General features: G+C 71.3%; 44 protein-coding genes and 1 pseudogene (1 of these 45 running past the window's edge). 16 read left to right on the top strand and 29 right to left on the bottom strand.

Annotation, left to right across the window (positions count from 1 at the left end):
• The 6 genes from ACFW2G_RS21900 to ureA all read right to left on the bottom strand — a co-directional run.
• Positions 1–1,172 carry the 5' portion of a hypothetical protein gene (locus tag ACFW2G_RS21900; protein ID WP_384582357.1) on the bottom strand. 178 nt of this gene lie to the left of the window's left edge, so 1,172 of the gene's 1,350 nt are visible here — the first part of the coding sequence; it begins with the start codon at positions 1,170–1,172; the stop codon falls past the left edge of the window.
• Positions 1,173–1,270: 98 nt separating this feature from the next.
• Positions 1,271–2,890: a citramalate synthase gene (gene cimA / locus ACFW2G_RS21895; RefSeq protein WP_037928219.1), complete on the bottom strand. Its 1,620-nt coding sequence runs from the start codon at positions 2,888–2,890 to the stop codon at positions 1,271–1,273.
• A gap of 377 nt (positions 2,891–3,267) precedes the next feature.
• Positions 3,268–3,888, bottom strand: coding sequence for a TetR/AcrR family transcriptional regulator (locus ACFW2G_RS21890; protein ID WP_037928214.1), 621 nt, complete (start codon positions 3,886–3,888; stop codon positions 3,268–3,270).
• 40 nt (positions 3,889–3,928) lie between these two features.
• On the bottom strand, positions 3,929–4,978 hold the full coding sequence (locus ACFW2G_RS21885; protein WP_384450437.1) for an agmatine/peptidylarginine deiminase: 1,050 nt from the start codon (positions 4,976–4,978) through the stop codon (positions 3,929–3,931).
• A 30-nt stretch (positions 4,979–5,008) separates the two neighbouring features.
• A complete protein-coding gene (locus ACFW2G_RS21880; RefSeq protein WP_384450434.1) occupies positions 5,009–6,751 on the bottom strand; it encodes an urease subunit alpha in 1,743 nt (580 codons plus the stop codon).
• Entirely contained in the window at positions 6,748–7,485 is a 738-nt protein-coding gene (gene ureA / locus ACFW2G_RS21875; RefSeq protein WP_384582355.1) for an urease subunit gamma, read from the bottom strand. The genes ACFW2G_RS21880 and ureA overlap by 4 nt, the downstream gene beginning before the upstream one ends.
• A 156-nt stretch (positions 7,486–7,641) precedes the next feature.
• Here ureA and ACFW2G_RS21870 point away from each other — a divergent pair, with 156 nt between their 5' ends.
• Positions 7,642–9,066, top strand: coding sequence for a cytosine permease (locus tag ACFW2G_RS21870; protein ID WP_384582354.1), 1,425 nt, complete (start codon positions 7,642–7,644; stop codon positions 9,064–9,066).
• Between the two features lie 71 nt (positions 9,067–9,137).
• Here ACFW2G_RS21870 and ACFW2G_RS21865 read toward each other — a convergent pair whose 3' ends face one another.
• The 4 genes from ACFW2G_RS21865 to ACFW2G_RS21850 all read right to left on the bottom strand — a co-directional run bounded on the left by ACFW2G_RS21865 (position 9,138) and on the right by ACFW2G_RS21850 (position 12,842).
• On the bottom strand, positions 9,138–10,223 hold the full coding sequence (locus ACFW2G_RS21865) for a branched-chain amino acid aminotransferase (RefSeq protein WP_384450425.1): 1,086 nt from the start codon (positions 10,221–10,223) through the stop codon (positions 9,138–9,140).
• Positions 10,224–10,450: 227 nt separating this feature from the next.
• Positions 10,451–11,491, bottom strand: coding sequence for a 3-isopropylmalate dehydrogenase (locus ACFW2G_RS21860; protein WP_384450423.1), 1,041 nt, complete (start codon positions 11,489–11,491; stop codon positions 10,451–10,453).
• Positions 11,492–11,568: 77 nt separating this feature from the next.
• On the bottom strand, positions 11,569–11,697 hold the full coding sequence (locus ACFW2G_RS21855; protein ID WP_384450420.1) for a hypothetical protein: 129 nt from the start codon (positions 11,695–11,697) through the stop codon (positions 11,569–11,571).
• 260 nt (positions 11,698–11,957) lie between these two features.
• Positions 11,958–12,842: a LysR family transcriptional regulator gene (locus ACFW2G_RS21850; RefSeq protein WP_384450417.1), complete on the bottom strand. Its 885-nt coding sequence runs from the start codon at positions 12,840–12,842 to the stop codon at positions 11,958–11,960.
• A 101-nt stretch (positions 12,843–12,943) separates the two neighbouring features.
• Here ACFW2G_RS21850 and ACFW2G_RS21845 point away from each other — a divergent pair, with 101 nt between their 5' ends.
• On the top strand, positions 12,944–13,957 hold the full coding sequence (locus tag ACFW2G_RS21845; RefSeq protein WP_037928198.1) for an NADP-dependent oxidoreductase: 1,014 nt from the start codon (positions 12,944–12,946) through the stop codon (positions 13,955–13,957).
• A 119-nt stretch (positions 13,958–14,076) separates the two neighbouring features.
• A complete protein-coding gene (locus ACFW2G_RS21840) occupies positions 14,077–16,107 on the top strand; it encodes a phosphocholine-specific phospholipase C (RefSeq protein WP_384450414.1) in 2,031 nt (676 codons plus the stop codon).
• Positions 16,108–16,120: 13 nt separating this feature from the next.
• Here the strand turns inward: ACFW2G_RS21840 and ACFW2G_RS21835 are convergent, their stop codons facing one another.
• Positions 16,121–16,657, bottom strand: coding sequence for a GNAT family N-acetyltransferase (locus ACFW2G_RS21835; protein WP_384582352.1), 537 nt, complete (start codon positions 16,655–16,657; stop codon positions 16,121–16,123).
• 226 nt (positions 16,658–16,883) lie between these two features.
• On the opposite strand from ACFW2G_RS21835, the gene ACFW2G_RS21830 reads away from it, so the two are divergent.
• A complete protein-coding gene (locus tag ACFW2G_RS21830; RefSeq protein ID WP_037928189.1) occupies positions 16,884–17,585 on the top strand; it encodes a nitroreductase family protein in 702 nt (233 codons plus the stop codon).
• Positions 17,586–17,717: 132 nt separating this feature from the next.
• Here the strand turns inward: ACFW2G_RS21830 and pruA are convergent, their stop codons facing one another.
• Together pruA and ACFW2G_RS21820 are read right to left on the bottom strand one after the other, a co-directional pair.
• Positions 17,718–19,349 carry an L-glutamate gamma-semialdehyde dehydrogenase gene (gene pruA, locus ACFW2G_RS21825; RefSeq protein ID WP_384451632.1) on the bottom strand — a complete coding sequence of 544 codons (1,632 nt, stop codon included), beginning with the start codon at positions 19,347–19,349 and terminating at the stop codon, positions 17,718–17,720.
• Between the two features lie 32 nt (positions 19,350–19,381).
• Complete coding sequence (locus tag ACFW2G_RS21820) at positions 19,382–20,308, bottom strand: proline dehydrogenase family protein (RefSeq protein ID WP_037928183.1); 927 nt, start codon at positions 20,306–20,308, stop codon at positions 19,382–19,384.
• 159 nt (positions 20,309–20,467) lie between these two features.
• On the opposite strand from ACFW2G_RS21820, the gene ACFW2G_RS21815 reads away from it, so the two are divergent.
• The 4 genes from ACFW2G_RS21815 to ACFW2G_RS21800 all read left to right on the top strand — a co-directional run bounded on the left by ACFW2G_RS21815 (position 20,468) and on the right by ACFW2G_RS21800 (position 26,342).
• Complete coding sequence (locus tag ACFW2G_RS21815; RefSeq protein ID WP_037928180.1) at positions 20,468–21,757, top strand: CdaR family transcriptional regulator; 1,290 nt, start codon at positions 20,468–20,470, stop codon at positions 21,755–21,757.
• A 145-nt stretch (positions 21,758–21,902) separates the two neighbouring features.
• On the top strand, positions 21,903–22,472 hold the full coding sequence (locus ACFW2G_RS21810; RefSeq protein ID WP_384582350.1) for a LysR family transcriptional regulator: 570 nt from the start codon (positions 21,903–21,905) through the stop codon (positions 22,470–22,472).
• A 542-nt stretch (positions 22,473–23,014) separates the two neighbouring features.
• A complete protein-coding gene (locus ACFW2G_RS21805) occupies positions 23,015–25,780 on the top strand; it encodes a trypsin-like serine peptidase (RefSeq protein ID WP_384582348.1) in 2,766 nt (921 codons plus the stop codon).
• A gap of 67 nt (positions 25,781–25,847) precedes the next feature.
• Positions 25,848–26,342, top strand: a complete 495-nt coding sequence (locus ACFW2G_RS21800; RefSeq protein WP_384582346.1) for a hypothetical protein — start codon at positions 25,848–25,850, stop codon at positions 26,340–26,342.
• A 388-nt stretch (positions 26,343–26,730) separates the two neighbouring features.
• Here the strand turns inward: ACFW2G_RS21800 and ACFW2G_RS21795 are convergent, their stop codons facing one another.
• Entirely contained in the window at positions 26,731–27,309 is a 579-nt protein-coding gene (locus tag ACFW2G_RS21795; protein ID WP_384451636.1) for a TetR/AcrR family transcriptional regulator, read from the bottom strand.
• A 102-nt stretch (positions 27,310–27,411) separates the two neighbouring features.
• On the opposite strand from ACFW2G_RS21795, the pseudogene ACFW2G_RS21790 reads away from it, so the two are divergent.
• Positions 27,412–28,850, top strand: a pseudogene (locus tag ACFW2G_RS21790) (MFS transporter).
• Positions 28,851–28,934: 84 nt separating this feature from the next.
• On the opposite strand, the gene serA reads toward ACFW2G_RS21790, so the two are convergent.
• From serA to ACFW2G_RS21760, 6 genes are all read right to left on the bottom strand, one after another.
• A complete protein-coding gene (gene serA / locus ACFW2G_RS21785) occupies positions 28,935–30,524 on the bottom strand; it encodes a phosphoglycerate dehydrogenase (protein ID WP_384582344.1) in 1,590 nt (529 codons plus the stop codon).
• 297 nt (positions 30,525–30,821) lie between these two features.
• Positions 30,822–31,823: a ketol-acid reductoisomerase gene (gene ilvC, locus ACFW2G_RS21780; RefSeq protein ID WP_037928172.1), complete on the bottom strand. Its 1,002-nt coding sequence runs from the start codon at positions 31,821–31,823 to the stop codon at positions 30,822–30,824.
• A 150-nt stretch (positions 31,824–31,973) separates the two neighbouring features.
• Positions 31,974–32,498, bottom strand: coding sequence for an acetolactate synthase small subunit (gene ilvN / locus ACFW2G_RS21775; protein ID WP_037928169.1), 525 nt, complete (start codon positions 32,496–32,498; stop codon positions 31,974–31,976).
• A 31-nt stretch (positions 32,499–32,529) separates the two neighbouring features.
• Positions 32,530–34,416 (bottom strand): acetolactate synthase large subunit, encoded by a 1,887-nt coding sequence (locus ACFW2G_RS21770; protein ID WP_037928167.1) that lies wholly within the window; start codon positions 34,414–34,416, stop codon positions 32,530–32,532.
• Positions 34,417–34,620: 204 nt separating this feature from the next.
• Entirely contained in the window at positions 34,621–37,515 is a 2,895-nt protein-coding gene (locus ACFW2G_RS21765; RefSeq protein WP_384582342.1) for a putative bifunctional diguanylate cyclase/phosphodiesterase, read from the bottom strand.
• 287 nt (positions 37,516–37,802) lie between these two features.
• A complete protein-coding gene (locus ACFW2G_RS21760; RefSeq protein WP_384451644.1) occupies positions 37,803–38,750 on the bottom strand; it encodes a 2-hydroxyacid dehydrogenase in 948 nt (315 codons plus the stop codon).
• Positions 38,751–38,823: 73 nt separating this feature from the next.
• On the opposite strand from ACFW2G_RS21760, the gene ACFW2G_RS21755 reads away from it, so the two are divergent.
• Together ACFW2G_RS21755 and ACFW2G_RS21750 are read left to right on the top strand one after the other, a co-directional pair.
• Positions 38,824–39,831, top strand: coding sequence for an aldo/keto reductase (locus ACFW2G_RS21755; protein ID WP_037928161.1), 1,008 nt, complete (start codon positions 38,824–38,826; stop codon positions 39,829–39,831).
• 108 nt (positions 39,832–39,939) lie between these two features.
• Positions 39,940–41,175 (top strand): PQQ-dependent sugar dehydrogenase, encoded by a 1,236-nt coding sequence (locus ACFW2G_RS21750; RefSeq protein WP_384582340.1) that lies wholly within the window; start codon positions 39,940–39,942, stop codon positions 41,173–41,175.
• Positions 41,176–41,222: 47 nt separating this feature from the next.
• Here ACFW2G_RS21750 and ACFW2G_RS21745 read toward each other — a convergent pair whose 3' ends face one another.
• The 6 genes from ACFW2G_RS21745 to ACFW2G_RS21720 all read right to left on the bottom strand — a co-directional run bounded on the left by ACFW2G_RS21745 (position 41,223) and on the right by ACFW2G_RS21720 (position 48,967).
• Complete coding sequence (locus tag ACFW2G_RS21745) at positions 41,223–44,309, bottom strand: AAA family ATPase (protein ID WP_384582338.1); 3,087 nt, start codon at positions 44,307–44,309, stop codon at positions 41,223–41,225.
• A 59-nt stretch (positions 44,310–44,368) separates the two neighbouring features.
• A complete protein-coding gene (locus ACFW2G_RS21740) occupies positions 44,369–44,551 on the bottom strand; it encodes a hypothetical protein (protein ID WP_384451652.1) in 183 nt (60 codons plus the stop codon).
• 209 nt (positions 44,552–44,760) lie between these two features.
• The gene (locus ACFW2G_RS21735) at positions 44,761–45,366 is read right to left on the bottom strand and encodes a hypothetical protein (protein WP_384582336.1); all 606 of its coding nucleotides are present in this window, start codon (positions 45,364–45,366) and stop codon (positions 44,761–44,763) included.
• Between the two features lie 97 nt (positions 45,367–45,463).
• Positions 45,464–46,018 (bottom strand): GNAT family N-acetyltransferase, encoded by a 555-nt coding sequence (locus tag ACFW2G_RS21730; RefSeq protein ID WP_037928153.1) that lies wholly within the window; start codon positions 46,016–46,018, stop codon positions 45,464–45,466.
• Between the two features lie 39 nt (positions 46,019–46,057).
• Positions 46,058–48,307, bottom strand: a complete 2,250-nt coding sequence (locus tag ACFW2G_RS21725) for an MMPL family transporter (protein WP_384582334.1) — start codon at positions 48,305–48,307, stop codon at positions 46,058–46,060.
• A gap of 207 nt (positions 48,308–48,514) precedes the next feature.
• Complete coding sequence (locus tag ACFW2G_RS21720) at positions 48,515–48,967, bottom strand: signal peptidase I (RefSeq protein WP_384451662.1); 453 nt, start codon at positions 48,965–48,967, stop codon at positions 48,515–48,517.
• Between the two features lie 61 nt (positions 48,968–49,028).
• On the opposite strand from ACFW2G_RS21720, the gene ACFW2G_RS21715 reads away from it, so the two are divergent.
• On the top strand, positions 49,029–49,838 hold the full coding sequence (locus ACFW2G_RS21715; protein WP_384582332.1) for a GNAT family N-acetyltransferase: 810 nt from the start codon (positions 49,029–49,031) through the stop codon (positions 49,836–49,838).
• Between the two features lie 90 nt (positions 49,839–49,928).
• Entirely contained in the window at positions 49,929–50,429 is a 501-nt protein-coding gene (locus ACFW2G_RS21710; protein WP_037928145.1) for a DinB family protein, read from the top strand.
• 80 nt (positions 50,430–50,509) lie between these two features.
• On the opposite strand, the gene ACFW2G_RS21705 is transcribed toward ACFW2G_RS21710, so the two are convergent.
• Complete coding sequence (locus ACFW2G_RS21705; protein ID WP_384451669.1) at positions 50,510–51,214, bottom strand: siderophore-interacting protein; 705 nt, start codon at positions 51,212–51,214, stop codon at positions 50,510–50,512.
• A gap of 201 nt (positions 51,215–51,415) precedes the next feature.
• Here ACFW2G_RS21705 and ACFW2G_RS21700 point away from each other — a divergent pair, with 201 nt between their 5' ends.
• Together ACFW2G_RS21700 and ACFW2G_RS21695 are read left to right on the top strand one after the other, a co-directional pair.
• A complete protein-coding gene (locus tag ACFW2G_RS21700) occupies positions 51,416–53,497 on the top strand; it encodes a penicillin acylase family protein (protein ID WP_384582386.1) in 2,082 nt (693 codons plus the stop codon).
• Positions 53,494–54,093, top strand: coding sequence for a GNAT family N-acetyltransferase (locus tag ACFW2G_RS21695; protein ID WP_384582329.1), 600 nt, complete (start codon positions 53,494–53,496; stop codon positions 54,091–54,093). The genes ACFW2G_RS21700 and ACFW2G_RS21695 overlap by 4 nt, the downstream gene beginning before the upstream one ends.
• On the opposite strand, the gene ACFW2G_RS21690 is transcribed toward ACFW2G_RS21695, so the two are convergent.
• Positions 54,071–54,907: an alpha/beta fold hydrolase gene (locus tag ACFW2G_RS21690; RefSeq protein WP_384582327.1), complete on the bottom strand. Its 837-nt coding sequence runs from the start codon at positions 54,905–54,907 to the stop codon at positions 54,071–54,073. The genes ACFW2G_RS21695 and ACFW2G_RS21690 overlap by 23 nt on opposite strands.
• Positions 54,908–55,075: 168 nt before the next feature.
• Here ACFW2G_RS21690 and ACFW2G_RS21685 point away from each other — a divergent pair, with 168 nt between their 5' ends.
• A complete protein-coding gene (locus ACFW2G_RS21685; protein WP_384582325.1) occupies positions 55,076–56,977 on the top strand; it encodes a protein kinase in 1,902 nt (633 codons plus the stop codon).
• On the opposite strand, the gene ACFW2G_RS21680 is transcribed toward ACFW2G_RS21685, so the two are convergent.
• Positions 56,967–57,506: a hypothetical protein gene (locus ACFW2G_RS21680; protein ID WP_236647827.1), complete on the bottom strand. Its 540-nt coding sequence runs from the start codon at positions 57,504–57,506 to the stop codon at positions 56,967–56,969. The genes ACFW2G_RS21685 and ACFW2G_RS21680 overlap by 11 nt on opposite strands.
• Positions 57,507–57,671: the final 165 nt, after the last annotated feature.

Genomic DNA, 57,671 nt, shown 5'->3' with positions numbered 1-57,671 from the left:
CCCACGAGCAGGCCGGGCAGGATGCCGCCGCCGAAGTAGCCGCCGGCCCAGGGCCCGTAGGCCGGGCCGGCATCGTAGTAGGGCCGCGGTCCGCGGTCGGTGTCGACCGTGCGGACGGCCGGATCCAGCCCGTCGCGCAGCCGCACCGCGTCCGCCGTGCAGACGGGCACCGTACGCGCGGCCCCCGCGGCGGGGGCCCACGTCGCGTCCTCGGTGCTCGGCCCGTGGCGCGGGTCGAAGAAGCAGGGCGCGCGGCGCTCGGGCACCGGCTCGCCCTGTCGGCGCGCGTCCAGACAGGCCAGGGCGTACCGGCCGTCCTCCAGGGCCTGGGTCACCCCGGTGACCTCCTCCGGATACCGGACGGAGGCCATGATCTGCTTGGCCTTGTCGTAGGAGTCGAGCCCGCGGGCGTAGTCCTCGCGCATGGCATCGTCGGCGCCGGGCTCGCCGGGGCGGAAGTCCAGGCGCTCCAGCTCCTCGCCGAAGGCCGTGATGTCCTCGTCGACGACCACACTCAGCCGCTCGACGGCCTCGCGCCGGGCCTCTTCCTTCTTCCTGCGGTTCCGGCGGACCAGCGCGTAGGCGCCGCCACCGCCGATCACGGCCACCGCGCCGAGGGTGACCAGACCGCCGACCGGGACGCCGGCGGCGGCTGCGCCGGTATCCCAGGAGTCGGGGGCGCTGCCCCTGGTCTGGGTCAGGGCCTGGTCCACGAAGTTGTTGAGCTGGGTGTTCGCGTCGACCGGGGTCCCCGTCTTGACCGCCTCGGTGAGGTTGCGCACGGCGTTGGGCGGCATGACGGCCCGGTCGGCACCGGCGTTGAAGCCGTCACCGAGCCGGATCGCGTACAGCCCGGTGATGCCCGTCTCCGCACGGACCGCGGCGAGCACCTTGTCCTGCGGGAAGTCGGCGGTGGCCGGGAGCACGGCGACGAAGACCGGCTTGTCGGCGTCCTTGATCTTCTGGGCCAGGGCATCGGCCTCGGCCTTGGGCAGCTGCGCCGCGGCCCGCGGATCGACGTAGACGGGTCCCTCCTTGAGGGCTTCCGCCACCGCCGCGACTCCGGTGGCGGCCGATGCCTGCGGTGCGGCCACCAGGGCAGTCGCACCGAGGGACAGCAGCAGACCGGAGAGCAACGCTCCCCAACGTATGGATATCAGCCCGGTCCTCATGTCCTTGACGCTACCCGAACCGGGACTTTCCCGTGTGAGCAAGACATAAGGGCCTACTGACCCGCACAGTGGCGCCCCGGGGACGCCCGGGACAGCGGCTACTCGGCCGGCTCGACGCCCGCGTGGAGGAGGCCGTAGGTGAACGCGTCCTCCAAGGCCTGCCAGGAGGCGGCGATCACATTGGGGGCGACGCCGACGGTCGACCACTCGCGAACCCCGTCCGTCGTGGCGACGAGGACGCGGGTCGTGGACTCCGTGCCGTGCGTGCCCTCCAGGATGCGGACCTTGTAGTCGACCAGCTCGAACTTGGCGAGCTGCGGGTAGAAGCGCTCCAGCGCCACCCGCAGGGCCCGGTCCAGCGCGTTGACCGGGCCGTTGCCCTCGGCCGTCGCGACGATCCGCTCGCCCTTGGCCCACAGCTTCACCGTGGCCTCGTTGGCGTGGGTGCCGTCCGGGCGGTCCTCGACGATCGCCCGCCAGGACTCGATGCGGAAGTACCTGCGGGCCCGCCCCTCGGCCTCGGCCCGCAGCAGCAGCTCGAAGGAGGCGTCGGCCGCCTCGTAGGTGTAGCCCTGGAGCTCGCGCTCCTTGACCCGTTCCACCACCCGGGAGATCAGCGCGCGGTCCCCGCCGAGCTCGACGCCGAGCTCCTTGCCCTTGAGCTCGATGGACGCGCGGCCGGCCATGTCGGAGACCAGCATCCGCATGGTGTTCCCGACCCGCTCGGGGTCGATGTGCTGGTAGAGGTCCGGGTCGACCTTGATCGCCGAGGCGTGCAGGCCCGCCTTGTGGGCGAAGGCGGAGACGCCGACGTAGGGCTGGTGGGTGGAGGGCGTCAGGTTGACGACCTCGGCGATGGCGTGCGAGATCCGGGTCATCTCGGCGAGCGCGCCGTCGGGGAGGACCGTGCGCCCGTACTTGATCTCCAGCGCGGCGACGACGGGGAACAGGTTGGCGTTGCCGACGCGCTCACCGTAGCCGTTGGCGGTGCACTGGACGTGGGTGGCTCCGGCGTCAACGGCGGCGAGGGTGTTGGCGACGGCGCAGCCGGTGTCGTCCTGGGCATGGATACCGAGGCGGGCGCCGGTGTCGGCGAGGACGGTGGCGACGGTCGCCGACACCTGGGCGGGCAGCATGCCGCCGTTGGTGTCGCAGAGGATGACGACATCGGCTCCGGCCTCGTGCGCGGTGCGCACGACGGACTTCGCGTACTCGGCGTTGGCCCGGTAGCCGTCGAAGAAGTGCTCGCAGTCAACGAAGACCCTGCGGCCCTGGGCCACCAGGTGCGAGACGGTGTCCCGGACCATCTCCAGGTTCTCCTCCAGGGTGGTGCGCAGGGCGAGCTCGACGTGGCGGTCGTGGGACTTGGCGACGAGCGTGATCACCGGGGCGCCGGACTCCAGCAGGGCCCGCACCTGCGGGTCCTGGTCGGCCGAGCCGCCCGCCCGGCGGGTGGCGCCGAAGGCGACCAGCTGGGCGTTCTTGAAGTCGATCTCCGCGCGGGCGCGGGCGAAGAACTCGGTGTCCCGGGGGTTGGCGCCGGGCCAGCCGCCCTCGATGAAGCCCACTCCGAAGTCGTCCAGATGGCGGGCGATCGTCAGCTTGTCGGCGACCGTGAGGTTGATGCCCTCGCGCTGGGCGCCGTCGCGCAGGGTGGTGTCGAAGACGTGGAAGCTGTCGTCCAGGACCGCTGCTGCCGCCTCTGGTGTCGTCGTCATGCTGATCTGACTCCTGTCGGATGAGTGGTTCCGGAAACCCGCCCATGGGAAGGCCGCCGTCACTGCCCCCATCATCGCGCGCAGTCCGCTCCCGGCAGGGATGGGCCGGGAAACGAAAAAACCTCTCGCGGGTAGCGAGAGGTTTGCACGCGGGTCCGAGGCACGGTGGCCGTGACCGCGAAGTTCTTCCACGGTTCAGCGGCCACTGGGGACCGGCGCGCTGCTGGCGATAATCATGAGCTGAGCAGGCACGTCCGCAGTGTGCCACACCGCCCGCCGTGCATGGACAGCCATCTCACCATGCGGTCATGCCCGGTCCGGCGGCGCATCCCCGCACCGCCCCGCGGCCCACCCGGCCCCGTTCCGGCGGACAGAACCTAGGAGCGGGGGGACAGGGTGTCCGCCAGGAACTCCTGGACGTGGGCCAGGATGGCCGTCCGGTCGAGCGTCGGCAGACCCACCGCCAACTGGATGCTGAAGCCGTCGAGCAGGGCCCGGATGCGGGTCGCCACCCGCTCGGCGTCCACCGGGCGGAACTCCCCGCGCGACATGCCCTCAGCGAGCAGCGCCACCAGGTCGCGGTGCCAGGCGCCCTCGATGGCCGCCTGCCGGTCGCGCTCACGCGGGCCGGCGTTCTGGGAGCGGTTCCACACCTCCAGCCACAGCGTCCAGTGCGGGTCGCGGGCCTGCGTGGGCACGTACAGGTCCACGTACGCCTGCAGGCGCTCGGTCACCGGGCCTCGGCGGGCGAGCAGGGCCCGACGCGCGCCGCCCAGTTCGGCCTCGCTCCACTCCAGAGTCTGCAGCAGGAGCTCGTCCTTGCTGCGGAAGTAGTAGAGGAGATGGCCGCTGCTCATGCCGACCTCGCGGCCCAGACCGGCCATGGTCAGGCCGTCCAGCCCGCGCTCGGCGATCGTGGCCATGGCGGCGACGAGTACGTCCTCGCGCGGGGGCGCGTTCTTGCGCGCCGCCCGTACCGGTACTCCGTCCGCCGCCATGGACCACTCCTCGTCGAATCGGCCGCCGCGCGTCCGCGGATCAGACCTTCGGCTGCTGCTGGGTGATGCAGTGGATGCCGCCACCCCCGGCGAAAATCGTACGTGCGTCAACGAGGGTCACCGTCCGCTCGGGGAACAGGCCGCGGAAGATCTCGGCCGCCTCCTCGTCCCGCGGGTCGTCGAAGGAGCACAGCACGACGCCGTCGTTGCACAGGTAGTGGTTGATGTAGGAGTAGTCCACCCACTCGCCGTCCTCCTCCAGGACGGTCGGCGCCGGGATCTCCACGACATCCAGCTGCCGGCCGCGGGCGTCGGTGGACGCGCGCAGGATCGCTGCGATGGTCTTGCAGCGCTCGTGGTCCGGGTGGGAGGGGTCGGGCTGGGTGTGCACCATGACCACGCCGGGGCGGGCGAAGGCCGCGACGATGTCGACGTGGCCCTGCGTGCCGTAGGTGCCGTAGTCGCCGGCCAGACCGTACGGCAGCCAGATCGCCTTGGTGGTGCCGAGGTGGGCGTGGATCTCGGCCTCGACCTGCTCTCGGGTCCAGTCGGGGTTGCGGCCCTTGCCCAGCTGGACGGTGTCGGTGAGCAGCACGGTGCCCTCGCCGTCGACGTGGATGGCGCCGCCCTCGTTGACCAGCGGGGTGCTGAACGTGCGCGTGCCGAGCACGTCGGAGATCTGGCGGGCGATCTTCGCGTCGTGGTCCCAGCGGGCCCACTCCTGGGCGCCCCAGCCGTTGAAGGTCCAGTCGACGGCGGCCAGTGTGCCGGCGCCGTCGGTGACGAAGGTCGGGCCGATGTCGCGCATCCAGGCGTCGTCGAGCTCGCGCTCGACCACGTCGAGTGGGTGGCCGTCGCCTGCGCCGGCGATCGCCCGGGCGCCCTCGGCGTCGCCCGGGGAGACGACCAGGGTCACGGGTTCGTAGGCGCGGACCGCACGGGCGACGGCGCCCCAGGCCCCGCGGGCCTCGGCGAGCTCCTGCTCGTTGGTGAAGGTCGGGTTCGGGCTGGGCCAGGCCATCCAGGTGCGCTCGTGGGGCGTCCACTCGGCGGGCATCCGGAATCCGTTGTGCACGGGCTTGGTGGTCATGGCAGGCAGGTCCTTACGGGCTGTGCTGGCTTACAGGAAGTACAGGCGGTTGAGGGAGACCGACTCGGCGGCCTCGGAGCGCAGGGGTTCCCCGTCGAGGGAGACCAGTCCGCTGTGGGCGTCCACGTCGACCGCACCCGTCCGGGAGTTGAGGAGCAGGTCGCCGGGGCCGATGCCGCGGGTGCCGCGGACGGCGACCCGGCGGCGGCGGGTCGGCATCGCGTCGCCGCCCAGGGCCGCGGCCGCGGCGGAGACGAAGGCGACGGAGATGTCGGCCGCGGTGGCCCCATAGGCGCCGAACTGCGGCCCGAGGACGAGGGGTTCGCAGGTGTCGGTGGCGGCGTTGGGGTCGCCGGTGACCCCGTAGGCGGGGAAGCCGGACTTGAGTACCAGCTGCGGCTTGGCCCCGAAGAACTGGGGGCGCCAGAGCACGATGTCGGCGAGCTTGCCGACCTCGATCGAGCCGATCTCGTGGGCCAGGCCGTGGGCGATGGCCGGGTTGATGGTCAGCTTGGCCATGTAGCGCAGTACGCGGGCGTTGTCGTCGCCCTCACCATCGCCCTCCAACGGGCCGAGCTCGCCCTTCATCTTCGCGGCCATCGCGAAGGTGCGGCGGATGGTCTCGCCCGCGCGGCCCATGCCCTGGGCGTCGGAGGAGGTGATGCCGATCGCGCCCAGGTCGTGCAGGACGTCCTCGGCGCCCATCGTCCCGGCCCGGATGCGGTCGCGGGCCATGGCGGCGTCGCCGGGAAGGTCGGGCTTGAGGTCGTGGACGGAGACGATCATCCCATAGTGCTCGGCGACGGCGTCCCGGCCGAAGGGGAGCGTCGGATTGGTGGAGGAGCCGATCACGTTCGGCACGCCCGCCATCTTCAGCACGTTCGGGACGTGACCGCCGCCGCAGCCCTCGATGTGGAAGGCGTGGATGGTCCGGCCGTCCAGCACCCGCAGGGTGTCCTCGACGGAGAGGCATTCGTTGAGGCCGTCGCTGTGCAGGGCGACTTGGACGTCGTGCTCCTCGGCCACCCGCAGCGCGGTGTCCAGGGCCCGGGTGTGCGCGCCCATGTCCTCGTGCACCTTGAAGCCGCTGGCGCCGCCCTCGGCGAGGGCCTCGACGAGGGGTGCGGCGTCGGAGGAGGAGCCGCGGGCGAGGAAGCCAATGTTCACGGGCCAGGCGTCGAAGGCGTTGAAGGCGTGCTTCAGGGCCCACGGGGAGTTGACGCCGACGCCCCACACGGGGCCGAACTCCTGACCGATGACGGTGGTGACTCCCGCGGCGAGCGAGGCCTCCATGATGCGCGGGGACAGCAGGTGGACGTGCGTGTCCACGGCGCCAGCGGTGGCGATCAGGCCCTCGCCGGAGACGATCGAGGTACCGGTGCCGACGACGACGTCGACGCCGTCGAGGGTGTCGGGGTTGCCGGCTCGGCCGATCGCGTGGATGCGGCCCTCGCGGATGCCGATGGAGACCTTACGGATGCCGAGGACGGCGTCGATGACCAGGACGTTGCTGATCACGACGTCGCAGGTGTCACGGACCGCGGCCCCCTTCAGGTGCAGGCCGTCGCGGGCGGTCTTGCCAAAGCCCGCCAGGAACTCCTCCCCCGGCTTCTGCGCGTCGGCCTCGACCCGGACGGTCAGCCCGGAGTCGCCGAGGCGGACCCGGTCCCCCGCACGAGGGCCGAAGACGGCCGCGTACTCGTGCGGATCGATGTGCCGGCTGCCCGGCGCGCAGTGCGCACTGTGGTCGGTGTGCGGGGTCTGCCTGCTCATGCCGTGGTCCCTTCCGGGCGGTCGGCGGGGCCGGACTGGCCGGCCCCGGTCGGGGTGGCACCCAGGTAGCCGCAGGCCGCAGCGCGGCGCAGGGCCTCCTCCCTGGCTCCGGGGGCGTCGAGGGGGCCGTCGACCAGACCCGCGAAACCGATCGCGACGCGATCGCCGCCGATGGGGACCAGACCCACGTCGCCCTCGCCGTGCGGGTCGAACCGTACGGAGGAGCCGGCCGGCACGCACAGCCGCATGCCGTAGGCCGCGGCGCGGTCGAAGTCCAGGCGCGGGTTCGCCTCGAAGAAGTGGAAGTGCGAGGTCACGCTGATCGGCACGTCGGCGGTGTTGCGCACGTGCAGGTGCGCGGCGGACTCCGGCTGAGGGACCCCGGGGCCGGGGACCACGGCGCCGGGGGCGTCGTCGCCGAGCGGCACCGCGCCCCGGACGGGGGACGAGACCACGGCGAGGCGTGATCCGTCGTCGAAGACGGCCTCCACGTGCACCTCGGTGACGACGTCGGCGACGCCCGGCAGGACGTCGCCGGGGCCCAGCACGCAGCAGGCCTCCTCGATGGCCTCGGCGAGCCGCTTGCCGTCGCGCGCGGCCTCACAGACCGTGTCCGCGATCAGCGCGGTGGCCTCCGGGACGTTGAGCTTCAGGCCACGGGCCCGCCGGGCCCTGGCCAGTTCCGCAGCGCTGCGGAGGAGCAGGCGGTCACGCTCCGTAGGGGTCAGCCGCACGCCGATCCACCACCTCTTGAGTCGAAGAGTTAGAGCATCACTCTAACTCTTGATTTGGTTGGCGGGAATCATTGACCTGAACACACGGCTTGAGCCACATTGAGTGTCGCTCAAACACAAGCGCAACCACCCCCCGCCCTGCCAAGGGAGTCCCCCATGCCCATCGAACAGCGCGGAGTCGACACCATCCCGGAGGAGGAGCGGACCAGCGGTCCCCGTGACCTGATATCGATCCTCCTCGGCTCCAATCTGTGCCTCGGTGTGATCGTCTTCGGCTGGCTGCCCCCGTCCTTCGGACTGGGCCTGTGGCCCTCGGTCACGGCCATCGTCACTGGCACCCTCGTCGGCATCGCCTTCACCGCGCCGCTGGCGCTCGTCTCCCTGCGCACCGCGACCAACCTCTCCACCTCCAGCGGCGCGCAGTTCGGTGTGCGCGGGCGGCTCGTGGGGTCGGTGGTGGGCCTGCTGCTCTCGCTCGGCTACACCGCACTCACGCTGTGGATCGGCGGCGACGTGATGGTCGGCACCCTCGCGCGGCTCACCGGCCTCCCGGACACCGGCCTCTCGCGGGCCGTGATGTACGGCCTGCTCGCCGCGTGCACCGTCGTCGCGGCCGTCTTCGGCTACCGGCTGCTGCTGCGCATGAGCAAGGTGCTGTCCATCGGCATGATGGTGCTGCTGGCGGTCGGCGTCGTCGCCTACGCCCCGGACTTCACCACCTCCGCGCCGCCCGAGACCCCGTACCTGCTCGGATCCTTCTGGCCGACGTGGCTGCTGGCCGCTGTCGCCGCCGGGCTCAGCGGGCCCGTCGCCTTCATCACCCTGCTGGGCGATTACACGCGCTACATCTCCCCGCGCCGGCACGGCTCGCGCAGGGTCCTGTGGGCCACCGCATTCGGTCTGCTGATCGGCCTGCTGGTCCCGCAGCTCTTCGGCACCTACACGGCACTGGCCGCCCGGGCGGGCCTGGACTACGCCGGTCCGCTCGTGGCAGCCGCACCGCTGTGGTACCTGCTCCCCCTGCTGGTCGCCGCCGCGGCGGGCTCGGTCGGCAACGCCGGCCTGATGCTCTACTCCATGGGGCTGGACCTCGACGCGATCATCCCCCGGGCCACCCGCACCACGGCCACCGTGATCGCCGCGGCCGCCGCGACCGCCTTCGTCTTCATCGGGTCCTTCGAGTGGGACGTGCAGTCCGCGATGACCTCGTTCGTCCTGGTGCTGACCGCGATCGGCACCCCGTGGGCCGTGATCACCCTGATCGGCCACGTGCGCTGCCGCGGGGTCTACGACGCCGACGCGCTCCAGGTCTTCAACCGCCGCTCGGTGGGCGGGGCCTACTGGTACCGGGCCGGCTGGAACGTCGCGGCCACCACCTCCTGGGGGATCGGGGCCGCCGTCGGCCTGCTCGCCGTGACCACCCCCTCCTACGAGGGCCCGCTGCTCGCCCTCACCGGTGGCGTGGACTGCTCCTTCGTCCTGTCCGGTCTCACCGGCGGCCTCGTGTACGCCGTGCTCACGGCCCGCCGCGCTGCCGCCCCGGCCCCGGTGGCCGCCGCCGAGGAGCCCGCGAACGCCTGAGGTTCCCCGTACGCATGCGGGCGGGCCCGCACCCCGGAGATCCGGAGTGCGGGCCCGCCCGTCTGCACTCCCTAGCCCAGGGGGTGCATCCAGCCGTGGGTGTCGGCGGCGTGGCCGGTCTGGAGTTCCAGCAGCGCCTTGCGCAGGCGCATGGTGACCTCGCCGGGCTCGCCGTCGCCCTGGGTCCAGTTGGCACGCTCGGACTTGACCGAGCCGACCGGGGTGATGACGGCGGCCGTGCCGCACGCGAACACCTCGGTGAGGGTGCCGTTGGCGTTGTCGCGCTGCCAGTCCTCGGTGGTCAGGCGGCCTTCTTCGGCGGTGTAGCCGAGGTCGCGGGCGATGGTGAGGAGGGAGTCGCGGGTGATGCCGGGAAGCAGCGAGCCGGTGAGCTCGGGGGTGACGATGCGGTCCCCGTACACGAAGTACAGGTTCATCCCGCCCATCTCCTCGATCCAGCGGTGCTCGACGGCGTCGAGCCACACCACCTGGTCGCAGCCGTGCGAGGCGGCCTGGGCCTGCGCGACCAGCGAGGCCGCGTAGTTGCCGCCGGTCTTGGCCGCGCCGGTGCCGCCCTTGACCGCGCGGACGTAGTCCTCGGAGAGCCAGACGGAGACGGGCTTGACGCCCCCGGGGAAGTACGCGCCGGCGGGCGAGGCGATGACGATGAAGAGGAACTCGTTGGCCGGGCGGACGCCGAGGCCGACCTCCGAGGCGAACATGAAGGGCCTGAGGTACAGGGATGCCTCGCCGGAGTCCGGCACCCAGGCGCGGTCCTGCTTGATCAGGGCGTCGCAGGCCTCGATGAAGAGGTCGACGGGCAGTTCCGGCATCGCCATGCGGCGGGCCGAGGCCTGGAAGCGCGCGGCGTTGGCCTCGGGGCGGAAGGTGGCGACGGTGCCGTCGGGCTGGCGGTAGGCCTTGAGGCCCTCGAAGATCGTCTGCGCGTAGTGCAGGGTCATGTTCGCCGGGTCGATCGAGAGCGGCGCGTACGGGACCAGTTCGGCGTCGTGCCAGCCGCGGCCCTCGGTCCACTTGATCGTCACCATGTGATCGGTGAAGTGGCGGCCGAATCCGGGGCTGGCCAGGATCGCCTCGCGCTCCGCGTCGGACAGCGGGTTCGAGGAGGGCTTGAGCTCGATCGTGGGCGTCGTCATGAGTGCTTGTCCTTCACCGGTTGTGTATGGCGGACCGCGCTCACGGCGTACCAGGACGTCCGAGCTTCCCTGCATTCCGCGGCCTCGCGTTCGATTATCGCGCGCGGGCAGGCTTCGGAGAAGCGGGGGGATTGCGGCCCAGGGGAGATGGTGGCACCCGGGGCCGCACAGGAAAAGCCGCCGGGTCCCATTGTGACCCGGCGGCTTCCCGAGGTGGAGCAGCCGGGTCAGCCGGCTACCCGCGCGGCGAGGGCGTCGCCGATCGCGTCGGTGGAGCGGAAGGTTCCGTCCCGTTCGGCGAGGTCGGCGGAGACCGCGTCCTCGATGCGGACGGCCTCGTCCTCGTAGCCGAGGTGGCGCAGCAGGAGGGCGACCGAGAGGATCGTCGCGGTCGGGTCCGCCTTCCCGGTGCCGGCGATGTCCGGGGCCGAGCCGTGGACGGGCTCGAACATGGACGGGAAGGCTCCGGTCGGATTGATGTTCCCGGAGGCGGCCAGGCCGATTCCGCCCGTGACGGCCGCGGCCAGGTCGGTGAGGATGTCACCGAAGAGGTTGTCCGTGACGATGACGTCGAAGCGCTCCGGCTGCGTGACGAAGAAGATCGTCGCGGCGTCCACGTGCAGGTAGTCGGTGGTGACCTCGGGGTACTCCCGGCCGACCTTGTCGAAGATGTTCTTCCACAGGTGACCCGCGTACACGAGGACGTTGTTCTTGTGAACGAGCGTCAGCTTCTTGCGGGGGCGGGCATTGGCCCGCTCGTAGGCGTCGCGGACGACGCGCTCGACACCGTACGCGGTGTTGACGCTGACCTCGGTGGCCACCTCGGCGGGGGTGCCGGTGCGCAGGCTGCCGCCGTTGCCGGTGTACGGACCCTCGGTGCCCTCGCGGACGACGACGAAGTCGATGTCCGGGCGGCCCGCCAGGGGGGTGGCGGTGTTGGGGAACAGCTTCGACGGCCGCAGGTTGATGAAGTGGTCGAACGCGAAGCGCAGCTTCAGCAGCAGGCCGCGCTCCAGCACGCCGGACGGGACCGAGGGGTCGCCGATGGCGCCCAGCAGGATCGCGTCGTGGCGCGCCAGGGCTTCGAGTTCCGCGTCCGGGAGGGTCTCACCGGTGCGGTGCCAGCGCTGGGCGCCGAGGTCGTACTGCCTGGTCTCCAGCTTCACATCCTGGGGCAGGACCGCGGTAAGGACCTTGAGTCCCTGAGCCACGACTTCCTGGCCGATGCCATCACCGGGGATCACTGCGAGATTGATGCTGGTCGACATGGCGAAACCGTACTCCGCGTCCAGCCCTCAGACATTTCGCGTCCACGATGTGGACGCGAAATGTCCCCCGGAGGGCGTCAGTGGCCGGTCGAACCGCCGTTGTCGCGGCGGTCGAGGGCGCGCTGCAGCGCTGCGGCGGCGTTCTTGCGCTCGTCGGCCGTGGCGGAGGCGTGGCGGACGCGGCGGGCGGCGGTGGTTGCGGTCATGGTGATCGACTCCTTGAGATCACGGCGTGGCGGGGCCACGGATGAGGGGTTCCTTCAAGGCGCCGGAAGAGGCGGGGAGCAGCGCGCCGCAGGGGTTGCCTGCCAGGGGCGCGCGCTCTCGACCGCCATTCGCCTGATCGGCGAGACGTTCGGCTCCTACCAAGCTAGGGCAGGTCCCGCTGTATGTCTCGGCAATTACTCGGACTTCCTACTATCTGAGACGCCCATCCCCCCGAAGAGACGCCCCCCGAAGGTCCGCTTCAGGTCCTGCCGGAGCGAAGTTCCCTGATCAGAGCCTTGATCGCGAGAGTTGCGGCGGCTTCCGACGTGGTGACGTATCCCACCTCGCGCACCGGCCCCAACGGGCCCAGTCCGGCGATCTCCACGGCCTCCGTCGCGTCCCTCAGGGACAGCTCGGGCATGATCGCCATGCCGAGCCCCCGACCGACCATGGTCAGCACCATGGCGTCGTCCTCCGCCTTGACCGTCGCCCGCGGGATCCAGTCCTGCGCCCGCCACCAGGCCCGGGTGTAGGAGCCGCAGTTCTCGTCCCAGTCCATGAGGGGCAGCGACTTCGGGTCGGGGTGCCCCGCCGGGTGCACCAGGTGGTACGCCTCCTGCGCGAGCACCCCCGTCAGCAGGCCGGGCGGCGCCGCGCCCGGCGAACCGCCCAGGGTGGCGATGCCCAGATCCGCACGGCCCGCCGCCACTTCCCCCGCCGCGCCGGCACCGATCTCGCGGACCACGCGGACCTCCGGGCGGATGCCGGGGTGCCGGGCGGTCAGTCGCTCCAGGGCGGGCGGCAGCAGGTGCAGGGCGGCGCTCCGGAACGCCGCGATCCGCAGAACTCCGTCCAGGGCGCCGCCGCCGTCGCCCCGGCCCGCACTGCGCACCTCCGCGCCCATGACCTCGTACAGCCGCAGGATGCGGCGGGCGTGTCCGACCGCCCGCTCCCCCGCCGGCGTGGGCGAGGCCCCCGCCCGTCCGCGGTCGAAGAGCACCGCGCCGAGCTTGGCCTCGCTGCCGCGCACCGAGTGCGACACGGCCGACTGGGTGAGGCCGAGCGCCGCGGCCGCGGCGGAGAAGCCGCGGGCCTCCGCGACGGCCACCAGGATGCGCAGTTCGCGCGGGAGAAGATCGGACACCGGGGCCCCCACCTCGTGGTATGAGTGATGCTCATGGATGTGTGACGTCCATGAACCCAACCCCCTGCCCGGCCCCCGGATTCCTTCCTAGCGTTGCGGACATGACCACGAACACCGCTCGCGCCGTACACCAGATCGCCCGCCCCGAAGGCTTCCCCGCGTCCTCCGACTTCGCCCACGTCTCCTCCCCGGTCCCCGAGCCCCGGCCCGGCACCGCCCTGGTGGAGAACCTGCTGCTCTCCGTGGACCCCTACCACCGCGGCCTGATGGACGGCGGCGAGGGCGGCTTCGAGCTGAACGCCCCGCTGGAGGGCCGCTCGGTGGGCCGGGTGATCGCCTCCCGAGACCCGGGCCTACGCGAGGGCGACCTGGTCTTCCACCGCGAGGGCTGGCGCACGCACGCCCTCGTCACCCTCGGGAAGGCTGGTGCCCGCACGCTGCGCGGCCATGCGGGCGTACCGCTGGAGGCGTACCTGTCGATCCTCGGCGGCACCGGCCTCACCGCGTACGCCGCACTGACCCGGACCGCAGCACTGAGAGAGGGCGAGGACCTGTTCGTCTCCGCCGCCGCGGGCGGCGTCGGCACCGCCACCGGGCACCTCGCACGGCTGCTGGGCGCGCGGCGCGTCATCGGCAGTGCGGGCTCGGCGGCGAAGGTCCGCCACCTCACGGACGTTCTCGGCTTCGACGCGGCCTTCGACTACCACGACGGCCCGGTCGGCGAGCAGCTCGCCCAAGCCGCCCCCGAGGGCATCGACGTCTACGTGGACAACGTGGGAGGCGAGCACCTGGAGGGCGCGATCGGCGCACTGCGGGAGTTCGGCCGGATCGCCTGGGTCGGCGCCGTCTCGACCTACAACGGCGGCCGCTCCCCCGCCGCGCCCCGCAACCTCTTCGAGATCGTGCACAAATCGCTGCGCCTGGAGGGCGTAATGGTTCGACATCACACCAATCTTCAGGAGGAGTTGGAGGACCTCCTCGTCCCTCACCTGCGCAGCGGCCGGATCGGCACCGACACCACCGTTGTCCAGGGCTTCGAGCACACGGTGGAGGCCTTCCGCGGCATGCTCCGCGGCGAGAACACGGGCAAGATGCTCGTGCGGATCAAGGCCTGACTCCGGCCGCCCGGAAGTTCACCGAACTCTTACCGCACGGCTGTGGACCTTTGAGGCCACCCCCGCCACCCTTGCCGTCGATGTGCCACCGGGGCACCACAGTTGGAGGCGAGGGACCAGTGACACCGATCAGCCGAAGAGGTTTCGTGGGAATCGGCGCCGGGCTGATGGCGGGGGCCGCGCTACCCGTCACGGCGCCCTCGTCGGCGGCCGCGGCCTCGGCGAGCGGCACCCTCACCGACGTGCAGCACGTGGTGATCCTGATGCAGGAGAACCGCAGCTTCGACCACTACTTCGGCGGGCTGAAGGGCGTCCGCGGGTTCGGCGACCGTGCCGCCGGCAACATCCCGGGCGGCTGGGGCACCTTCAACCAGCCCAACTGGGGCGCCCGGCAGTACCCGTGGAAACTGTCCGCCACCCCGCCGGCCGGCGGGGTGGACGGCGCGACCCTGGCCCAGTGCAGCGGCGACCTCCCGCACAGCTGGACCTCGCAGCACGCCGCCTGGAACAAGGGCCGGATGGACAACTGGGTCCTGGGGGTCGGCAGCACCCGCACCCTCGGCCACCTGGACCGGGGCGACCTCCCCTTCCACTACGCCCTCGCCGACAACTACACGGTCTGCGACGCGTACTTCTGCTCCGCCCTCAGCGCGACCGGTCCGAACCGCACCTTCCTCTGGAGCGGGAAGGTCGACGCCGGCAGCAAGGACGGCGGTGAGGAGTCGGGGCTGACCTGGGAGACGTACGCCGAGGCCCTGCAGCGCGCCGGCGTGACCTGGAAGGTCTACCAGAACGCCCAGGACAACTACGGCGACAACGGCCTCGCCTACTTCAGGAACTTCACCGACGCGGCTCCCGGGAACCCGCTGTGGGACCAGGGCATGGCCTCGGTCCCCAAGGTGACCGGCTCCACCCCGGACGACATCGCGGCCGCCATCCGCGCCGACGCCGTCGCGGGCACCCTCCCCCAGGTGTCCTGGGTCGTCGCCAGCGAGGCCTTCTCGGAGCACCCCTACGCCCCGCCCGGCGACGGCGCGCACTTCGTGGACCTGGTCTACCGCGCCCTCGCAGCGAACCCCGAGGTCTTCGACTCCACCGTCCTGATCCTCAACTACGACGAGAACGACGGCTTCTTCGACCACGTTCCGCCCCCGGTCGCGCCGCCCGGCACCCCCGGTGAGTACGTGGACGGCGTCCCGATCGGGCTCGGCTTCCGCGTGCCCATGCTGGTCATGTCCCCGTGGACGCGCGGCGGATGGGTCAGTTCGGAGGTCTTCGACCACACCTCGGTGCTCCGCTTCCTGGAGACCTGGACCGCCGCCCTCGGCACGCCGGCCACCTGCCCGAACATCAGCGCCTGGCGCCGCCGGGTGGTGGGCGACCTGACCGGCGTCTTCGACTTCGCGCACCCGGTGTACGGGGTTCCGGCGGGCCTGCCGCCGACCGCCAAGGTGATCGGCCAGGCCACCTGCGCCCCGCTTCCCAATCCGGTGCCGCAGGACAACGCCCTCCCGGCGCAGGAGCCGGGCACCCGTCCGGCGCGCGCCCTCCCTTACCAGGTCAACGGCAACCTGGATCGCTTCGAGTTCGGAGCGGCCGGCCAGATCACGGCCTGGTTCTCGATGACCAACCAGGGTGCCCAGGCCAAGCGGCCCGCGCACTTCTCGATCCACCCGCACCAGCACCGCGACACGGCGGCCTGGCAGTACACGGTGGACCCGGGCGACACCTCGACCGACTACTTCCACATCGGTCTCGGCCACGGCTCCGGCAAGTACGACATCTCGATGTACGGACCGAACCGCTTCCTGCGGCGCTTCATCGGCGACGCGTCCAAGGCGGGCCGCGCGATCGAGGTGGCGGCGCGGTTCGCGGTGGAGCCCGGTACCGGTAGGACGGCGGTCTGGTTCAAGATGACGAACTCCTCCGCCTCCCCCGTCACCTTCACGATCCGCTCCAACGCCTACCGTTCGGACGGCCCGTGGACGTACACCGTCCCGGCGCACTCCTCCCGCGAGGACTTCTTCAACGCGGTGGCGTACACCAAGGGCTGGTACGACTTCACGATCCTGGCCGACTCCGACGGCACCTGGTCGCGCCGCTACACGGGCCATATCGAGACGGGCTCGGCGAGCGTTTCGGGGTCGTGACCCCGCAGGTGTCCTAAAGGACGTCCCCGTCGCGCCAGTCGAAGTCGAGCCGCCCGGCGGGGTCCGGCCGGACCCCGCCGGGCGGTGTCCACACATGGGTGGAGCCCTCCTCCTCGGGCAGCCGCACCGGTCCCTCCGGGGAGAGCACCCCCACCTCGCCCGGCCACACCGACCAGCCCCGGGCCAGGTAGAGCCCGGCGCCCTGTTCCGAGGCCGACAGCGCGCCCAGCACGTAGGCCCCCGCCACGACCTGCTCCAGCCGCTCCGTCACCCGTCCGCCGAGGCCGCGGCGGCGCAGGTCGGCCCGTACGGCAACGGCCTCGACGTATCCGGTGCGCAGGGCGCGCCCCCGGTGCACGACCCGCCGCTGTACGACACTTCCGTGCGCGGCGAGCCTGCCGTCCACGCCGATCAGCACGTGCATGCCGCCGAGCGCGTGCTCGAAGTCCTCGTCGGCGAAGTCCCCCTCGAAGGCGTCGTCGAGCAGGGTCCGGATCGCGCGGAGCTCGGCGGCGGTCAGTTCCGAGGTGTGCGCGGTGCGCGTGTCCATCTCTGCTCCCGCCAGTCGGTGACTCGGCGTACTCGGTGGACCGCGTGCGGCCGTCCGGGCTCCCGGCATCCGGACGCCGCGCTCCGACGCCTTCGCTCATCCCGTGAACGTACCAAGGACCGGGGCCGCACCGAGATCGCATTGCGGACGCCGAACGCCGGACACCGGCCGCCATCGGCCGAACCGGCTCTGGCGGTCTGGACCAGTGCTTCGGCAGACTCGCCCCATGTCGCCCGATACCCAGCAGTGGACCCCCACCCACGGCCAGCCGTACCGTCCGGCCGCCTACCGGCCCGAACGGATGCCGCAGCACGAATCCCTCGCACGCGCCGCCGAGTTGCGGGCGCGGATGGACCAGCGGCGGACCGTACGCCACTTCTCCCCCGACCCGGTGCCCGAACAGGCCGTCCTGGACGCCATCGCCTGCGCGGCGACGGCGCCGTCCGGAGCGCACCAGCAGCCGTGGACCTTCGTCCTGGTCAAGGATCCGGCCGTACGCCGGCAGATCCGTGCGGCCGCAGAACAGGAGGAGGAGCTCTCCTACGACGGGCGCCTCGGCGACGAATGGCTGGCGGCCCTGCGCCCGCTCGGCACGGACGCCGTGAAAACCCACCTCACGGACGCACCGGCGCTGATCGTGGTCTTCCAGCAGCGGTACTGGCTCGGCCCCGACGGCACGAAGCGCAAGCACTACTACGTGGACGAGTCGGTCGGCATCGCGGTCGGCATGCTGCTCTCCGCCCTGCACCTGAGCGGCTTGGCCGCCCTGATCCACACGCCGAGCCCGATGCGCTTCCTGAGTCACGTCCTGGACCGGCCGGAGAACGAGAAGGCCTTCGCGGTGATCCCGGTCGGTTACCCGGCGGACGACTGCACGGTCCCGGACCTGGTCCGCAAGTCCCTCGACCAGGTCATCGTCGAGGTCTGACGGCCTCACCGCCGGGCGGCTCCTGCTCCTGCTCCTGCTCCTGGCCGGGGTTGTCCGCCAGGGAACTGGAAACCGCCCCCGTTCCGGACTTGGGGGTACCGGAACGGGGGCGGGGTTCAGCAGGGGCCGGGGTCAGCCCATGTGGGGGTAGCCGTACTCGGTCGGCGGGACCAGGGTCTCCTTGATGGAGCGGGTCGAGGTCCAGCGGAGCAGGTTCGACGCGGCGCCGGCCTTGTCGTTGGTCCCCGAGGCGCGGCCCCCGCCGAAGGGCTGCTGGCCGACGACCGCGCCGGTGGACTTGTCGTTGATGTAGAAGTTGCCCGCCGCGAAGCGGAGCTTCTCCATCGCGTCCGCCGCTGCGTAACGGTCCGCGGCGATGATCGAGCCGGTCAGGGCGTACGCCGAGACGGACTCCATCTGAGCCAGCATCTCCTCGTACTTCTCGTCCTCGTAGACGTGCACGGCGAGGATCGGGCCGAAGTACTCGGTCGTGAAGACCTCGTTCTCCGGGTCGGTGCAGACGATGACGGTCGGGCGGACGAAGTAGCCCTCGGAGTCGTCGTAGGTACCGCCCGCGACGATCTCACAGGTCGGGTCGGCCTTGGCGCGGTCGATCGCGGCCTTGTTCTTCGCGAAGGAGCGGTCGTCGATGACAGCGCCGATGAAGTTGGTCAGGTCGGTGACCGGGCCCATGGTGATGCCGTCGACCTCGGCCGCGAAGGCCTCCTTGAAGCCGTCGTTCCAGATGGAGGCCGGGACGTAGGCGCGCGAGGACGCCGAGCACTTCTGGCCCTGGAACTCGAATGATCCGCGGGTCAGGGCGGTCTTCAGGATCGCGCGGTCCGCGGACGGGTGCGCGACGACGAAGTCCTTGCCGCCGGTCTCGCCGACCAGGCGCGGGTAGGACTTGTACGTCTCGATGTTGTTGCCGACCGTCTTCCACAGGTACTGGAAGGTCTTGGTCGAGCCGGTGAAGTGGATGCCTGCCAGCTCCGGGTGGTTCAGGGCCACCTCGGACACGGCGATGCCGTCGCCCGTCACCAGGTTGATGACGCCCTTGGGCAGGCCGGCCTCCTCCAGGAGCTCCATGAGGAGGACGGCGGAGTGGGTCTGCGTCGGGGACGGCTTCCACAGGACCACGTTGCCCATCAGGGCGGGAGCGGTCGGCAGGTTACCGGCGATGGCCGTGAAGTTGAAGGGCGTGATCGCGTAGACGAAGCCTTCGAGCGGGCGGTGGTCGCTGCGGTTCCACACGCCGGCGGAGTTCGCGACCGGCTGCTCGGCCAGGATCTGGCGGGCGAAGTGGACGTTGAAGCGCCAGAAGTCGACGAGCTCGCACGGGGTGTCGATCTCCGCCTGCTGGGCGGTCTTCGACTGGCCCAGCATGGTGGAGGCGGCGAGCTTCTCGCGCCACGGGCCGGACAGCAGCTCGGCGGCGCGCAGGATGATCGCCGCGCGGTCGTCGAAGGACATCGCGCGCCAGGCCGGGGCGGCGGCCAGGGCGGCGTCGATAGCCTCCTGGGCGTCGGCCCCGGTGGCGTTCGCGTAGGTGCCGAGCACCGACTTGTGGTCGTGCGGCTGGACCACGTCGAAGCGCTCGCCGCCGCCCATCCGCTTGACGCCGTTGATCGTCATCGGGAGGTCGATCGGGTTCTCGGACAGCAGCTTCAGCTGCGCCTCGAGACGCGCGCGCTCCGGGGTCCCGGGGGCGTACGAGTGGACCGGCTCGTTGACCGGCGCGGGGACCTGGGTCACAGCATCCATGGGGCTGATAACTCCTTAGACCTGGTTCTTGGCTAGTTCTTGGTGATCATCGAGCGGACGAAGAACAGGAGGTTGGCCGGCTTCTCCGCGAGGCGGCGCATGAAGTAGCCGTACCAGTCCGTCCCGTACGCGGTGTACACGCGCATGCGGTGGCCTTCGGCGGCGAGCCGCAGGTGCTCCTCGCTGCGGATGCCGTACAACATCTGGAATTCGTACTCGTCCAGCTTGCGCCCGGCCTTGCGGGCGAGCTCCTGGCCGATGGCGATCAGGCGCGGGTCATGGGACCCGATCATCGGGTAGCCCTCGCCGTCCATCAGGATCTTGAGGATGCGGACGTACGCCTTGTCGATCTCGGCCTTGTCCTGGTAGGCAACCTCGGCGGGCTCCTTGTAGGCGCCCTTGACGATCCGCACGCGGCTGCCGTTGGCGGCCAGCCGGCGGGCGTCGGCCTCGGTGCGGAAGAGGTACGCCTGGATGACGCAGCCGGTCTGCGGGAAGTCCCTGCGCAGCTCCTCGTGGATGGCGAACATCGAGTCGAGGGTCGTGTGGTCCTCGGCGTCCAGCGTCACGGTGGTGCCGATGGCGGCGGCAGCCTCCACGACCGGGCGGACGTTGGCGAGCGCCAGCTCGTGGCCGCCCTCCAGGGCCTGGCCGAACATGGACAGCTTGACGGACATCTCGGCCTTCTCGCCGAGGCCGAGCTCCGCGAGGCGCTCGATGAGCTGGAGGTAGGCGTCACGCGCGGCGTGGGACTGCGCCACCTCGGTGATGTCCTCGCCGACGACGTCGAGGGTGACCTCCAGGCCCGCCCTGGTGAGGTCCTCGACGATCGGGATGACCTGGTCGACCGTCTCTCCGGGGATGAAACGGTTCACCACGGGCTTGGTCACCGGGGCGGCAGAGACGATACGACGCATCTTGTCGCTGCGCGAAGCGGCGAGGATCACGGGACCCAGCACGGGGCACCTCCAGCGGGTGGCAGAAGAAAAGCGCAAGTGAAACCACCGTGAAACCTAAGGATCGCTTCGATCCTCTGCCATCGACAGCTGTCACGCATCCGTGTCCGCGATCTCATACATCTGTCTGAAGACGATGGCCGCGGGTGGGAGAATGTCCGCGTGAAGGGCGATTACCAGGACCTGGTGGACGAGATCTCGGCGCTGCTCGGCGCCCCGGCGACCCTTGAGAACCGGGACTTCCGCCTCATTGCCTTCGGCGCCCACGACAGCGACGACGATCTCGCGATGGACCCCGTGCGCACCCGGTCGATCCTGACCCGACAGTCGACGGCTGCCGTCCGTGCCTGGTTCGAGGGCTTCGGCATCGCCCGCGCCACCGGCCCCGTCCGCATCCCGGCGGCACCCGACGCAGGCGTGTTCCGGGGGCGGATCTGCCTGCCGGTGCGGTCCCGGGGCGTCGTGCAAGGCTACGTGTGGCTGCTCGACCAGGAGCCCGGCACGCCCGGCCCCGACCCCTCTGCGCTGGCCGCGGCCATGGAGGTGGCCCAGCGGATCGGAGTGCTGCTCGCCGAGGAGGCGAAGGCCGGAGCGGACCTGTCACGGGAGTTCCAGGCGGTGCTCACGGCGGCGCGGGGGTGGCAGCAGGACATGGCGGTGGCTGCCCTGCGGGCCGCCCTCGGGCCGGGCGGGGACGGCCTGCACGCGGCGGTCTGCGTGACGCCCTGGCCCGACGAGGCTCCGGCGTCCGTACCGGGCGCGGCGGCCGTGTGCGTCGTACCCCGGCGGGGCGGCGGCGCGGGCGAGCCGGGCGAGGTGCCGGCCGCCGGGCCCGCGGGCGGCCTGGCTCTGGCTCTGCTGCTCCGGCTGCGGTCGACGGACGCGCTGGCTCCGGCCCTGACGGCGGTGGCACGGCTGCTGCCGCGCGCGGCACGGCCGACGGCGACCGCGGCCGCTGCGGGCTCCGCCGCATCCCGCTCCGGGGCGGCGGCCGGCGCGTCCGCGGCCGCCGGTGCCACCCCTGCGGCCGGCGCGCTCCGGATGACCGCGGGCGTCGCCGATCCCCTCCGCGGCCTCGCCGACCTGCCCGCCGCCTGGGAACAGGCCGTCGCCGCGGCTCGCGCGGCGGTCGCCGAGCCGCGACTCGGCCCGGTTGCCCAGTGGTCGCAGATCGGCCCGTACCGGCTGTTGGCGAACCTGGCCGCCGACCCGGTGGACGATCCGGCGGCCCGCACCCTGCTCGCCCCCGCACACCGCGAACTGGCCCGTACCGCCGAGGTGTTCCTGGACTGCGCCGGCCAGGCGGGCCGCGCCGCCGCCGCCCTCGGCATCCACCGCCAGACGCTCTACTACCGGCTCGGCCGCGTGGAACAGCTGACCGGGCTCGACCTCGACGCGGGCGAGGACCGCCTGCTGCTCCACATGGCCCTGAAGGCCTCCCGCCTGGCCTGAGATCTAGGATCCGCAGCTTCGTTAGCAGTAAAGGTGGTTCGTTAGAGACGGGGTGCTTCTCCACCCCCGACCAGGCCGTCTCCCCCAGCGTCCCGACATCACCCGCGAGTGGCTGCACCACGAGTACGTCGAGCGTCAACGCGACATGGCCAACCTCGCCCGTGAACGTGGCGTCACCCACTACCACCTCACCAAACTGGCCAGGGGCTGGGGTCTTCCGATCCGCAGCCCCGGTGCCCGGTACAACGCCATCGGCCACCTTGCCCTCTCCCGGACACCCTCCCCAGCCATCCGAGCCGTGACCATGTGCGCGGCCGCGCTGGACCGCCTGCGAACCATCGTCCAGGTCCCCGGCCGCAGCAGCTTCGCCGCCGCGGCGAGGGCCATCTACCAGGGACGCGACAGCGCCCTCAGGCAACGAATCCAGGGGATCGAGGAGGCAGTCGGCTTCCGCGTCATCGACCGATCCGCCAAACCGCTCGCCCCAACGGAATACGGAAGCAAGTTCCTCCACGAAGCGACAGACATCCTCAAGATTGCTGACCAGGCACCGGCCTCATCGCCGGACGTGCTGCCATCTGGCAAACCGGGCCGAAGAAGCATCCCCACTCACAAGCCGCTGACGCCCACTCAGGAAACAGGGCGGCGAGACGAGGGGAGGCGAAGAATCTCCTCCTGCTACAGCAGAGGAGCTACACCCCTTATGAGCATTTAGCTGCAATTTGTTCATACGGTCATGCGTTTGCCGTTTTCCCCCTTTTTCGAAGAGTCCTATTTCCGGTCAATCTATTTGAGCATCGAATTGTAACCAATTCTGCATGTATGCGCAGCGCGCGAGTGGGAGGCGCTGGGCGCCGAGGGGCCTTACGAGGGACGGGCGACTGAAGTTTCGTGCCCGTCAGGGTCGAAGGAAGCGGAACGGTGGTCGCCGCCGAAAACGGGCCACGGCCACTCGCATCAGCCACGAAAATTCAGCCCCATGCATCGACAACGACCCTATGTTCGATCAATCCGTTGGGGTCGCTTCCTGCTGCCCCAACTTCAGGGTTCTTCGAATGAAGGGCGCAGTGCATGCGAATGAATCTAGCGTTCCGGTCCCTCGGGGCCGGAGCGTGTACCGCTGCGATACTCATATCGGCTGCAACAGGTGCGACGGCGCAGCCTTCCAGTCCCACACCTTCGGCCGGAGGGCCGTCGCCAGACGCCGCCTCGCCCTGGACTGCAAAGGAAGCCCAGGGTCTCTTATCACCGAAACGCATGGCAGCGGCCCAGCTGTGGAACCCGCAGGTCGGTTCGGATCCGACAGGCCGGTCACTGGGTTCCCGGTTCCCGACTCAGAATGCGGAAGGACCTGATGCCGGAGTCCTCTTCCGTATCACTAAAGAGGGCGTGTATTTCTGTGGTGCGGGTGTCATCTCAAGTCCGCACCGCAACCTGCTTGCGACGGCCGCCAGCTGCTTGACCGGGGACCCTACAGATAGGCTTGCTTTCGCCCCGCAGGTCCTCAAGAACGCCGCCGGTTTACTGGAGGCGCCCAAGGGTGTCTACGCCGTCAGGAAGCAAGGAAACCGGTCCCTCGTGTGGACCGGCCCCGAATCGGGCGGCGCCGCATCGAGGGTCGCTGTCGGCTTCGCCGTGGTCGACAAGGGCATCAAGGGCGACCAACTTGAGGACACGGTCCCTGGCCACCGGCTGCTGGCCGACGGCGGGTACGCGCACGGGGGTGTTCGGATCGCCGGCCACGGCGTCTCGGAATCGAGGCCGCCCGCAGCGTGCATCGGCGACACATCCGAGGCGGCCGTGACAGGCGCCCAGAATCCGTACCTGCAGATGGACTGCGGCAAGGCTGGCGCGGGACTCGCCGACGGGTCTGTCTTCATCGCCGACTACGACGCGAAGACGCGTGTCGGCAACATGATCGGCGTCTCGCAGCGTGTCGCCGCTCCTGGCAGCCCTTCCGTGACCTACGGGGCGTACTTCGACAACCCGGTCCAGGCCCTCTACGACGAGGCCGTTCGCGGCAGCAGGCCGACCGTGACACCTCCGATCACACCGCCCGGTGCCAGCCCCTCACGGCCGACCCCCCGTCCCTCGCCTTCCACCTCGCCCTCCTCGTCTCCCAAGACGCCGGACCCGGTGACTCCCGACGGCGACGGCCTCAAGGCGACGCCTGCCCAGATCGAGGCCGCGAAAGCGGCCGAGGCATATTGGACGCCGGAACGCATTGCCAAGGCCACGCCCGTGGAGAGCGGAAAGCAGTCCGCCCCCGGAGCTGCGCGCGAGAACGGCGTTGCAGCAGTCGCCCCGTCCCACTTCGACAACAACGGCGTCGCGACGGTGGGCGTGTTCCTCATCAACGAGGACGATGATCCCCAGTCGGACCCGGGTGGCCGCGACCAGTTCTGCTCCGCGAGTTCCGTGGCCTCACCGACCAAGTCGCTCGTGCTCACCGCAGCGCACTGCCTGAACGACAACGATCGCTGGAAGCGCCTCGCCTTCGCACCCGGCTGGAAGCCGGACCCCGCGAACCCGAACCGTGGAATAGCGCCATACGGAATCTTCCCAATGGTGTCGGGAAAGCTCTACATCGACGGCAGGTACCTCACCCAAGGGCCGTCCAAGGCAGATGACCTCGACTTCGCGTTCATGCGGGTCGGCCCCAACTCGAAGGGCCAATTCCTCGAGAACGCCACCGGAATGGGCAACTCCCTCACCACTCTCTCCTCGCAGCAGCTCAGCCAGAAGAACGTAAGCCTCTTCGGTTTTCCCGGCGGTTCCAAGGCGCCGCTCGTCTGCCCCTCGACGAACACCACTGGATTCTCCGGACGGTTCCTGAAGATCGCCTGCAAGGGCTACGCAGGCGGTGTGTCCGGCGGTCCCTTTCTTCGCAACTTCGACGGCAAGCGCGGAGATGTGATCGGCGTCATCGGCGGATGGAAGACCGGCGGAACCATCGACGACGAGTCCTACTCCTCCCAGTTTGACGCGGATATCATACGGCTCTACAACCAGGCGGTGAACGACTACGAGCCCGACAAGCCCACCGGCGGGACAATGGGCGGCGGAGACCTCTGGAAGCACGCCACCGGTGCCGCATCCGGCTCCTTCCACACCAGCTCCCAGGAATTCGGCGACTCGGACCTCATTGTCAAGTGGGATGACGGAGAGGTCACGCTGTACCCCGGCGATCAGAACTTCGGCTTCTACGCTGGCTGCAAGCCCGGCGAACCCTGCGAGACGCAGCTGGCCAAGCCCAACGACATGTGGAAGAACTACGCAGACGTCATCACGGCAGGCGACTACGCAGGCACCAACGCCTACGACCTCATGGTCAAGTGGGTGGACGGCGAAGTGACGATCTACCCGGACGTCAGCCAGAACACCAAGCTCCCCACCTCGCTGGACGAGCACCTGCCCAACGAGATCACCCTCGCCGCACCGGACTCGGTCTTCAAGTACGCCCGCGGATTCGCGACCGGCAAGTACGGCGGCAACCAGTGGCCCGACGACTTGATCGTCCGCTGGAGTGACGGCGAGGTCACCAAGTACACCGACATCGACGGCGCCGGACTGCACGGTGAAGAACAGCTCGCAGCACCGAACGATCTCTGGAAGACCGCGAGCCTTATCACCGGCGGTGACCTCGACGGCGACAGTAATGGCGCTACCCCCAACCACGACCTGCTTGTCGTGTGGGCCAGCGGGAAGGTGAGCGTCTTCCCCGACGTGAACACAGGCCGGCTGCAGAACGAGAGCGTCGTCGCATCAAGCTCCACATGGACCTATGCACGCGTGATCGCCCTGGGCGAGTACGGCATGAACGACTGGGAGGACGACCTCTTCGTCCGCTGGTCGGACGGCGAGGTCACCGTGTACGGGAACACCCAGGCCGACGCGCTCGGCCGCGAGTACCAGCTCGTGCCGCCGGCTCCGGCAGGCTTCGCAGCTGCGGCAGGCGCCGTCCGCCCGGACGACCCCTGTGCGAAAGTGTGTGGACCGGAACTGTATCGCCGTAGCCACTAAAGCCCCCTAGCGGTGGGGGGCTTCGCTCGGACCGAAGCCCCCCACCGCACGAACCAAGGACACTGCTGTGCGCATACCAAGGCTCCTCATCCTCTTAGCCGTCACTACTGCTCTTGCCGGATGCAGCAGCCAGGAGGATCCGGCCTACGAGGCGGTGTGGGAGTCGGACGACGCCCTGCAGAGAGCGCAAGCAGTTCTGAAGGACGATGACGCCTCGGCGCAGCGCGTGCGGTTCGGTTCTCCGCACGTTGGCTCAGGCATGAACGAGAAGCTCGAGACGAGCGGTGACAACGCCTACCGCTTCGATGTCGTATGCGATAGCGCAGACGTTCGCAAGATAACGGTCTCCCTCACCCGGGAAGCATCGAAGAAGCAAGTCGACGTGACATGCGCGGGTACCTCACGCAAGCGGCCCACACGTATCAACTTCCCCGCCGGTCCACCCGTCACGGTGACGGTCGTACCGGCATCGGGCGACCTCATGGGCCTGATCGTCTGGGAGCTCAAGACCGTCGACCCAGCGAATGTGCAGGGCTGCGCCGACGAAATCGCGGGCTGCTAAACGGAGAAGCGTCGTTGGGCACAGTTCGTTTCGAGGGGCGGCGCTGATCAAGCAGTGTGGGCGTACTGCTGCCGCTTGGGGTCGGCGCAGACGGTGAAGCGCGAATCCGGAGGACAGCTTCCGTTTCGGGAAGGCCGCGCGAGTTCAAGCCCATTAACTCAACGTGACCCCAATGGGTGTCGCTCAGCCCTCGATTGCTCACAGTACGCCAACAGCGCTTACTCCCCGCGATACGCATTGCCTCCAACACTGCAGGTCGAAGGTCCGCCCCTGCTCACGAATCCGCGGACCCTACATGAGGGGCCCCGGGCCGGCCCGGGGCTGCGCCCGGCGCCCCGCCGTTTCGGGTCCGCGGCCGTCGGCCGGGTGTGGCGACTCCGGGCTCCGGCTACCCCTGCGGCCGGGTCATCGCCTCGGCGGCCCGGCGCATGCCCTCGGTGAACTCCTCGGCCGTGGCCGCCGACTCCGGGTCGAAGAGCCACTGGATCATCAGGCCGTTGAGCAGCGCCTGGTAGAAGGAGCCCAGGGTGCGCACGTCCCGGTCGTCGAGTTCGCCCTCCGGGGTGCCGGTGAGCATCGAGATCAGCCCGCGGCGCCCCTCGGCCTGCGAGGCGGCGAGCAGGGTCCGCAACTCGGGCCGCTGGTCGCGGCCGAGCGCCACCTCCAGGCTCGCCGCCCAGACGGGTGCGGACTTCTCGTGCTGCGCGATGACGCCTTCCCACAGTGCGCGGAAGCGCTCCAGCGATCCGCCCTCACCGGCCAGACTGTCCTGGAAGACCGCCCCCCACTCCTCCATCAGGCCGATGAACGCCTCGGTGAGCAGGGCGTCCTTCGAGCCGTAGTGGTAGCCGATGGAGGCGAGGTTCGTCCCCGACGCGCTGACGATGTCGCGCGCGGTGGTGCGCACGAACCCCTTCTCCACCAGGCACTTCTTGGCGCCTTCGAGCAGATCTTCGCGATGTCCCATGCCCTCACCGTAGCAAGACGGATGTACCAGACGACAGTCCCATACAAGCGTTTCACACGCTTGTCATAGACAGACGTTTTATACATGTGTACGTTTCTCGGCATGTCGAACCCCTCCGCCACAGCACGCCTCGCCGGCCGCCGCGAATGGACCGCCTTCACCGTCCTGTCGCTGCCCCTGCTCCTGGTCTCCATGGACGTCTCGGTCCTCTACTTCGCCATCCCGGCGATCACCGAACAGCTCGACCCGAGCGCCACCCAGCAGCTCTGGATCTTCGACAGCTACGCCTTCGCCCTCTCCGGACTGCTGATCACGATGGGCTCGCTCGGCGACCGGATCGGCCGCCGCAGGCTGCTGCTGATCGGAGCCGGCGCCTTCGGCATCGCCTCGGTGGGTGCCGCCTACTCCACCAGCGCGGAGATGCTCATCGCCGCCCCGGTCCTGCTGGGCATAGGCGGTGCCACACTGATGCCGTCCACGCTGGCACTCGTCCGCAACCTCTTCCAGGACGACGGCCAGCGCGGCAAGGCCATCGCCATCTGGTCCGGCGCCATGACCGGCGGCATCGCGCTCGGATCGGCTCAGCGGCATGATGCTGAACCACTTCTGGTGGGGCTCCGTCTTCCTGGTCAACGTGCCCGCGATGGCCCTCCTGCTCACCCTGGTCCCCTTCCTGGTCCCGGAGTTCAAGGACCCCGCCCCCGGCCGCTTCGACCTGCTCGGCGCCCCGCTGTCCGCGGCCGCCGTACTGCCGGTCGTGGACGGCCATGATCAGCCGTTCGCTGTTCCGGGGCCGCGGCTTCGGCTCCGGTATCGCCCTGAACACCCTCGCCGCCTTCGCCATGCTCGGCTCGGCCTACTTCACCACCCAGTACCTCCAGTCGGTATTCGGCATGGGCGCACTGGAAGCCGCCCTGTGGAGCCTCGCCCCCTCCGTTGTCATCGGCGCGGCGGCCCCCGCCTCCGCCGCCCTCGCCCGCAGGACGGACCGGGCCCACGTCGTCGCCGGCGGGTTCGTCCTCGCCGCCGCCGGCTGCTCGCTGATCGCGCTGGTGGGCACCGACTCCCTGTGGCTGCTGCTGACCGGTACCGGTGTCCTGGCCTCGGGCATCGTCGCCGTGATGTCCCTCGTCTCCGACTTGGCCCTGGGCGCGGCCCCGGCCGAGAAGGCGGGTTCCGCCGCCTCGCTGCTGGAGACCGGCACGGAGTTCGGCGGCGCCCTGGGCATGGCGGTCCTCGGCAGCCTGGGCACCGCCGTCTACCGCAGCGACCTGGCGGGCGCCGAACCGACCGTACGGGAGACCCTGGGCGGCGCCGTGGCCACCGCGCACCGGATCGGCGGGGCGGCCGGTGCGCAGGTCCTGGCCCCGGCCCGCGAGGCCTTCGTCCACGGCATGCAGTACGCCGCCTGGGGGGCCGCGGCCTTGCTGCTCGGGGCGGCCCTGCTGGCCGCGTCCCTGCTGCGGGGCATCGGTGCCCCCGCCACGCCGGAGCCCGCCCGGGGGCCCGGGGCGCGGGAGCACGAGGCGGCGTACGACTGACCGGACGGCGCGACGCATCCGGAGAAACGCGGACGGGCCCGGGGTCTCCCCCGGGCCCTTCCCCGTCTCACTGCTGTGGCGGCGTCAGGCGAGGCTGACGGTGCGCGCCGAGGCGGCGCCGATCTCGGCGGCGATGTCCGCGAGGACGCCCGCCGGCACCTCGGCGTCGACGGTCAGGACCGCGAGGGCCTCGCCGTGCTCCTCCGCCCGGGCGACCTGCATGCCCGCGATGTTCAGGCCGCCCTCGCCGAGGACGCGGCCGACGGTACCGACCACGCCGGGACGGTCGGTGTAGCGCAGCACGACCATGTAGTCGGCGAGCGCCAGGTCCACGTCGTACTCGCCGATGCCCACGATCTTCTGAAGGTGCTTCGGGCCCGCGAGCGTGCCGGAGACGGAGACCTCCTGACCGTCCGAGAGGGTGCCGCGCACGGTCACCACGTTGCGGTGGTCCGGCGACTCCGAGCTGGTGGTCAGACGCACCTCGACACCGCGCTCCTGCGCGAACAGCGGGGCGTTGACGTAGGAGACCGTCTCGTCGACGACGTCCTCGAAGACGCCCTTGAGCGCGGACAGTTCGAGCACCTTGACGTCATGCTGGGTGATCTCGCCGCAGACCTCGACGTCGAGGCGGACCGCGACCTCGCCCGCGAGGGCTGTGAAGATGCGGCCGAGCTTCTCGGCGAGCGGCAGGCCCGGACGGACGTCCTCGGCGATGACGCCGCCCTGGACGTTGACCGCGTCCGGCACGAGCTCACCGGCGAGGGCGAGGCGCACCGACTTGGCGACCGAGACACCGGCCTTCTCCTGGGCCTCGTCGGTGGACGCGCCGAGGTGCGGGGTGCAGACGACCTGGTCGAGCTCGAAGAGCGGGGAGTCCGTGCAGGGCTCCTTGGCGTACACGTCCAGGCCGGCGCCGGCGACGCGGCCCTCCTTGAGGGCCGAGTACAGGGCGGCCTCGTCGACGATGCCGCCACGCGCGGCGTTGACGATACGGACCGACGGCTTGACCTTGTGCAGCGCCTCGTCACCGATGAGACCGAGGGTCTCGGGGGTCTTGGGCAGGTGCACCGTGATGAAGTCGGCGACCTCCAGCAGCTCGTCCAGCGTCAGCATCTTGACGCCCATCTGGGCGGCGCGCGCGGGCTGGACGTAGGGGTCGTACGCGACGATCTTCATACCGAAGGCCGACATACGCTGGGCGACGAGGACGCCGATGCGGCCGAGGCCGACGACACCCAGGGTCTTCTCGCTGAGCTCGACACCCGTGTACTTGTTCCGCTTCCACTCGCCGTTCTTCAGTGCGGTGTTGGCCTGCGGGATGTTGCGGGCCGTGGCGACGAGCAGGCCGCAGGCGAGCTCGGCGGCGGTCACGATGTTGGAGGTCGGGGCGTTGACTACCATCACACCGGCCTTGGTGGCGGCGGAGACGTCGACGTTGTCCAGACCGACGCCCGCGCGGGCGACGACCTTCAGCTTCCTGGCCGCGGCGATGGCCTCGGCGTCCACCTTCGTCGCGGAGCGGACGAGGATCGCGTCGACGCCGGCGATCGCGGGCAGCAGCTCCGCGCGGTCGGCTCCGTTGACGTGCCGGATCTCGAAGTCCGGACCGAGCGCGTCCACCGTGGCGGGCGACAGCTCTTCGGCGATGAGTACGACAGGTTTCGAGCTCACGTGGGTCATCCTCACAAGTCCAGTGCGGACGGCCGTCCCGACGGCCGCAGGCGGTGGAGGGGGTAGCCGCGTGGAAGACGCACGACACTGTGGGCCTGACGCGTATGTGTTGAGCAGTGTAGTGGCGTCAGCGGACCGGTTTTCCGCCTGTACGGAAGGATCACTCTTCCGTGGTTGGCCGGGGTGGACAAGCAGGGCCCGTCAGGGCTCCGTCCCGGCGCTCCGGTCACCGGTGCGGCGAGTGCCGTACCGCGCGGCGGGGCCGGGACCCGGCGTCCCGACCCCGCCGCCGCGAGATCAGCTCTCGTCGCTGTCGACCCAGCTCATCAGCTTGCGCAGCTTCTTGCCCGTGGTCTCGAGCAGGTGCTCCGAGTCGGCCTTCTTGTACTCGTTGTACTTGGGCAGACCGGCCTTGTACTCGGCCATCCACTCCTCGGCGAACTTGCCGCTCTGGATCTCCTCGAGGACCTTCTTCATCTCGGCCTTGGTGGCGTCGGTGATGACGCGCGGGCCGGTGATGTAGTCGCCCCACTCGGCGGTCTCGGAGACCGACCAGCGCATCTTCTCCAGGCCGCCCTCGTACATGAGGTCGACGATGAGCTTCAGCTCGTGGAGGCACTCGAAGTAGGCGATCTCCGGCTGGTAGCCCGCTTCGGTCAGGGTCTCGAAACCGGCCTTGACCAGCGCGGACGCGCCACCGCACAGAACTGCCTGCTCACCGAACAGGTCGGTCTCGGTCTCCTCGGTGAAGGTGGTCTTGATGACGCCGGCGCGGGTGCCGCCGATACCGGCCGCGTACGAGAGCGCCAGGTCGAAGGCCTTGCCGGTGGCGTCCTGCTCGACGGCGGCGATGCACGGAACACCGCGGCCCTCCTCGTACTGGCGGCGGACCAGGTGGCCCGGGCCCTTCGGGGCGACCAGCGCGACGTCCACGTTGGTGGGGGGCTTGATGAAGCCGTAGCGGACGTTGAAGCCGTGGCCGAAGAAGAGCGCGTCGCCCTCCTTGAGGTGGTCCTTGATGGACTCCTCGTAGATCTCGGCCTGCAGCGGGTCCGGAGTGAGGATCATGATGACGTTCGCCCACTCGGCGGCCTCGGCCACGGGGACGACCTTCAGGCCCTGCTCCTCGGCCTTGGCCTTGGACTTCGAGCCCTCCTTCAGGCCGACGACGACGTCGACGCCGGAGTCACGGAGCGACAGCGCGTGGGCGTGGCCCTGGCTGCCGTAGCCGATGACCGCGACCTTGCGGCCCTGGATGATGGACAGGTCGGCGTCGTTCTCGTAGAACAGCTCGGCCACTGGGATATCTCCTTGGTGCGCTGGTGTTGCTCCCACCGTACGGCGGGGAACGGAATCTGAGTTTGTCGGTCTCGCTATGCGGGCCGAGCGTGTCTGCCGCGGCATCGGCCGCGGCGGCCGCTGTGTGGCGCGGCCGCCGTATCGGCCGGATCAGGCGCTGCGGTCGAGCGCGCGCAGGCTGCGGTCCGTGATGGACCGTCCGCCTCGCCCTATGGCGATCGTGCCGGACTGGACGAGCTCCTTGATGCCGAAGGGCTCCAGCATCTTGAGCATCGCGCCGAGCTTGTCGGAACCGCCGGTCGCCTCGATGGTGACGGCCTCCGGAGAGACGTCGACCGTCTTGGCGCGGAACAGCTGGACGATCTCGACGATCTGCGAGCGGGTCTCGTTGTCGGCGCGGACCTTCACCAGAACGAGTTCGCGCTCGATGGCGCTCTGCGGCTCCAGTTCGACGATCTTGAGCACGTTGACGAGCTTGTTCAGCTGCTTGGTCACCTGCTCCAGCGGGAGGTCCTCGACGTTGACGACGATGGTGATGCGGGAGATGTCGGGATGCTCGGTGACGCCGACCGCGAGGGAGTCGATGTTGAACCCGCGGCGGGAGAACAGGGCGGCGATCCGGGCGAGGATGCCGGGCGTGTTCTCGACCAGGACGGAGAGCGTGTGCTTGGACATGTGAGGCGTTCTCTCTCTCGGCTCTCTCGGCTCAGTCGTCTTCGTTGTCGCCGAAGTCGGGACGGACGCCCCGGGCTGCCATGACCTCGTCGTTGGAGGTGCCGGCGGCGACCATCGGCCACACCATGGCGTCCTCGTGGACGATGAAGTCGATGACGACGGTACGGTCGTTGATCGCGTTGGCCTCGGCGATGACCTTGTCCAGGTCGGCCGGGTCCTCGCAGCGCAGCGCCACGCAGCCCATCGCCTCCGACAGCTTGACGAAGTCCGGGACGCGCGTGCCCTTGCGGGGGGCGAGGGACTCGCCGAGCTGGGAGCCGACCGTGTCGTGACCGGTGTCGTCGGCGTGCAGGACGGTGTTGGAGTACCGCTGGTTGTAGAACAGCGTCTGCCACTGGCGCACCATGCCCAGTGCACCGTTGTTGATGATCGCGACCTTGATCGGGATGTTGTTCAGCGCGCAGGTGACCAGTTCCTGATTGGTCATCTGGAAGCAGCCGTCGCCGTCGATCGCCCAGACGGTGCGCTCGGGCATGCCGACCTTGGCGCCCATCGCGGCGGGGACCGCATAGCCCATGGTCCCGGCGCCACCGGAGTTCAGCCAGGTGCGGGGCTCCTCGTACGAGACGAAGTGCGAGGCCCACATCTGGTGCTGGCCGACGCCGGCCGCGAAGACCGTGCCCTTCGGCGCGAGCGCGCCGATCCGCTCGATGACCTGCTGCGGGGACAGGCTGCCGTCCTCGGGCAGGTCGTAGCCCAGCGGGTACGTCTCGCGCCAGCGGTTGAGGTCGTTCCACCAGGCGGTGTAGTCGCCGGCGTTCCCCTCGGTGTGCTCGGCCTGCACCGCCTGGATCAGGTCGGCGATGACCTCGCGGGCGTCACCGACGATCGGGACGTCGACGGCGCGGTTCTTGCCGATCTCCGCGGGGTCGATGTCCGCGTGGATGACCTTGGCGAAGGGGGCGAAGCTGTCCAGCTTGCCGGTGACGCGGTCGTCGAAGCGGGTGCCGAGCGCGATCAGCAGGTCCGACTTCTGCAGCGCGGTGACGCCGGTGACGCTGCCGTGCATGCCGGGCATGCCGACGTGCAGCGGGTGGCTGTCGGGGAAGGAACCCAGGGCCATCAGGGTGGTGCAGACCGGGACGCCGGTCAGCTCGGCGAGGACCTTCAGCTCGGCGGTGGCGCCGGACTTCATCACCCCGCCGCCGACGTACAGGACCGGACGCTTGGCCTGGCAGATGAGCTTGGCGGCCTCGCGGATCTGCTTGGCGTGCGGCTTGGTGACCGGCCGGTAGCCGGGGAGGTCCTGGGAGGGCGGCCAGGAGAAGGTGGTCTTCGCCTGCAGGGCGTCCTTGGCGATGTCGACGAGGACCGGGCCGGGGCGGCCGGTGGCGGCGATGTGGAACGCCTCGGCGATCGTCTTCGGGATGTCCTCGGCCCTGGTGACCAGGAAGTTGTGCTTGGTGATCGGCATGGTGATGCCGACGATGTCCGCCTCCTGGAAGGCGTCGGTGCCGATCGCTTTGGAGGAGACCTGGCCGGTGATCGCGACGAGCGGCACGGAGTCCATGTGCGCGTCGGCGATCGGGGTGACCAGGTTGGTGGCGCCCGGGCCGGACGTGGCCATGCAGACTCCGACCCTGCCGGTGGCCTGGGCGTAGCCGGTGGCGGCGTGGCCGGCCCCCTGCTCGTGGCGGACCAGGATGTGACGGACCTTCTTCGAGTCCATCATCGGGTCGTACGCGGGGAGGATGGCGCCCCCCGGAATCCCGAAGACGGTGTCGCACCCCACCTCTTCGAGAGAGCGGATGAGGGACTGCGCACCCGTGACGTGCTCAACTGCGGCGGGCTGCTGTCCGCCGGAACGGGGCCGCGGCTGCGGATGGTGGGCCCCGGAGGCCTGCTCGGTCATCGGCATTCTCTTCTCGAAGCTGAGGGTTCTACGCGGATTCGACTCTGTGCCAGTGCAACAAAAAACCCCTCGTGCCAGGAGGCAAGCGAGGGGAGCGCGTCGGGTGTCTTGAGCGGGGACATGGAGGCCCCAGCTTCAGCCGACGCGCTTTCCAAGTACGAGAATTCGGGTGCGCATGGCACTGACCCTCCCTCTGGCGGGAGGGTGATGTCAAGTAGGTGGGACGGGCGTCTCATTATGTGAGCCTCTGCGGATGACCATCGTGCCCCCGGAGGAACCGCCCGCCAGTGCGGGCTGGGCCGCTCCGCCCGGTACTGGGAACGTACCGCGCACCAGCGCACGGCGCAGCCTGTACTCGTCGAGCGGGCCGGAAAACGCCATCCCCTGGCCGTGCGTGCACCCCATCGCGCGCAGTGCCGCCACCTGCTCCGGCAGGTCCACACCATCGGCCACCGAGCGCATACCCAGGTCGTTTGCGATCCGCAAGAGACCGGCTGTGATCTTGTGTAGGCGGGCGGACTCGACCACACCCTCCACCAGGCCCCGGTCCAGCTTGAGCATGTCCACAGGGAGGCGGCGCAGGGCGCTGATGGCCGCGTAGCCGCTGCCGAAGCCGTCCAGGGCGATTCCCACCCCCAGCCGGTGCAGGGCCACGAGGCGCCGCTCTAGGTCGTCGAAGGGCACCCTGGGGTCGGACACCGCGAGCTCCAGCACCAGGGCCCCCGAGGGCAGGCCGTGCCGGGTCAGCAGGGCTTCCACGGAGCCGAGCGGGAGCGCGCTGTCCAGGAGCCGCTGGGCGGTCATCCGCACAGCCACGGGGACGTCGTGCCCGGCCCGGTGCCGGTCTGCGGCCTGCTCGACAGCCTCCTCCAGCAGCCAGCGCCCCAGCTCGGCGGTGCGCGAGGCGTCCGGTCCGGGGCCTGCGGCGGCGCCCCGGCCCGCCGCGCCCTCGCTGTACTCGGCCACCCGCAGGAATTCCGCCGGCGTGAAGAGGATGCCCTGGGCCGACCGCCATCGGGCCTGCGCGGCGACGGCCGCGATCTCACCGGTGGACAGGGAGACCACGGGCTGGTGCAGCAGGGCGAACTCGCCCTCATGCAGCGCGGTGCGCAGCCGTCCCGCCAGCTCCGCCTTGCGCACCACCTCGGCCTGCATCTGCGGGGCGTAGGTCTCGACGCGATCCTTGCCGCCCGCCTTGGCCCGGTACATCGCCAGGTCCGCGTTGCGCATGAGGTCGGAAGGGGTGATGCCGGGGTCGGCGAAGGCCACTCCGATGCTGGCGGCGACCCGAACGTCGCTGCCGCCGATCCGGTACGGCTGGGAGAGCCTGGTGCGCAGCCGGTCGGCGATCTCGCGGACCTGGTACTCGCGGGCGCTGCGGTCGCGACTGCCGTCGCCCTGGATCAGCGCCGCGAACTCGTCGCCGCCGAGCCGGGCGGCGGTGTCCCCCGCCCGGACCGAGTCCTGGAGCCGTCGGGCTGCCTCGATGAGCAGTTCGTCGCCGGCCTGGTGGCCGATCGTGTCGTTGACCGCCTTGAAGCCGTCGAGGTCGATGAAGAGGACGGCGGTGCTGTGGTCGCCCGCGCGGCGGCCCGTGAGGGCCTGGTGCACCCGGCGGGTGAAGAGGGCCCGGTTGGGCAGGTCGGTCAGCGGGTCGTGTTCGGCGCTGTGCTGGAGCTGGGCCTGGAGCCGTACGCGCTCGGTGACGTCCCGACTGTTGAGGATGAGTCCGCCCTGGTGGCGGTTGACGGTGGACTCCACGTTCAGCCACTCGCCGCCGCCCGACTTGAAGCGGCACTCGATGCGGGTGGTGGGCTCCTCGGCCGGTGGTGCGGCGAGGAAGCGGCGCACCTCGTGGACCACCCTGCCGAGGTCGTCCGGGTGGATCAGGGTGGCCAGTTCGGTGCCGACCAGTTCCTCCGCCTCGCGGCCGTAGACCCCGGCGGCAGCCGGGCTGACGTAGCGCAGGGTCCCGGTGGGTGCGGCGATCATGATGACGTCGCTGGAGCCCTGGACCAGGGAGCGGAAGTGGTTCTCCTTCTGGGCCAGTTCCTGGGTGAGCGCGATGTTGTCGAGCAGCATGATGCCCTGCCGGATGACGAGGGCGAGCACGACGGTGCACCCGGTGAAGACGACCATCCTGTCGACCTTCCGACCGTCCACGACGTTGTAGAGGATCCCGAGGGTGCACACCGCGGCCGCGAGGTACGGCGTGAGGGCGGGCAGCGAGCCGGTGATCGGCCGGCTGTGCGGCCGGTCCCTGCGCGGGTGACCGGCCGGCACCGGGTCCTGGTGGGCGCGCCGGGCGCCCCAGGGTGCATACGCCAGCAGCAGCGAACCGGCGAACCAGCCGGCGTCGAGGAGCTGTCCGGACTGGTATTCGGCGCTCAGCAGGGGTGAGGTGAACAGGGCGTCGCTCAGGACGGTCAGGGCCAGCGCCGCGATGGCGGTGTTGACGGCCGAGCGGTTGGTCTCGCTCCGCCGGAAGTGCAGGACGAGGACCATGGAGACGAGCGCGATGTCGAGCAGGGGGTAGGCGAGGGAGAGTGCGGCGCGCGGGACGCTGCCGGGGGCACCGGATTGGGCGGTCCGTGCCGCGTGGGCCAGGGCGAGGCTCCAGGACAGGGTGAGCAGGGAGCCGCCGATCAGCCAGGAGTCGAGTCCCAGGCACACCCAGCCGGCGCGGGTGACCGGGCGTTTGGCGAGGACGAGCAGGCCCACGATGGCGGGTGGGGCGAAGCAGAGGAAGGCGAAATCGGCGAGCGAGGGCTTCGGCACGTCTTCGCCGAGGATCACCTCGTACCAGCCCCAGACGGCGTTGCCGCAGGCGCCCATGAGGGAGGAGAAGGCGAAGAGCAGCCAGGCGGGGCGCTCGCGGGTGTCGATCGTGCGCGCGTAGCTGTAGCAGGAGACGGCGGCGAGCAGTCCGGCCGCGCTGAGTCCGAAGTCGCCCATGATTTCGGCGAGTTCCTCGGACCCCCAGTTGAGGGCGGCACCGACGGCGTACCCGCCGCTGACGACGGCGAGGACAAGCTGCATCGCCAGGCTCCTGCCTCCGCCCGAGACGGACGGCCGGTCCAGGAGCGCCGCCCCCTGGGTGCTCACCGGTCCCCCTCGCCGGCTGGTTCCGGCGCGGTCCAGTCGCGGCAGCGTCGCTTCCGGCGGCTGTGCCGCATCGGATCCTTCGTCCATTGGCCGTGCATCGCCCGTCGCCCCCCAAAGTGTCCGATCACTCCCCAGCGCCAGACGTTCGCGGCGCAGCCCCTTCTCCCGGACGATACACCACTTTCGTCACTCAGGGACATAGTTGCTCTACTCTCCGTTACCACGCGGGGAGTTGTGACGACCGCCCGCATTCGAATGGCTGCGGAGCGTACGCAAAAGAGGGGGGGTCATCCTGTGATCAGTACGGTGTGCTCCACGAGTTCTCCGGCGGCGAAGCGGGTGAGCTGGCGTGCCAGCAGGCGCTTGGCCCTCGGCTCGAACGCGGAGCTGCTGCCCCCGACATGAGGCGTGATCAAGACGTTCGGCAGGTGCCAGAGCGGGTGGCCGGCGGGCAGCGGTTCCGGGTCGGTCACGTCGAGCGCCGCGCGCAGCCGGCCCGACGCCACCTCCGCGAGCAGCGACCCGGTGTCAACGACGGGGCCGCGCGACACGTTCACGAGCAGGGCCCCGTCCTTCATCCGGCCGAGGAACTCGGCACCCACCAGACCACGGGTGGCATCGGTCAGGGGGGTCACGAGGATCACCACATCGGCGTGCGGCAGGAGCCGGGGCAGGTCGGCGACGGCGTGCACCGGGCCCCGCGGGGTGGTCCGCGCCGCACGGGCCACGCGATCGATCCGCCCGCACTCGAAGGGCACGAGACGGTCCTCGACGGCAGAACCGATGGATCCGTAGCCGATGATCAGAACTGACTTGTCGGCGAGTGCGTCGTAGAAGCCGGAGCGCCATTCCTCGCGGTCCTGCCCGCGGACCATACCGGGGATGCCGCGCAGGGAGGCGAGGGTCAGCGCGAGGGCCAGCTCGGCGGTGCTGGCCGTGTGGACCCCTGCGGCGTTGCACAGCCGTACGCCGGGGCGCAGGGCACCGAGGCGGCCCAGCACGTCGTCGATTCCGGCCGTCAGGGTCTGGACGACCTCGACGGCGGGCATCTCGGCGAGCGGGCGCACGGCGACCCCGGCGGACTTCATGTAGGGGGCCACGTAGAAGACGCAGTCGGCCGGATCGGCCGGGAAGGCGTCCTCGCCGTCCCATTGGCGGTACCGGAAGGAGTCGGGGAGGCCGGCGACCTCTTCGGCGGGGAAGGGGAGCCAGACGTCCCGGGGCGTTGCAGTCATGATCACGAGGCTATGCCAAGCCGTCTTGATCAAGCCGTTAGTTTGGTGGCCCGGAGCGGAGGGGGACGCAGGGGTGGAGCGCAGGTCGATCGGGGCGGGGGCGCTGAGGGTGGGCGCCGTCGGCCTCGGCTGTATGCCGATGAGCTGGGCGTACGCGCCTTCTCGGCGCCGGGGGCACGAGTCTTTGGCCGCCGTGCACGCGGCGCTGGACCTCGGGTCGAACCTGCTGGACACCGCTGACGTGTACGGGCCGTTCACCAACGAGCTGCTGCTCGGACGGGTGCTGCGCGAGCGGCGATCCGACGCATTCGTGTCGGCCAAGGTCGGCCTGCGAGCGGGCGACCAGCACGTGGTGGCCGACGGCAGGCCCGGGTACCTGCGGCGGGCGTGCGACGCCTCGCTGCGTCGGCTGCGCACGGACGTCATAGACCTCTACCAGCTGCACCGGGTCGACCCGGAGGTTCCGGTAGAAGAGACCTGGGGGGCCATGGCGGAGTTGGTGGGCGCGGGGAAGGTGCGGGCGCTCGGCTTCTGCGCACTGGGGGCCGGTGCCGGCCCGGGGGCGGGGCGGCGCGGTGACCGCGGCTACCGGACGACGCTGCGCCACCTGGAGCGGCTGCAGCAGGTGTTCCCGGTGAGCGCGGTGCAGGCGGAGCTGTCGGTGTGGTCGCCGGACGCGGCGCGGCAACTGCTGCCGTGGTGTGCGGCGCGCGGGGTGGGGTTCCTCGCCGCGATGCCGTTGGGCAGCGGTTTCCTGACCGGCACACTCACACCGGGCGAGGGTTTCGAGCCGCAGGACGTCCGGGCCCGGCACCCGCGGTTCACGGCGGAGGCGATGGCTTCCAACCAGGTGCTGGTGGCGGGGCTGCGGCGGGTCGCGCGGCGGCACGGTCCCGGGGTCACGGTCGCGCAGGTGGCTCTGGCCTGGGTGCTGGCCCAGGGGCCGCAGGTGGTGCCGGTGCCGGGCGCGGACCGCGCGCACTGGGCGGTGGAGAACGCACGGGCGGCGCAGGTACGGCTCACGGCCGCGGACCTGGCCGAGATCGCGGACCTTCCGGTGGACGTGGGAGCCTGGGACTGACCGCCCAAACCCACTCGATCGGGTGTACGAGTGGTGGAACTTCGGGAACTGCCCCGGCTGTTGAGACGGGTGAAGGGCAGGATCGGAGGACCGGAAGGGAGCAGGGCGATGCGATACGGAAGTTCTCCCGGGCAGGCGGGGTCCGAGGGGCGGGGCGCGCGGCGCCGGAGCGTGCTGGCGGCGGTCGCGCTGGCCGGGTGCGGGGCGCTGCTCGCGACGGGATGCTCTCCGGACGGCGCCCCGGACACCGGGCGGGGCGGTTCCCCACCGGGCACGACGGCGGCGGGGACCGGTTCGCCCGGACCGTCGGGGACCGCGGCCGCGTCCCCGTCGGTGTCCGGGCCGTCCGCGAAGGGGGCGGTGTCGGTCACCGGCGAGGCCGCCAAGGGCCTCGAATCGCCTTGGGGTGTGGCCCCGCTGCCGGGCGGCGATCTGCTGGTCGCCTCCCGGGACAAGGGGACGATCAGCCGGGTCACGGCCGGATCGGGTGCGGTGACGCAGATCGGTGAGGTCCCGGGCGTGGATCCCGGTGGCGAGGGCGGACTGCTGGGCCTCGCGCTGTCTCCCGACTTCGCCTCGGACCGTCTGGTGTACGCCTATTTCACGACCGCCTCCGACAACCGGATCGCACGGCTGCGGTATGACGAGCAGAGACCCCCCGGGCAGCAACTGGGCGCTCCGGACACCGTGTTCCGCGGGATCCCCAAGGGGCTGATCCACAACGGCGGGCGGATCGCCTTCGGCCCGGACGGGATGCTGTACGCGGGGACGGGCGAGACCGGTGTCACCGGTCTCGCGCAGGACCTGAAGTCGCTCGGTGGCAAGATCCTGCGGATGACCCCCGACGGCGATCCGGTGCACGGCAATCCGGAGGCCGATTCGGTCGTCTACTCCTACGGGCACCGCAATGTGCAGGGCCTCGCCTGGGACAAGGACAAGCGGCTGTGGGCGGCCGAGTTCGGCCAGAACACCTGGGACGAGCTGAACCTGATCGAGCCCGGAGCGAACTACGGCTGGCCGGAGGCCGAGGGGAAGGCGGGCAGGCCCGGCATGCGGGACCCGGTGGCGGTGTGGAAGACCGACGAGGCCTCGCCGAGCGGTATCGCCTGGGCCGAGGGGTCGATATGGATGGCCGGGCTGAGGGGGGCGCGGCTGTGGCGGATCCCGTTGTCCGGGACGCAGCCGGTCGCCGAACCCGAGGCGTTCTTGCAGGACGAGTACGGCCGGCTGCGGACGGTGATCGCTCTCGGCGGTGACCGGCTGCTGCTGGTCACGAGCGAGACGGACGGGCGCGGGTCGCCGGAGGCGGGCGACGACAGGATCCTGACGCTGACGGTGCGGTGAGCGGGGCGCCCGGGCGGGGCCGGCACACCCCGGATCCGGCAGGGGGCTCACCCGCCGGGGCGAGGAGCCCGGAGGCGGTCGCCGACCGGCTCCTCCGCAGGCGGGCCGACCGGGCCGGGCGGCGTGAAGAGCCTCAGCCGGTGGGCAAGGGCGGCCGCCTCCCCGCGGCCGGCGACACCCAGCTTGGACAGGATGTTGGAGACGTGCACGCTCGCCGTCTTCGGCGAGATGAAGAGCTCCTCGGCGATCCGACGGTTGGTGCTGCCCGCTGCCACCAGGCGCAGCACGTCCCGCTCGCGGCTGGTCAGGCCGAGGGCCTCGGCCGGGTCCGGATGCGGTTCGGGATCCGTAGAGGGGGTGGCGTCGGTGGTCAGCGGGATCCGGGCGCGCCGGGAGAGTAGGGCGAGGTCCTCGCTCAGCCGGCGTGAGCCGATCCGGTCCGCGGTGGCGTGGGCCTCACGGAGGAGCGCGGCCGCCGGCTCCCGGTCGCCGGCGGCCAGCAGCGCCTCGGCTAGCCGGTAGCGGGCGCGGGCCAGCAGGTACGGGCGCTCCAGCGGGCGGACTGACTCCTCGACGGCACGCCAGTCGGCGACGGTGTCCCGGGCCTCGGCCCGCAGCAGCTCGGCCCGCAGGTACTCGGCGTGGGCGGTCCACACCGGAGCCGGCGTGGCGAGGGTCCGGGCGGCGGTGCGCAGCACCTCCAGGGCGGCGGCGCGGCCGGCTCCGGCGGCGGGCAGCCCGCGGGCGTCCGCCTCGGCGGAGGCGGACGCGAGCAGCAGGGGCCAGGCATAGCGGTGGTGCCCGAGCGGGAAGCCGTGGTCCACGGCGGCGGACGTCTCGGCGCGGACGTCGGCGATCCGGCCCTCCCCCGCGGCGATCCCGATGGCCAGCCGGTGCAGCGGGATCCGGTGCTGGGGCTGGGTCTCGTGTGTGCCGAAGTGAGCGTGGGCGGTGGCGAGCTGGTGGGTCGCCTCGGTCAACTCGCCGCGCGCCAGGGCGAGGTAGCCGAGCCGTGCGGAGGCGGAGCCGCGCGGGGCCGCGCTCTGGCCCACCTGCAGGGTGCACCGGGCGGCTTCGGCGGCCTCGTCCCAGCGGCCGAGGCTGTAGAGACTCTCGGCCATGTTCCCGGACACCCAGGCCTCGGTGTCCAGCAGCCGCGACCTCCGGGCCAGTTCGGCCCCTTGTTCGCACAGTTCCACGGCCTCACGGGACCGCCCCAGGCCTTCCAGGTGAGAGGTGAGGTTGATATGCGCACGTCCTGCCAGCAGCGCCAGACCGAGTTCCGTGGCCCGTTCCCGGACCGCGTGCATCTCGGCGAGGCCCCCCCGGCCGTCACCGGCGTCGGTGAGGAGCGCGCCGACCGTGATCCGGGCGTTGAGCTCGGTCTCGGCCGCGCCGACCATCCGCGCGTACTCGACCGCCCGTTCGGCAGCGGCGAGGTTGCCCGGTCCCGGCTTGTGGAGCATGCCCCAGCTCGCTGCCCTGACCAGGACCTCGGCGTGCACCTGGGACGGGGGCAGCCCCCGGACGAGCTCCTGGGCCCTGGCTATCTCCTCCCAGCCGTCGCCGCGGCCGAGGGAGGCGACCAGGCGGGAGCGTTCGGTCCAGAACCACGCGGCGCGCAGCGGGTCGGAGTGCTCCTCCAGCAGGCGCAGCGCCGTCTTCGTGATCTTCAGGGCGCGTTCGCGTTCTCCTCCGTAGCGCGCCGCGACGGTCGCCTCGGCGAGCAGGTCGAGGCGACGGAGCGGGGTGGTGGCCGGGTCGCAGCCGCAGGGCGGGTACACCTCGGTGTAGTCGGCCGGGCGAAGGTCCTCGCGGACCTCCTGCGGGGCGCTGTCCCACAGGTCCAGCGCCCGTTCCAGCAGGTTCAGCTGCTCGGAGTAGGCGTGGCGGCGACGGGCCGCGACGGAGGCGGCCAGTACGGCGGGCAGCGCCTTGGCGGGGTCGTTGGCGGTGTACCAGTAGCTGGCCAGCCGGATGACCCGCTCCTCGGCCCGGATCAGGTGCGCGTCGGCCTCCACCGCCTCGGCGTAGCGGCGGTTGACCCGGGCTCGCTCGCCGGGCAGCAGATCGTCGCTGACGGCTTCGCGGACCAGCGAGTGGCGGAAGCGGTAGCCGTCTCCGTCCGGGGTGGCGAGCAGGATGTTGGCTCCGACCGCGGCCCTCAGCGCCTCGATCAGTTCGTCCTCGGTGAGCCCGGCGACGGCGCGCAGCAGCGGGTACTCCACGGTGGAGCCGCCCTCGGCTACGGTGCGCACCAGACGCTGGGCCTCGTCGGGGAGGATCTCGACGCGGACGAGCAGGAGGTCGCGCAGGGATTCCGTGAGTCCGGTGCGGCAGCCGCTCTCCTGGCAGGCGACGAGTTCCTCGACGAAGAAGGCGTTGCCGTCGGACCGGTCGAAGACCGTGTCCACGAAGTCCTCGTCGGGCTGGGCGGCGAGGATGCCGGCGAGCTGGCGGCGCACCTCCGCGCGGTTGAAGCGGGACAGTTCGATCTTCCGAACGGTGCGGAGCCGGTCGAGTTCGGCGAGGAGCGGGCGCAGCGGGTGGCGGCGGTGGACATCGTCCGAGCGGTAGGTGGCGACGACGACGAGCCGCCCGCTGCCCAGGGTGCGGAAGAGGTAGGAGAGCAGGTGCCGGGTGGAGGTGTCCGCCCAGTGCAGGTCCTCCAGGACCAGGACGACGGTCCGGTCGGCGGCGAGCCGCTCCAGCATCCGGGCGGTCAGTTCGAAGAGCCGGGCGGTGCTCTCCTCGTCGTGCGGACCCCTGGGGGTGTCGCCGAGTTCGGGGAGGATCCGGGCGAGTTCGTCCTCCTGGCCCGCGGCCGCGGCGGCCATCTCCTCCGGGAGCAGCCGGTGCAGGGTGCGCAGCGCCGTCGAGAACGGGGCGAAGGGAAGTCCCTCCGCCCCTATCTCCACGCAGCCGCCGACGGCAACGACGGCGCCCCGCCGGTCCGCCTCGCAGAGGAACTCCTCGGTGAGGCGGGTCTTGCCGACCCCGGCCTCTCCCCCGACGAGCATCGCCTGCGGTTCCCGGACCGCTGCGCGCGTCAGTGCGCCGGTGAGTACGGCCAGTTCGTCGGCGCGGCCGACGAACACCGGGCTGACAGATCTGGTCTCCACGTCGCCGAGCATCGCACAGAGTCCCCGGCCGGCGGCACCCGATACGGGTCTGCTCCGCATCGCTCGCCGGTTCACGCGGGCCGGGGCGCGCAGCGGGTGCCGCGGGGTCCGGACCCTGTCACCCGTTCCCGGGGTTCGTGGCCGCGCGGGGAGGCGCCGCGCGCTTTCCGGGCCTCGCGGACCACCCGGTACGCGGCGGCCTCACGGAGCAGGTCGGCGGTGCGGGCGGCTGCGGCGATCTCGTGTTCGGACATCTCGTACTCCCTGGTCGTGTTTCCCGGCACCTCGATCGGTGTGATCCGAGATTCGCGTCCCAGGGGGTACCGGCACATCGGTCGCATGCCGCATCCGCGGGGTTCCGGAGTCCTTAGTCCCGGGCGCGGTGCGCGGGACGGTCCGGGGGCGTCTAAGGCGCTGACCGGGGCCTGTGCGGCGGCCGGGGCCGCGATCCGCCGGACGGGCCCTACCCCGCCGCCTTCGGGACGGCCAGGAGGAGGTCGAAGTACATGAGGACGAAGAGCAGTACCCCGAGTGCGCCCAGGCCGATGGCGGCCCAGGAGACGGACCGCACCCAGGCGGGGAGGGTGCGCTCGGGGGTGCCGAAGGCGGGGAGGGCCAGCACGAAGGTGGCGATGATCAGGGCGAGGGCCGAGAAGACGCCGTTGACCATCGCGGTGGTGTGCCAGGGGTTGACGAACTGGGCGGCGATCTGCGCGTTCGCGTCGGCCGCCTGGCTCAGCTCCAGGCGGGCGGCGATGCTCGCACGCTCGGAGACGATGCCGGCGACCCAGCTCCCGCTGAGGGCGACCACGGAAAGACCGGCGGAGACGATCGCGAAGGCAGCGGAGCCGACCTGGCTCGGCTGCTCCACGTCGGCTTCCTCCTCGCGGAAGTCGTCGTCGAGCTCGTCGTCGAGTTCGGAGCCGGCGAGCGCCGTGGCGGGGTCGGCCGTCGCGGCAGGGCCGGCGTCGGCCTGGGCAGCGGCGGCTCGGGGGGTCCCGCTCGTGTCGGGGCCGACCGGGGTGTCGGCCTCGGCGGCGTTCGGGGCGGGGGTCTTCGTGGTGTCCATGCGGGGCACCGTAGGGGTCGCGTCTGAGAGTTGCCTGAGGATCCGGTGGCCGTGCCCGTACCGGACCCCGCGGCCGGCGGGGCCCGGGTTGCGTGCCTCAGGAGGTGCGGGCGTCCGCCCACTCGCGGGCGAGGATCGACCACACCTCGGTGTCCTGGCGGACCCCCCGGTGGAGGTAGTTCTCCCGCAGGACGCCCTCGCGGGTCATGCCGAGGCGTTCGGCGACGGCGAGGCTCTTCTTGTTGCCGGTGGCGGCGTGCCACTCGACGCGGTGCATGCCGCGCTCGGCGAAGGCGTAGTCGATCAGGACCCGGCAGGCCTTGGTCACCAGGCCGCGGCCGGCCGCGGCGGGCTCCAGCCAGCAGCCGATCTCGCAGTTCCCGCCGGCGGCGTCGAAGTTGGGGAAGAGCACGCCGCCGACGAGGGTGCCGTCGAGGCGGATGCCGAAGAACCGGGCGCCGTCCTCACCGGCCTTCACGGCGTACTTGGCCAGGAAGTCCCTGGCGGAGTCGACATCCGGGGACCGGTCCGGGAAGCCGACGTACTGCCCGATGAACTCGCGTCCGCGCTCGATGTGCGCGTAGAACTCCTCCGCGTGCCGGGCCTCCAGCGGGAACAGCTGGGCGCCTTCGGCGAGGTCTATCGAGAACATGCGGCTTCTTCCTTGGGTCTCGTGCGGCGGTACGCCGGATCACCGGGAGGCTGGCGCGGGCTCGGCGTCGTCCTCGCTCGTGGCGGGGACGACGCCGGACCGCTGTGCCGGAAGTTTCGCATGCGGTCGGTGTTCTGGGGGCTCGATGCTGATTCGGGGCAGTCGCCGGTCGAGCCAGGCGGGCAGCCACCAGTTGGCGCCGCCGAGCATGTGCATCAGGGCGGGGACCAGCAGGGTGCGCAGCACGAAGGCGTCGAGGGCGACGGCCGCGGCGAGCGCGATGCCGAACATCGCGATGATCCGGTCGCCGCTGAGCACGAAGGCGAGGAAGACGGAGATCATGATGACGGCGGCCGAGTTGATGACCCGGCTGGTCTCGGCGAGGCCGACGCGTACGGCTCGCCTGTTGTCGCCGGTCTCCAGCCATTCCTCGTACATCCTGCTGACGAGAAACACCTGGTAGTCCATGGAGAGTCCGAAGAGCACGGACACCATGATCACGGGCAGGAAGGGTTCGATGGGGCCGGCGCTGCCCAGGCCCAGCCGTTCGCTGCCCCAGCCCCACTGGAAGATCGCGACGACGACGCCGAAGGAGGAGGCGACGGCGGTGACGTTCATGGCCGCCGCCTTCAGCGGGATGCCGATGGACCGGAAGGCCAACAGCAGCAGCACACAGCCGAGGGCGATCACCACGGAGACGAAGAGCGGCAGCTTGCCGATGATGACCTCGGCGAAGTCGTCGTAGGCGGCCGTCACGCCGCCGACGTGGACTTCCATGGAGTTGCCCTGGCCGGCGCGCGGAACGACGTCCTGGCGGAGGGTGTCGACGAGGTCGCTCGTGGCCCTGGACTGCGGGGCGGAATCCGGTACGACGGTCAGGACGGCCGTGTCGCCGCTGCGGTTGAAGACGGCGGGACCGGTGGAGGCGACGCCCGGCGTCGTGCGGAGCGCCTGCGCCAGCTGGTCCACGGCGAGCCGGTCTCCGGCGCCATCCAGGCGGGCGACGACTGTGAGCGGGCCGTTGGCACCGGGCCCGAAGCCCTCCGCGAGCAGGTCGTAGGCCTGCCGGGTGGTGGAGCCGGCGGGGTTGTTGCCCTGGTCGGAGGTGCCCAGGTGCAGGGAGAGGGTGGGCAGGGCCAGTACCACCATGACGGTGGTGGCGACGGCACCGAGCAGCTTGGGGCGGCGCTCGACAAAGGCGGACCAGCGGGCGGCGAAGCCCGAGGTCCGGTCGGGCTGCGGGCCCTCGGCGGCGAGCCTGCGGCGTGCACGGCCGGAGAGGGCGCGCATCCCGATGAAGGACAGGAGTGCCGGCAGCAGGGTGACCGAGGCGGCGACGGTCAGGACGACAGTCACGCACGCGGCTATCGCGACGCCGTTGAGGAAGTTCAGCCGCAGTACCAGCATGCCGAGCAGTGCGATGCAGACGGTGGCACCGGCGAAGACGACGGCCCGGCCGGTGGTGGCGACGGCGCCGACCGCCGCCTCTTCCACCGGAAGGCCCCTCGCGAGGCCCTTGCGATGCCGGGTGACGATGAACAGCGCGTAGTCGATGCCGACGCCGAGACCGATGAGGGTGCCGAGCATCGGGGCGAAGTCGGCGACCGGCATCGCATGCCCGAGCAGGGTGATGCCGAAGTAGGCGGTGCCGACGCTGACGAGGGCGGTCGCGATGGGCAGCAGGCTCGCGGCGAGCGAGCCGAAGGCGAGGTAGAGGACGAGGGCCGCGACGGCCACGCCTATGACCTCGGCGAGGTGCGCGGTCGGCGCCTCGGTGAGCTGGATGGCGCGGCCGCCCAGCTCGACCTGGAGTCCGTCTGCCTCGGTGGTGGGGTTCTTCGCGGTGTCGACGACCGCCCGGGCCTGTTCGCCGGGTACGGAGTCGGCCGGCTGGTCGAAGGTCACCACGGCGTAGGCCGTGCGACCGTCGGGGCTGATGCGCGCGACACTCTCGGGGCCGGGTCCGTAGGGTCCGGCGACCGACCCGACACCTGGCAGTGCGGCGACGGCGTCCAGTGCCCGGGTCATGCGCTGCTCGATGTCCGGGGTGCGTGCGCTCTGATGCTCCGGGGCCCGCCACACGATGGTGTCGGTATCGCCGCCCTGTCCGTGGAAGCCTTCCCGCAGGAGGTCGTTCGCCTTCCCGGACTCGGTGCCGGGAACCTCGTAGTTGTTGGAGAACGCCGCTCCGGCGGTCACTGCGGCCGCCGCCGTCCCGCCGAGGGCGAGCAGCCAGATCAGGACGGCGAGGAGGCGGTGGCGCATGCACCACCGCGCGAAGACTGCCAACGGACGTGCTCCCTGGTGGGTTCGGATCTTTACCGGGAGACAGCCCGTCGCAAAGAACGCGTGAACTCGTGAAGGCCCGGCCGAAGGCCCGGAGGGTCGCCCCGCGGTTCGGCCCAGATGGTCTGCAACCCCCACGATCTCAACGTTTCGTGATCGTTGGCCGTTTTCGTGTGCATCATCACAGCAGGGCCGGGGGTGCGCGGGAACTCAGTTCCCGGCGGGGGCCCGGCCGTGGGCCTCCGGGGACGGAGCGTCGGCCCGGTCCCCGGGCTCGTCCACCCGGTAGCCGGGAATCGAGGGCCAGCGGACGGTGAGGACGACCGCGTCCTCCTCCGCGTACCAGGAGTGGTCGACGCCGCGGCCCCAAAGCACGTAGTCCCCTTGTTCATCCAGGACGACGGTCCGGCCCGGGAACTCCAGCCGGAAACGTCCGCTGATCAGGACCAGCAGAGCGGTGCGCTTCTCGGCGGTCGCCCAGCGCTCCCGTCGTTCGCCCCGGGGGTGCACCCCCCATTTGATCTCCACGTCCTCGCTGTGACGGGGATCGGCCGGGTCCTTGAAGTGGCCGAGGAGCCAGCCGCGGTCGGCGGCGGCGTCGGGGGCGGCCTTGCCGGTGTAGATGGTGAGGTCGTCGTTCACGCTGGTGAGGCTGTCGTTCACGCTGGTGAGGCTAATGCAGTTGCTCGGGCCGGCCGGACGGTGGTGGGCTGGGCGGATGAGGATGGATCTTGATGAGCTGCTGAGGGTACGTGCCCGCTACGACGCCGAGGTGCGTCTCGGTGCCGGACCGGACGGCGGGGACGCCCTCGTGGAGCGGGTGGGCCGGGTCGTCCGGCAGAGCGTGCCCGGCCTCGGGTGGAACGGCGTCCTCTGGTCGGACCTCGACGAGGAGACCGCGGATGCGCAGATCGCGGCGCAGGTGGCGTTCTTCGCCGAGCGCGGCTGCCCCGATTTCGAGTGGAAGCTGTATACGCACGACGGGCCGGCGGACCTCGGGGACCGGCTGCGGGCAGCGGGCTTCGTACCGGAGCCGCCGGAGACTCTGATGGTGGGCCGCGTGGCCGAGCTCGCGCGCCTGCCGGTGGAACCGCCGGAGGGGATCACCCTGCGGGTGGTGACGGACGAGGCCGGCGTCGACCTGATGATGGAGGTCCACGCCGGGGCCTTCGGTACCGAGCGGCCCCGGATCCGCGAGGCGCTGCTCGGTCGCCTGCGCGACGAGCCGGAGACCGTCGCGGCGGTGGTCGCGATGGCGGGCGACACCCCGGTGAGCGCGGCCCGGATGGAGATGCGGCCGGGAACGGCCTTCGCCGGCCTGTGGGGCGGCGGCACGATCCCGCGATGGCGCGGCCGGGGCGTCTACCGCCTGCTGGTCGCCCACCGTGCCCGCGTGGCGGCGGAGCTCGGCATCCCCTACCTCCAGGTGGACGCCTCGGACGACAGCCGCCCGATCCTGGAACGGTTGGGCTTCGGGGTCATGGGCGTGACCGTGCCGTACATCTGGACGCGTCCCGGCCGGGACGCGGCCTGAGGCCGCTCCGACCGACCGGCCGGCCGGCCGGAGGATGAGGAGGAGGATGTGGCTTCCGCAACACAGGGGCCGACGGGCAGGATCGCGGGCATGGAACGCATCAGCCCGCCCCTGACCGGGGACGAACGCGAGACCCTCCGCGCCTTCCTCGACTACCACCGGGCCACCCTCGCCCGGAAGTGCGAGGGCCTCACCGACGAGCAGTTGCGCCGTGCCTCGATGCCCCCGTCCGCCCTGTCCCTGCTGGGCCTGGTACGGCACATGGCCGAGGTGGAACGGCACTGGTTCCGCCGTGTCGTCGGCGGCGAGGAGCTCCCGCACCTGTGGTCGGACCGCCATGACTTCCAGGCCGCCTACGACGCCTCCGGCGCCGGCCGGGCCGAGGCGTTCACCGCCTGGCAGGAGGAGGTCGGGCACGCGCGCCGGATCGAGGCGGCCGCCGAGTCCCTGGAGGTGACGGTGTACGTGCCGCGCTGGGAGGAGGAGGCGTCGCTGCGCCTCGTCATGCTCCACCTCGTCCACGAGTACGCCCGCCACAACGGCCACGCCGACCTCCTGCGCGAGGCGATCGACGGCGTGACCGGGGTCTGACGGCCGTCGGGCCCGGGCCCGACCACTGGCCTCGGACCACAGACCTCGGACCACAGACCTCGGACGTCACGCCTCGGACGTCAGGCCGCGCGCCAGTAGCCCAGGCCGTTCACCCGCTGCCTGGGCAGGCCGAGGTCCTTGCGCAGGCAGGTCGTGAGGGCGCGGGTCGTGGCCGTGTCGCAGGCCAGCCATACGTACGCCGTTCCCGGGTCCCCGAGCAGTTCCGGAAGCTCGGCCCGGACCCGGTCGGCCAACGCCGTGCCCTCGCGCGGCACCCGGCGGATGTCGTGCCGCTCCCCGTCCAGGCGTACCGGCAGCTCCGCGTCGGAGGCGTGCCGGGTCTCGAACCAGATGGTCGCGGGCAGGCCGGGGAAGGAGTCCAGCAGCGAGTTGACCGCCGGCAGGGAGGCGGGGTCGCCGATGACCAGCAGGCGTTCCGGGGGCGGGGCCGGGGCGGTGAACCCGGTGCCCTGGACGGTGGCCTCGATGGTGTCGCCCGGTCGGGCGCGCCGCGCCCAGGCGCTGGCGACGCCGTCGTGGAGCGCGAACTCGAAGCAGAAAGTGCCGGTCTCGGGATCCGGGTCGACCAGCGTGTACGCGCGCTGGTGCGGCTTGCCCGCGTTCCGGAACCAGACTCGCACCCACATCGTCGGGTGCAGCGACGGACCGACCGCGGCCAGCAGCCCGCCGTCGGTGAAGGACACCCGGCGGTAGCGCTCCGTGACGTCTTCCGCCCCGGTCACCGTGAAGGTGAAGTCCTTGCCCCTCAGCAGCCTGAGGACCACGCCCTCCCACCCTTTGCCGACCGCCCTGTTCGCCCCTCCCCACCCGACCCCTACACTTAGGGAAGGCTAACCTAAATACACGTCGGGGAGAGTGTGAGCAGCGTGAGCAGTGAGAGCGGCCCGGAGCCGTACCCGGGCGTCCGGAGCGGGCCCGGCGGGCGGACCCCGGAATCCTATGACGTCTTCCGCGACCCCTGGGGCATCCCCCACCTGCGCGCGCCGGACGAGCTCGGGCTGGCCTACGCCCAGGGCCGCGTCACCGCCTTCGACCGCGCCTGGCAGCTGGAGGTCGAACGGCACCGCGCCGAGGGCTCCAGCGCCTCCTTCCTGGGCCGGGAGTCCGTCGCATGGGACCGCTTCGCCCGCCAGAGCCGCCTGGCCGACACCGCCCGCCTCTGCCACGAGGCCCTGGTGGCCGACGATCCGGCGACCGCCGCCTGGCTGCGCGCGTACGTGGACGGCGTCAACGAGGGCCTGGCCGCCGGCGCCGCCCGCGACGAGCACTTCGCCCGGACCGGCCTCGCCCCCTCGTCGTGGGAGCCATGGGTGCCGCTGGCGATCTGGATCGCCACGCACATCCTGTTCGCCGGCTTCCCCACCAAGCTGTGGCGCGAGCGCGTGGCCCGCGCCCTCGGCGACGAGACGCTCACCCTCTTCGCCACCGACGGTCCCCGCATCGCCGGCAGCAACGGCTGGATGGTGCCGGGCGAGCGCACCACCACCGGGGCGGCGATCATCGCGGGCGACCCGCACCGCTTCATCGAGGACCCGGGCGTCTACCAGCAGATCCGCCTGTCCTGCCCGGACTACGACGTCCTCGGCCTCGCCGTCCCCGGCATCCCCGGCCTCGCGCACTTCGGGCACACCGGCTCCGCCGCCTGGGCCATCACCAACGCCATGTCCGACTACCAGGACCTGTACGTCGAGCGGCTGCGCCGCGACGAGGAGGGCGCCGTCGAGGCGCTCGGCCCGGACGGGGCCTGGGAGCCGGTCGCGCGCCACACGGAGACCATCACTGTGGCGGGCGGCGCCGACGTCGAGGTGGAGGTCCTGGAGACCGCCCGCGGGCCGGTGATCGTGCACGCGGACGGCGACCTCGGCGCCGACCCCGCAGCAGGCGCCGCCGACCCCGGACGCGCCGACGGCAGCACGCAGACCCTCTCCCTGCGCTACCCGCCCCGCGTCCGCCGCGACCTCGGCTTCGCCGCCCTGCCCGCCCTGCTGCGCGCCCGTACCGTCGCCGACATCGACCGCGCCCTCGATGGCTGGGCCGAGCCGGTCAACGTCGTCCACGCCGCCGACACCGAAGGTGGCCTGCTGCACCGCGTCGCGGGTGCCGTGCCGCTGCGCCACCCCGCGAACCGGCTGCGCCCCGTGCCCGCGTGGGAGCCGGAGCACGCCTGGCGGGGCTGGGCACCGACCCCAGCCGAGCCCGTGCAGGGCTTCGCCGTCATGGCGAACGCGCGCGGCATCGCCTCTCCGCTCGGCGTGGAGTTCGCACCACCGCACCGCGCGGACCGCATCCGCGAGCTGCTCAGCGGCTCCGCGGACTGGTCCCCGACGGCGATGGCCGACGTGCACCGTGACACCCATCTGGCCTCGGCCGAGCCGCTGCTCGCCCTGCTGCCCGCCTTCGAGGGGCTGTCACCGGCCGCGCGGGAACTGCGCATGCGATTGCTCTCCTGGGACCGGCGCATGGAGGCCGGGAGCACCGACGCCGCCGTCTTCTCGGCCTTCCGGACCGCGACCGTACGGCGCCTCGCCGCCGACCCGGTCTTCGCGGACCTGGCGGGCGCGCCCGCCGGACCGGCCGTGTTCCACCCGTGGCTGCACCTGGTTCCCAAGATCGGTTACGCGCTCGAAGGCCTGCTGAACAGCTCGCTGCTGCCGGAGCTGGACCGTGCCGCGCACGTCCGCGCGGCCCTGGAGGAGACGGCTGCGGCGGGCTCCCTCGACGTCCCGTGGTCGCAGGTCCACCGCCTGGCCCCCTGGCAGGCGGTCCCCGACCCGGCCGGCCCGGAGTGGCCCGGCCTCGGCGGCGATCACGACTGCGTGAACGCCACTTCCTCCGTGCCCGGCTTCACCGACCTCACCGCCCGCGCTTCGGCCGCCCGTTACGTCTGGGACCTGGCCCGCCGCGAGGACAGCCTCTGGGTCGTCCCGCTGGGCGCCGACGGCGTCGGCGGGACCCCCCATCACCACGACCAGCTCCCCCTGTGGGCACGCTGCGAACTCGTCCCGGTCGTCACCGACTGGACCCGGCTCACCAAGGAATCGATATGACCACCGCCGCCTCCGCGCGACAGCCCGTTCACACGCACCTCGTCGAGGGCTTCGGCACCGTCACCTTCACCCCGGTCGATCCGGCCGCCGACGCCGGTCTGATCCACGCCTGGGTCACACCGGAGCGGGCCCGCTTCTGGGGCATGGGCGGGGCCAGTCGCGAACTGGTCCAGGAGATCTACGAGGACGTCGACCGCCGCACCACGCACCACGCGTTCATCATGGCCCGCGAGGGCGTGCCGGTCGCGCTGCTCCAGACGTACGACTGCGCCGAGGACCGGATCAGCGAGTGCTACGACGTCGAGCCCGGGGACGTCGGCGTGCACCTGCTGATCGGCCCGAGCGAGGACGGCCCGCAGCCCGGCTTCAGCGGGAACCTGATGGAGGCCCTCATCGCCTTCGTGTTCGCCGATCCGGCCAGCCGCCGCATGGTCGCCGAGCCGGACTCCCGCAACACCAAGGCGATCACGCGGCTGGAGCGCACCGGGTTCGTGCTCGGCCCGGAGGTCGTCCTCCCGGAGATCGACCTGCCCGAGGTCCACCTCCCCGCCAAGCCGGCCCGCCTCGCCTTCCTCAACCCGCCGCGGGCTCGCTGAGGAAGGCGGTGACCAGCGCCGCCCATTCGGCCGGGCGCTCGGCGAACGGGAGGTGCCCGGTGGGCAGTTCCGCGAGCCGGGCACCCGGCAGGATGTGCGCGAGTTCTCGCTGGAGGCCGGCCGGGACGAGGAGGTCCTGCGTGGTCACGACCACGAGGGCCGGGACGTCGAGCGCCGCGATCTCGGCCTGCAGGTCCGCCCCCCGGATCAAGGCGGCGTGGTCCGCCTGGCCCGGCGGCAGCGTCCGGGCGGTGTCCCGCACCAGCTGCCGCACCTCCTGCGCGGAGAGGCCCTCCAGAACCGCAGGATTCAGCACGAGCGGGACCAGCAGCGAGGCCGCCAGGTCGGGCTCACCGCGGTCGGCGAGGGCCCTCCAGAGATCACCGGCCAGTTCGAGGCGGTTGTCGGCGCGCGCGAAGGTGGCCGTCAGCACCAGCGCGGTGACCCGGTCGGGATACCGCGTGGCGACCCGGACGGCGACGTTCCCGCCGAGCGAGTAGCCGAGTACGGCGAACCGCTGCAGCCCCTCGGCGTCGGCGGCGGCCACCAGCTGGTCGGCCAGCTCGTCGAGGAGGAGCGGCGCCTCGGCCCGCGGGGTGGCGCCGGCACCCGGGTAGTCGACGCCGACGACGCTGAATCGGGCGGCCAGCTCGTCCAGGACCGCGCCGAAGTTGGCTTCGACGGAGCCGCCCGCGCCGTGGGCGAGGAGCAGGCCGGGGCCACCGCTCTCGGTGCGGACGGTGCGCGCATACGCCGCGGCGCCGGCTCCGGAGCGGACGGCGTCGGAGCGGACGGCGTCGGTGTTGACGGACATGGAGATACCCCCGATTTCCCTAATGATCGATACAGAAAAGACCGTACCCGATTTACCTAGCGACCGCTACAGAAACCCGGGCGGGTACGGATCCACCGTTTCGATTGCCGTACCGATTCCGGCCACGCCAGACTGACCCCCACTCAACACAGGGCAGCTGGGGGGAAATTGACCAGCCAGAATCTGCACATCGGGCCGGACGCGGCAGCGGACCGCTACCGCCTGCTCAGGTCGATCGGGCGCGGCGGGGAGGCCGTGCTCTACCTCGCGGAGATCGAACTCGCCGGCGGGTCGGAGCCCGTGGTCGTCAAGGTGCTCGACTCCAGGACGACCATCACTCCCGAGGTCTTCGACCGCATCAGCCAGAAGTGGAACGAGCAGGCCGAACTGCTGAGATTCGTCCACCGGCCCGGTGTCGTGGGAGTGCGGGAGCACTTCGAAGGACCGCCGATCCACCGGCCCGGGGAGTCGTCCACCCTGACCGGGCGGGCGCTCGTCCTCGTCATGAACCACATCGACGGGCTCGACCTGCGGGACTGGCGCGCCGAACGGACGCTCGCCACCGCCGCAGAGCGGCGCGACGTCATGCGGACCCTGGAACAGCTGGCCGAGGTACTGGACTGGCTGCACTCGGGCAGGGCCACGCCCTCCGGGCGGCAGGTCGTCCACGGCGACCTCTCCCCCGGCAACGTGATGGTCGACGCCCACGGGCAGGCCACCCTGGTGGACTTCGGGCTCAGCAAGCTGACCGCCGACCACCAGACGGCGGAGGTCTGGTTCACCCCGGGCTACGCGGCACCCGAGGTGTTCGAGGGCAAGCGGACCCCGGGCACCGACCGGTACGCCTTCGGGGCGATCGCGTACTTCCTGCTCAGCGGAGAGTCGCCGCCCGCCTCTCCGCAGCAGCTGGCCCATGCGATGGCCGAACTGCCGCAGATCGCACTGCTGGACGCCGAACAACGGGCCCGGATCACGGCCCTGTACGCGGAGGAGCCCTCCCGGCGGCCCGTGAACCTGGCCGGGTGGATGAAGGACGTTCGGCGCGCCGTGGTGTCCACCACGACGACGTCCACGGCATCGCGGCGGGCGGCCCTCCAGGACTCCCCGCCCCAGCCCGCCGCGCCTCCCCTGCCCACGGCGGCCCCGGCGGTTGCCGCGGCGCCACCACCGCCCGCCTACCGTCCGACCGCGCCCGACCCGGCCGCGCCCGACCCGAGCGCTGCGGAGCCGCCCACGGCGCCGCTGACCGCTCCCGAGCCGGCTCAGCAGGCCACGGAGCCCGCACCCGTACCGGCGCCCGCACCGGCACCGGCGGCCTCGGTGCCGACGGGGTACGGACCCGCGTACGACCTCTCCCCGGCCCCGCCCGCGCAGGCGCAGGCCGCCGCGCCGCAGAAGAAGAGGAAGCGGCGGGCCGGTCTGGTCCTGGGCTCGGCGCTCGCCGTGGTCGTACTCGCCGCGGGCGCGGTCGTCGGTGTGAAGCTCCTGGGCGACAAGGGCCAGGAGGACAACACGGCGAGCGGGAAGCCCGGCGGGGCGAGCGCGCCGCAGTCGCCGGAGCCCGCCCCCTCCGCGGCCTCGCCGACCCCGTCCGCGGATTCCACGACGGACGGTTCGGCCGCCGGGGCCCCGGCCACCCCGGAGGGCTCCGCCGGCCCGCACGCTCCGGGAGAGGTCAAGGACAGCAACATCGCCGACCTGACCGTGCTGTCCTCCGTGGGCGGCGCCGACAACTTCGAGGTCGGCTCCGCGAAGCTGAACACCACGGAGTACGGAGCGGCGCTGCTCGGCAGCTGCTACTACAGCGCGGCGATCGAGTACGACGTCAACAGGGCCTGGTCCACCCTGGAATTCACCGCCGGCATCGACGACGGCTCGACGGTCGAGCAGGCACGGCTGACCATCTCGGTGGACGACAAGCCTGCGGTGTTCTCCGAGCTGGTCCACCTGGGCAAGCCGGTCACCAAGTCCCTGGACATCAAGGGCGCCCTGCGGCTGCGCATCAAGGTGGAGGAGGGCTGCAAGGGCCGCAGCAACGCCGTTCTGGCAGCGCCCCTCCTCAAGCGCTGACGGAGCCGGTCCCGTCCGACACCCCGAGGTCGGCCCGCATGGCCGCACGCATCTCCCGGAGCAGGCCCCAGATCTCCTGCTGGGCGGCGGAGACCGCGGCCATCGTCTCGCCCTCCTCGGGGGCGCCCCGTTCCAGGCGCTTGACCTGGCCGTAGACCCTGCTCAGGGCGTGGTTGACGGCGCTCGCGGGTCCGAGCACGGCGTCCGGGGCGATCATCTGCGCCTCGGAGTAGCGGTCGCGCTGGGCGTTCTTGGCCTCGTCGAGCACCTCCCGGTCCGCGTCCTCGACCGGGCGCTCCCGCAGGACATGCAGATGCCGGTTGAGCGCGGTGGTGAACTGCCGGGCGTCCCGGTTGAGGTCCGCGTAGCAGCTCCGCCGCAGCGTCAGACGGTCGCGGATCTCCTGATGGCCGCGCAGGATCTCTATCTCCCGGCGTTTCGCCCGCTCCGCCCCGCGCTGGGTGAGCAGCGCCGCGCCCAGGGTGCCCACCACACCGACGACCGCGATGACCATCGCACCGATCTCCACGCGCAACTCCCCCGTTCCTCCGCCGGACGTGGTCGTCCAGTGTGCGGGAGACGACCGGGGCCCCGCACCTCTTGGGTTCTAGCGGTCCTCGCAACACCCGCGATCTGTGGGAGTTGCGAGGACCGTGGGCGTTGAGCGTGGTGATCTTTCGGGGTTGCGGGAGCG

This window comes from Streptomyces sp. NPDC058880, assembly GCF_042742535.1.
Classification (GTDB): Bacteria; Actinomycetota; Actinomycetes; order Streptomycetales; family Streptomycetaceae; genus Streptomyces.
The sequence above is the reverse complement of the archived record's forward strand: the minus strand, read 5'-3'. Positions and strand labels throughout refer to the sequence as shown.

Excerpts from the sequence above, each read along its gene's own strand:
- cimA (WP_037928219.1), bottom strand. The coding sequence starts at position 2,890 with ATGACGACGACACCAGAGGCGGCAGCAGCGGTCCTGGACGACAGCTTC.
- ACFW2G_RS21890 (WP_037928214.1), bottom strand. The coding sequence starts at position 3,888 with ATGGCGGCGGACGGAGTACCGGTACGGGCGGCGCGCAAGAACGCGCCC.
- ACFW2G_RS21885 (WP_384450437.1), bottom strand. The coding sequence starts at position 4,978 with ATGACCACCAAGCCCGTGCACAACGGATTCCGGATGCCCGCCGAGTGG.
- ACFW2G_RS21880 (WP_384450434.1), bottom strand. The coding sequence starts at position 6,751 with ATGAGCAGGCAGACCCCGCACACCGACCACAGTGCGCACTGCGCGCCG.
- ACFW2G_RS21870 (WP_384582354.1), top strand. The coding sequence starts at position 7,642 with ATGCCCATCGAACAGCGCGGAGTCGACACCATCCCGGAGGAGGAGCGG.
- ACFW2G_RS21865 (WP_384450425.1), bottom strand. The coding sequence starts at position 10,223 with ATGACGACGCCCACGATCGAGCTCAAGCCCTCCTCGAACCCGCTGTCC.
- ACFW2G_RS21860 (WP_384450423.1), bottom strand. The coding sequence starts at position 11,491 with ATGTCGACCAGCATCAATCTCGCAGTGATCCCCGGTGATGGCATCGGC.
- ACFW2G_RS21855 (WP_384450420.1), bottom strand. The coding sequence starts at position 11,697 with ATGACCGCAACCACCGCCGCCCGCCGCGTCCGCCACGCCTCCGCCACG.
- ACFW2G_RS21845 (WP_037928198.1), top strand. The coding sequence starts at position 12,944 with ATGACCACGAACACCGCTCGCGCCGTACACCAGATCGCCCGCCCCGAA.
- ACFW2G_RS21835 (WP_384582352.1), bottom strand. The coding sequence starts at position 16,657 with ATGGACACGCGCACCGCGCACACCTCGGAACTGACCGCCGCCGAGCTC.
- ACFW2G_RS21830 (WP_037928189.1), top strand. The coding sequence starts at position 16,884 with ATGTCGCCCGATACCCAGCAGTGGACCCCCACCCACGGCCAGCCGTAC.
- pruA (WP_384451632.1), bottom strand. The coding sequence starts at position 19,349 with ATGGATGCTGTGACCCAGGTCCCCGCGCCGGTCAACGAGCCGGTCCAC.
- ACFW2G_RS21810 (WP_384582350.1), top strand. The coding sequence starts at position 21,903 with ATGGCCAACCTCGCCCGTGAACGTGGCGTCACCCACTACCACCTCACC.
- ACFW2G_RS21805 (WP_384582348.1), top strand. The coding sequence starts at position 23,015 with ATGGCAGCGGCCCAGCTGTGGAACCCGCAGGTCGGTTCGGATCCGACA.
- ACFW2G_RS21795 (WP_384451636.1), bottom strand. The coding sequence starts at position 27,309 with ATGGGACATCGCGAAGATCTGCTCGAAGGCGCCAAGAAGTGCCTGGTG.
- ilvN (WP_037928169.1), bottom strand. The coding sequence starts at position 32,498 with ATGTCCAAGCACACGCTCTCCGTCCTGGTCGAGAACACGCCCGGCATC.
- ACFW2G_RS21770 (WP_037928167.1), bottom strand. The coding sequence starts at position 34,416 with ATGCCGATGACCGAGCAGGCCTCCGGGGCCCACCATCCGCAGCCGCGG.
- ACFW2G_RS21760 (WP_384451644.1), bottom strand. The coding sequence starts at position 38,750 with ATGACTGCAACGCCCCGGGACGTCTGGCTCCCCTTCCCCGCCGAAGAG.
- ACFW2G_RS21750 (WP_384582340.1), top strand. The coding sequence starts at position 39,940 with ATGCGATACGGAAGTTCTCCCGGGCAGGCGGGGTCCGAGGGGCGGGGC.
- ACFW2G_RS21745 (WP_384582338.1), bottom strand. The coding sequence starts at position 44,309 with ATGCTCGGCGACGTGGAGACCAGATCTGTCAGCCCGGTGTTCGTCGGC.
- ACFW2G_RS21740 (WP_384451652.1), bottom strand. The coding sequence starts at position 44,551 with ATGTCCGAACACGAGATCGCCGCAGCCGCCCGCACCGCCGACCTGCTC.
- ACFW2G_RS21735 (WP_384582336.1), bottom strand. The coding sequence starts at position 45,366 with ATGGACACCACGAAGACCCCCGCCCCGAACGCCGCCGAGGCCGACACC.
- ACFW2G_RS21730 (WP_037928153.1), bottom strand. The coding sequence starts at position 46,018 with ATGTTCTCGATAGACCTCGCCGAAGGCGCCCAGCTGTTCCCGCTGGAG.
- ACFW2G_RS21715 (WP_384582332.1), top strand. The coding sequence starts at position 49,029 with ATGGATCTTGATGAGCTGCTGAGGGTACGTGCCCGCTACGACGCCGAG.
- ACFW2G_RS21710 (WP_037928145.1), top strand. The coding sequence starts at position 49,929 with ATGGAACGCATCAGCCCGCCCCTGACCGGGGACGAACGCGAGACCCTC.
- ACFW2G_RS21695 (WP_384582329.1), top strand. The coding sequence starts at position 53,494 with ATGACCACCGCCGCCTCCGCGCGACAGCCCGTTCACACGCACCTCGTC.
- ACFW2G_RS21690 (WP_384582327.1), bottom strand. The coding sequence starts at position 54,907 with ATGTCCGTCAACACCGACGCCGTCCGCTCCGACGCCGTCCGCTCCGGA.